This is a genomic window from Pseudomonas sp. 7P_10.2_Bac1, from assembly GCF_025465935.1.
Classification (GTDB): Bacteria; Pseudomonadota; Gammaproteobacteria; order Pseudomonadales; family Pseudomonadaceae; genus Aquipseudomonas.
Window position 1 is genome coordinate 1 of the sequence record NZ_JANLNV010000036.1, and the last position, 41,851, is coordinate 41,851.

35 protein-coding genes are annotated in these 41,851 nt (G+C 59.3%); 22 read left to right on the top strand and 13 right to left on the bottom strand.

Annotated elements, in window-relative coordinates:
- Positions 1-74 precede the first annotated feature (74 nt).
- The 4 genes from NTD86_RS06845 to NTD86_RS06860 form a co-directional block, all read right to left on the bottom strand.
- Positions 75-1,430: an LLM class flavin-dependent oxidoreductase gene (locus NTD86_RS06845; RefSeq protein ID WP_262201404.1), complete on the bottom strand. Its 1,356-nt coding sequence runs from the start codon at positions 1,428-1,430 to the stop codon at positions 75-77.
- Positions 1,430-2,626, bottom strand: coding sequence for an SfnB family sulfur acquisition oxidoreductase (locus NTD86_RS06850; RefSeq protein WP_262201405.1), 1,197 nt, complete (start codon positions 2,624-2,626; stop codon positions 1,430-1,432). Before NTD86_RS06850 ends, NTD86_RS06845 begins: the two co-directional genes overlap by 1 nt.
- Positions 2,627-2,637: 11 nt before the next feature.
- Positions 2,638-3,879, bottom strand: coding sequence for an SfnB family sulfur acquisition oxidoreductase (locus NTD86_RS06855; protein ID WP_262201406.1), 1,242 nt, complete (start codon positions 3,877-3,879; stop codon positions 2,638-2,640).
- A gap of 207 nt (positions 3,880-4,086) precedes the next feature.
- A complete protein-coding gene (locus NTD86_RS06860) occupies positions 4,087-4,851 on the bottom strand; it encodes a hypothetical protein (protein ID WP_262201407.1) in 765 nt (254 codons plus the stop codon).
- A gap of 626 nt (positions 4,852-5,477) precedes the next feature.
- On the opposite strand from NTD86_RS06860, the gene NTD86_RS06865 reads away from it, so the two are divergent.
- A complete protein-coding gene (locus NTD86_RS06865; RefSeq protein WP_262201408.1) occupies positions 5,478-6,410 on the top strand; it encodes an SdiA-regulated domain-containing protein in 933 nt (310 codons plus the stop codon).
- Positions 6,411-6,482: 72 nt separating this feature from the next.
- Positions 6,483-7,391, top strand: a complete 909-nt coding sequence (locus tag NTD86_RS06870; RefSeq protein WP_262201409.1) for an SdiA-regulated domain-containing protein — start codon at positions 6,483-6,485, stop codon at positions 7,389-7,391.
- Positions 7,392-7,478: 87 nt separating this feature from the next.
- Here the strand turns inward: NTD86_RS06870 and rpiA are convergent, their stop codons facing one another.
- On the bottom strand, positions 7,479-8,150 hold the full coding sequence (rpiA, locus tag NTD86_RS06875) for a ribose-5-phosphate isomerase RpiA (protein WP_262201410.1): 672 nt from the start codon (positions 8,148-8,150) through the stop codon (positions 7,479-7,481).
- 131 nt (positions 8,151-8,281) lie between these two features.
- On the opposite strand from rpiA, the gene ilvA reads away from it, so the two are divergent.
- Together ilvA and NTD86_RS06885 are read left to right on the top strand one after the other, a co-directional pair.
- Positions 8,282-9,796 carry a threonine ammonia-lyase, biosynthetic gene (gene ilvA / locus NTD86_RS06880; RefSeq protein ID WP_262201411.1) on the top strand — a complete coding sequence of 505 codons (1,515 nt, stop codon included), beginning with the start codon at positions 8,282-8,284 and terminating at the stop codon, positions 9,794-9,796.
- A 40-nt stretch (positions 9,797-9,836) separates the two neighbouring features.
- Positions 9,837-10,265 carry a DUF2269 domain-containing protein gene (locus NTD86_RS06885; RefSeq protein ID WP_262201412.1) on the top strand — a complete coding sequence of 143 codons (429 nt, stop codon included), beginning with the start codon at positions 9,837-9,839 and terminating at the stop codon, positions 10,263-10,265.
- Between the two features lie 89 nt (positions 10,266-10,354).
- Here the strand turns inward: NTD86_RS06885 and NTD86_RS06890 are convergent, their stop codons facing one another.
- Positions 10,355-11,011 (bottom strand): HAD family hydrolase, encoded by a 657-nt coding sequence (locus NTD86_RS06890; protein WP_262201413.1) that lies wholly within the window; start codon positions 11,009-11,011, stop codon positions 10,355-10,357.
- Between the two features lie 143 nt (positions 11,012-11,154).
- Here NTD86_RS06890 and NTD86_RS06895 point away from each other — a divergent pair, with 143 nt between their 5' ends.
- Both NTD86_RS06895 and ptsP read left to right on the top strand, forming a co-directional pair.
- Positions 11,155-11,634 (top strand): RNA pyrophosphohydrolase, encoded by a 480-nt coding sequence (locus NTD86_RS06895; RefSeq protein WP_019828104.1) that lies wholly within the window; start codon positions 11,155-11,157, stop codon positions 11,632-11,634.
- Positions 11,635-11,655: 21 nt separating this feature from the next.
- Positions 11,656-13,935 carry a phosphoenolpyruvate--protein phosphotransferase gene (gene ptsP, locus NTD86_RS06900; protein WP_262201414.1) on the top strand — a complete coding sequence of 760 codons (2,280 nt, stop codon included), beginning with the start codon at positions 11,656-11,658 and terminating at the stop codon, positions 13,933-13,935.
- Positions 13,936-13,995: 60 nt separating this feature from the next.
- Here the strand turns inward: ptsP and NTD86_RS06905 are convergent, their stop codons facing one another.
- Complete coding sequence (locus NTD86_RS06905; protein ID WP_262201415.1) at positions 13,996-14,751, bottom strand: NRDE family protein; 756 nt, start codon at positions 14,749-14,751, stop codon at positions 13,996-13,998.
- A 117-nt stretch (positions 14,752-14,868) separates the two neighbouring features.
- Here NTD86_RS06905 and NTD86_RS06910 point away from each other — a divergent pair, with 117 nt between their 5' ends.
- Genes NTD86_RS06910 through NTD86_RS06920 form a run of 3 tightly spaced genes read left to right on the top strand, consistent with a single transcriptional unit; the run spans position 14,869 to position 17,490 of the window.
- On the top strand, positions 14,869-15,651 hold the full coding sequence (locus NTD86_RS06910; protein WP_262201416.1) for a sulfite exporter TauE/SafE family protein: 783 nt from the start codon (positions 14,869-14,871) through the stop codon (positions 15,649-15,651).
- A gap of 12 nt (positions 15,652-15,663) precedes the next feature.
- The gene (lgt, locus tag NTD86_RS06915) at positions 15,664-16,470 is read left to right on the top strand and encodes a prolipoprotein diacylglyceryl transferase (RefSeq protein ID WP_262201417.1); all 807 of its coding nucleotides are present in this window, start codon (positions 15,664-15,666) and stop codon (positions 16,468-16,470) included.
- Between the two features lie 48 nt (positions 16,471-16,518).
- Positions 16,519-17,490 carry a thymidylate synthase gene (locus NTD86_RS06920; protein WP_262201418.1) on the top strand — a complete coding sequence of 324 codons (972 nt, stop codon included), beginning with the start codon at positions 16,519-16,521 and terminating at the stop codon, positions 17,488-17,490.
- Between the two features lie 81 nt (positions 17,491-17,571).
- Here the strand turns inward: NTD86_RS06920 and cadR are convergent, their stop codons facing one another.
- Positions 17,572-18,021, bottom strand: a complete 450-nt coding sequence (cadR, locus tag NTD86_RS06925; RefSeq protein ID WP_262201419.1) for a Cd(II)/Pb(II)-responsive transcriptional regulator — start codon at positions 18,019-18,021, stop codon at positions 17,572-17,574.
- 85 nt (positions 18,022-18,106) lie between these two features.
- On the opposite strand from cadR, the gene NTD86_RS06930 reads away from it, so the two are divergent.
- The 7 genes from NTD86_RS06930 to NTD86_RS06960 all read left to right on the top strand — a co-directional run bounded on the left by NTD86_RS06930 (position 18,107) and on the right by NTD86_RS06960 (position 27,426).
- Complete coding sequence (locus NTD86_RS06930) at positions 18,107-20,410, top strand: heavy metal translocating P-type ATPase (RefSeq protein ID WP_262201420.1); 2,304 nt, start codon at positions 18,107-18,109, stop codon at positions 20,408-20,410.
- A gap of 16 nt (positions 20,411-20,426) precedes the next feature.
- Positions 20,427-21,290, top strand: coding sequence for a LysR family transcriptional regulator (locus NTD86_RS06935; RefSeq protein WP_262201421.1), 864 nt, complete (start codon positions 20,427-20,429; stop codon positions 21,288-21,290).
- A 455-nt stretch (positions 21,291-21,745) separates the two neighbouring features.
- On the top strand, positions 21,746-22,822 hold the full coding sequence (locus NTD86_RS06940) for a putative 2-aminoethylphosphonate ABC transporter ATP-binding protein (protein WP_262201422.1): 1,077 nt from the start codon (positions 21,746-21,748) through the stop codon (positions 22,820-22,822).
- Position 22,823: 1 nt separating this feature from the next.
- The gene (locus tag NTD86_RS06945; RefSeq protein ID WP_262201424.1) at positions 22,824-24,548 is read left to right on the top strand and encodes a putative 2-aminoethylphosphonate ABC transporter permease subunit; all 1,725 of its coding nucleotides are present in this window, start codon (positions 22,824-22,826) and stop codon (positions 24,546-24,548) included.
- 25 nt (positions 24,549-24,573) lie between these two features.
- On the top strand, positions 24,574-25,596 hold the full coding sequence (locus NTD86_RS06950) for a putative 2-aminoethylphosphonate ABC transporter substrate-binding protein (RefSeq protein WP_262201425.1): 1,023 nt from the start codon (positions 24,574-24,576) through the stop codon (positions 25,594-25,596).
- 139 nt (positions 25,597-25,735) lie between these two features.
- Positions 25,736-26,869: a TIGR03364 family FAD-dependent oxidoreductase gene (locus tag NTD86_RS06955; protein WP_262201426.1), complete on the top strand. Its 1,134-nt coding sequence runs from the start codon at positions 25,736-25,738 to the stop codon at positions 26,867-26,869.
- Positions 26,869-27,426, top strand: coding sequence for a phosphonate degradation HD-domain oxygenase (locus NTD86_RS06960; RefSeq protein WP_262201427.1), 558 nt, complete (start codon positions 26,869-26,871; stop codon positions 27,424-27,426). The genes NTD86_RS06955 and NTD86_RS06960 overlap by 1 nt, the downstream gene beginning before the upstream one ends.
- A 21-nt stretch (positions 27,427-27,447) precedes the next feature.
- On the opposite strand, the gene NTD86_RS06965 is transcribed toward NTD86_RS06960, so the two are convergent.
- Both NTD86_RS06965 and NTD86_RS06970 read right to left on the bottom strand, forming a co-directional pair.
- A complete protein-coding gene (locus NTD86_RS06965) occupies positions 27,448-28,812 on the bottom strand; it encodes a GTPase/DUF3482 domain-containing protein (protein WP_262201428.1) in 1,365 nt (454 codons plus the stop codon).
- Positions 28,805-30,184 carry a DUF2868 domain-containing protein gene (locus NTD86_RS06970; protein WP_262201429.1) on the bottom strand — a complete coding sequence of 460 codons (1,380 nt, stop codon included), beginning with the start codon at positions 30,182-30,184 and terminating at the stop codon, positions 28,805-28,807. Before NTD86_RS06970 ends, NTD86_RS06965 begins: the two co-directional genes overlap by 8 nt.
- 98 nt (positions 30,185-30,282) lie before the next feature.
- On the opposite strand from NTD86_RS06970, the gene NTD86_RS06975 reads away from it, so the two are divergent.
- Entirely contained in the window at positions 30,283-30,795 is a 513-nt protein-coding gene (locus NTD86_RS06975; RefSeq protein ID WP_262201430.1) for a dihydrofolate reductase, read from the top strand.
- A 158-nt stretch (positions 30,796-30,953) separates the two neighbouring features.
- On the opposite strand, the gene NTD86_RS06980 is transcribed toward NTD86_RS06975, so the two are convergent.
- Positions 30,954-32,345, bottom strand: coding sequence for an L-cystine transporter (locus NTD86_RS06980; protein ID WP_262201431.1), 1,392 nt, complete (start codon positions 32,343-32,345; stop codon positions 30,954-30,956).
- A 228-nt stretch (positions 32,346-32,573) separates the two neighbouring features.
- Here NTD86_RS06980 and NTD86_RS06985 point away from each other — a divergent pair, with 228 nt between their 5' ends.
- Complete coding sequence (locus NTD86_RS06985; RefSeq protein ID WP_315974727.1) at positions 32,574-33,629, top strand: haloacid dehalogenase-like hydrolase; 1,056 nt, start codon at positions 32,574-32,576, stop codon at positions 33,627-33,629.
- 115 nt (positions 33,630-33,744) lie between these two features.
- Here NTD86_RS06985 and ilvD read toward each other — a convergent pair whose 3' ends face one another.
- Positions 33,745-35,592, bottom strand: coding sequence for a dihydroxy-acid dehydratase (gene ilvD, locus NTD86_RS06990; protein WP_262201432.1), 1,848 nt, complete (start codon positions 35,590-35,592; stop codon positions 33,745-33,747).
- Between the two features lie 397 nt (positions 35,593-35,989).
- Between ilvD and NTD86_RS06995 the strand changes: the two genes are divergently transcribed.
- Together NTD86_RS06995 and NTD86_RS07000 are read left to right on the top strand one after the other, a co-directional pair.
- Positions 35,990-37,684, top strand: a complete 1,695-nt coding sequence (locus NTD86_RS06995; protein ID WP_262201433.1) for a DUF4153 domain-containing protein — start codon at positions 35,990-35,992, stop codon at positions 37,682-37,684.
- A gap of 242 nt (positions 37,685-37,926) precedes the next feature.
- Positions 37,927-38,688, top strand: a complete 762-nt coding sequence (locus NTD86_RS07000) for an N-acetylmuramoyl-L-alanine amidase (protein ID WP_262201437.1) — start codon at positions 37,927-37,929, stop codon at positions 38,686-38,688.
- A gap of 81 nt (positions 38,689-38,769) precedes the next feature.
- Here the strand turns inward: NTD86_RS07000 and NTD86_RS07005 are convergent, their stop codons facing one another.
- Complete coding sequence (locus NTD86_RS07005; protein ID WP_262201434.1) at positions 38,770-39,966, bottom strand: class I SAM-dependent rRNA methyltransferase; 1,197 nt, start codon at positions 39,964-39,966, stop codon at positions 38,770-38,772.
- Between the two features lie 201 nt (positions 39,967-40,167).
- Here NTD86_RS07005 and NTD86_RS07010 point away from each other — a divergent pair, with 201 nt between their 5' ends.
- Both NTD86_RS07010 and mutM read left to right on the top strand, forming a co-directional pair.
- Complete coding sequence (locus NTD86_RS07010) at positions 40,168-40,980, top strand: HDOD domain-containing protein (protein WP_262201438.1); 813 nt, start codon at positions 40,168-40,170, stop codon at positions 40,978-40,980.
- Positions 40,981-41,793, top strand: a complete 813-nt coding sequence (gene mutM, locus NTD86_RS07015) for a bifunctional DNA-formamidopyrimidine glycosylase/DNA-(apurinic or apyrimidinic site) lyase (RefSeq protein ID WP_262201435.1) — start codon at positions 40,981-40,983, stop codon at positions 41,791-41,793.
- Positions 41,794-41,851: the final 58 nt, after the last annotated feature.

A 41,851-nucleotide genomic window follows, 5' to 3' on the forward strand; every position in this document is an offset into this window, starting at 1 on the left:
CGGGTGGGCCGCGGGGGGCGGCTGTTTTTTTTTTTTTTTTAAAAGATCGCGAGGCAAGCTCGCTCCTACAGTTTTTAAGGTCTAAAAGAAGCGCCGGTATGCCGTTCAGGCAGATGGGCTTCGCCTTCGACAAACAGCTTTTGTCGCAGGCTGCCGGTGTCATACGCCGTTTTGTAGGAGCCCCGGCGCTGCAGCTCGGGGATCACCAGATCAATGAAGTCGGCGTAGCTTTCGGGCGTGACGATGCGGGTCAGGTTGAAGCCGTCCAGGCCGGTTTGCGAAATCCAGGACTCCAGCTCATCGGCCACTTGTTCAGGGGAGCCGACCACGGTGATGTAACGCCCGCCCAACGCGTGTTGTTCCAGCAACTTGCGGCGTGTCCAGTCGTTGTTCTGCAGCACTTTGGTGGCCGATTGGATAGCGTTGCTCTTCACGTACTGGATCGGTTCGTCCAGCTCGTAATCGGCAAAGTCGATGCCGGTGGAGCTGGCGAAATGCGCGACCCCGGCTTCGGCGCTGGCGTAGGCCAGGTATTCTTCACGCTTGGCCAGCGCCTGGGCTTCGGTCGGGGCGACGATGACGTTCAGGCCCATGAACACTTTGATGTCATCCGGGTTGCGGCCTGCCGCCGTGGCACTGGCCCGCACGCGGTCGACCTGGATTTTGGTCGCCGCCTTGGTCTGCCCGCTGATGAACACACACTCGGCATGGCGCCCGGCAAAGGCCAGGCCACGGTCCGAGCTGCCCGCCTGGAATAGCACGGGTGTGCGTTGAGGCGAAGGTTCGCACAGGTGATAACCCTCGACCTGATAGAACTCGCCCGCGTGTTTGACCTTGTGCACCTTGCCCGGCTGGGCGTAGATGCGCTGCGCCGGGTCGTTCAGCACGGCGTCGTTTTCCCAACTGCCTTCCCAGAGTTTGTAGAGCACCTCAAGGTATTCGTCGGCCTGGTCGTAGCGGCGGTCATGTTCCACTTGTTCGGTCAGGCCCATGGCCTTGGCGGCGCTGTCCAGGTAGCCGGTGACGATGTTCCAGCCCACCCGGCCTTGGGTCAGGTGGTCGAGGGTCGACATGCGGCGTGCGAACAAGTATGGCGGCTCGTAGGTCAGGTTGGCGGTCAAGCCAAAACCGAGGTTTTGGGTGACGGCGGCCATGGCAGAAACCAACAGCAATGGGTCGTTAACCGGCAATTGAATGGATTCTTTGAGCGGGACATCAACTGATTGTTGATAAACGTCGTAGACCCCGACGATATCGGCGATAAACAACCCGTCAAACAGCCCGCGTTCCAGCAGTTTTGCCAGCTCTGTCCAGTATTCCAGGGTGTTGTAGCGCGTCGAGGTATCGCGCGGATGCGTCCACAACCCGTGGTTGATATGGCCAATGCAGTTCATGTTGAACGCATTGAGCAGGATTTTCTTTTTGCTCATCAGATCGTCCCCCGCAGCGGTGGGTTTTCACTGTTGAGGTAGTAGTTACCGACAGCGTGGTACTTCCAGCGCACCGGGTCGTGCAGGGTGTGCACGCGGGCGTTGCGCCAGTGGCGATCAAGGCCGTACTCGGCCAGGGTGGCCTGGCTGCCAGCCAGTTCGAACAGGGTGCTGGCGGCGCTCAGCGCCACTTCGGTGCTGAGGGCTCGGGCTTCGGCCACGGCAATCGAGGCCGCCGCGATGGTGCTGGCGTTGGTGTTGGCCTGGGCGATATCCAGGAACTCGCCGCTGCGTTCCAGCAAGGCTTCGGTCGCATGCAGGCGCACGCTCAACTGGCCAAAGCTTTTGAGGGTCAGCGGGTCTTCGCTGGCGATGTCGGTGGTGGCGTCGATCCAGGGCCGGGTTTTGGTGCGTACAAAATTCAGCGCGTCTTCAAAGGCGGCGCGGGCGATGCCGGTGTCGATGGCCGCGTGCAGAATCTGCGCCAGCGGGCCGACCGGGGTGGGGCGCTCAAACGCCCTTTGAAACGGGATCACGTCGTCAGTGGCCACGAACACATTGTCGAACACCACTGAGCCGCTGCCCGTGGTGCGCTGGCCAAAGCCGCTCCAGTCGTCGATGACGTTCAAACCGTCGCTGTCGCTGCGCACAAAGGCCAGGTGCTGCACGCCGTTGTCATCGACCACCGAGGTCGGGATGCGCTGCGCGTAAAGTGCGCCGGTGGCGTAGAACTTGCGGCCATTGATGCGATAGCCGTGCTCGGCCTTGGCCAAGTGTGTGGTGCGGTCGTGGGCGGTTTTAGTGCCCAGTTCGGCCAGGGCATTGCCAAAGCGCTGGCCGTTTAAAACCTCTGTGTAGAGCCGTTTTTTTTGCGCTTCGCTGCCGTTTACCCGGAGCACTTCGAGGGCATAGAAATGGTTCTGCGGGATTTGCCCCAGCGAGCTGTCGGCCGCTGAGATCAGGCTGACCACTTCGGCGAGGGTGACGTTGGATACGCCTGCGCCGCCATAGGCCTTGGGCACGGTGATGCCCCACAGCCCGGTGTGGGAAAACAGTTCGAGTTCATCGAGTGGCAGGCGCCGTTCGCGATCGCGCACCGTGCTTTCACGTTTGAAATAAGCGGCCAGCTCACGCGCTACGCTCAGGGCCTCGGCATCGCTCTGGATGACCGGGACCTGTTTGGATATCAGTGACATGGGTGTCTCCGTTAGATCCAGGAATGCCTTGCAGGCAAAGTGCCGTTGAGGCGATAAGCGCCGATGGCGTGGTATTTCCAGCGCACGGGGTCGTGCAGGGTGTGAACCCGCGCGTTGCGCCAATGCCGGTCAAGGTTGAACTCGGCCAGGGTGGAACTGCTGCCCGCCAGCTCGAAGAGTTTTTCGCTGGCCAGTAACGACAGTTCAGTGCTCAACGCCTTGGCTTGTGCCACGGCAATCGAAGCGCGGGCGGCGGCCTGTGCATCAATCGGTGCTGCGCTGACCTCGTCGAGTACTCGACCAGCCTTGCGCAACAACGCTTCGGCGGCATGCAACTCGATGTGCAACTTGCCGATGTCGGCGATTACGTAAGGGTCGTCGCTGTTGCGCTCGACCTTGGCATCGATCCACGGGCGTGAGCGCTCGCGGACAAAGCTGAGGGTATCGGCGATAGCGCCACGGGCAATGCCCAGGTCGATGGCGGCCTGAATCAACTGCGACACGGCGCCTTGAATATTCGGGACCTCAGCCAGCCGCCAATTGTCGATCACCAGTTCTGCTTCAACGGGTACGTTGTTGAGCAGTACCGTGCCGCTGGCCGTGGTGCGCTGGCCAAAACCGGACCAGTCATCGACCACGCGCAAACCGGGCGTGCCACGGCGGACAAACGCCATGACCTGTTTGCCATCATCGTTCAGCGCCTTGACCGCGATCCAGTGCGCAAACAGCGCGCCGGTGGAGTAGAACTTCTGGCCATTGATCACGAAGTCTTCGCCATCTGCCGTGATCCGGGCTTTGAGTTCGAGGGTGTTTTTAGTGCCGCGCTCAGGGCCGGCATTACCAATGCGCCAGCCTTGCAGCACGCTGGTAAATAACTGTTCTTTTTGCGAGGGGGTCGCGACGCTTGCAATCAGGTTGAGCAGCCCGACCTGATTCTGCGGAATTTGCCCCAGCGCCGGATCGGCCGCCGAGATGATCGCGAAGACTTCAGCCAAGGTGACAAAAGACACCTGTGGCCCGCCGAATTCACGCGCAATCGAAATACCGCCCAAACCGCTGCGGGTGAAGGTTTCTATGAGTGACCACGGCAGTTTGCGGTGCTGGTCGCGTTTTGCAGCGTGCTCACGCGCGGCTTTAGCCAAGTCGTGGGCGGCCTGAAGGGCTTCGTTATCGGTGCGCAGGACGTGCGCTGCCAACAACAGGGGCGCGACATCCAAGTCGCTTTGCAGTTGTGCATTTGCCAAAAGAGTCATTAGTTCCGCTCCTTGGCTGCACGCAATGCCCCGGAAAGGGTAATTGTGTTGCTGACCATACCTACCTCATCTTTGGAGCGCCGCTTGAGCGGCGCGAAGTAAAGCAAGAGAGTCCGGTGGTCCGGTGCATATACCCTAATTGAGTATAAAAATTAAAAGAACTAACTTTTCGGAATATGAATAGATGATTCGTGCCACCTGCTCCGTTCAGTCCCGCCAGTTGGGGCGGGTCTCGGCAGCGCGCAGAATTTCTTTGGGAGCGGCGTTGATATAGCGCTTGTTGGTGCCGACCTTCAGCGTACGGGTCGGTGCCCAGCGTGAGTTGTTGCCCACACGGTCGATCACGCAGTAAGTGACCTCCAGCTTTGGGTCTTCACCGGCTTCCTGGATGATTTCAGGGGGCACGAACACGCTGACGGGCTTGTTGATGTCGGTCTGGCGCAACTTGGGCAGGTCGAGGCGGACATCTCCCCACAGCAAGGTGATTTCATCCTCGCTTGCCATATTGTGATAAGGCTCGATGGTTACGGGAACGCCGCGCTTCATCTGGCTACAGTTGATCCCGTAGCGCTGGATCTGGTCGGGAATCATCAAGGGCGCGAGCCCCTGGTTTTCTTCGCCGATGGCCAAACCGCCCGGGCAGTCGAGTTTGACCAGCACTTTAAGTTGCGCGGAAAGAGCCGGGCAACTGCCAATGTGCATCACCCGATAGTAAAGACGCGCTGTTCCGTTTTGAATAAAACTTTCTGGCACTCTAAGTGATACCGGACGGCCCATGTCGGTTTTGCAAATTTGCCGTGAAGATACATAGCAGCCGTCCCAGAATAGTTCAATCAAGTCACCTTCTTCCATATGGGTGTAGGGCGCTATGGTGACCAATAAATGTTCGGCGGCGCGCGCGCAAATGGTGTGTTTATTCGATTGTTCCAGTGTGGGTGCTGCCAACTTTAGAGCATGTGAGGTAAAAGGCATAAATGAAAACTCCTGTCTGACTTCTAAGTGGCACACAGCACGGCTATGGAGGCTGTATTCAAGGCGGCCAAGGCGGCTGGTGCTGTGTGGCCTGGAGAGTCGGGCTAACAATCCGTGTGCACTGTAGTAGAGGTAATAAAAGGTGGCACTGGGTAAAGGGTGGATCTATTTGTTTTATTAGATAAGAGTCTTAATGCAAGAGTGTCAAGGCGTGAAATTATAATTGGTCATCTCTTGGTCATAATCAGAAAGTTCCTACTGGTCATACGTTTTAAAGCGCTATTGGCTGCTGCAGTTTAGATGCATTGAACGGAATGAAAGAGGTAACTATATGTAATGAGGGTGGGTACAAATCCCACGCTACTTGTTAAAGTTGCTCAGGGTTTAATATGCCCAGGCAAGTTGTGCTTATTGCTACTGAGAATAAAAGATAACTCCTACGGTTGAATCGATGGCTTCAGGTGGGCAAGTAGCGGGGACGTGAGAGCTTTCTCGACGGTGCTCAGTGGTTGGCGCTTCTTAGCAATAATTTCACACACTCTCTGCATAATGAGCGCGAGAGGGGCAATCGGTTTTGCCCGCTTTGTGTTATTTAGACGTAGCAAATTTCCAGGATGATCACGTTAATGGCCACAGACCCTCTGCAGACATCGTCTGCCCCCCGATCTTCGCGTTTTCGCATGCGTTGGTATTACTGGCTTTTGCTGCTGGCGGCGCTGTTCTACGCCATAGCGTCTGTCCTGCATTGGGATGACCGGGGAGCTCTGTGGGTACTGGAGCAGTTTGAGAGCCAAAGCGATCAGAATGAGAGCGTCTGGCTGCCCAACTACCGCGTGGTCATTGATGCCAAGCCGATGCCGGGGCTGGAGAAGGATGAGGCCTCGGACCTGGCGTACAACCCCCAGACCAACACGCTGTTTTCGGTCATGGGCAAAAACCCGTTTCTGGTTGAGCTGAGCCTTGAGGGTGATGTTCTGCGCAAGATGCCGCTGGTGGGCTGGAGCAACCCTGAAGGCTTGACCGTGATGGAGAACGGGCTGCTGGGGATCGTCGATGAACGTGATCATTTATTGACCATTGTGAAGGTCGACGCCGACACCAAAACCCTGAACATCAACGACTTCCCCAAATATGACCTGGGGCCTTCAAAAGACCAGAACAAAGCCTTCGAGGCGATTGCCTGGGACCCGCGTCGCCAGCAGCTGCTGCTCGGTGAGGAACGTCCGCCGGCCATGTACGTCTGGAAGAGTGACGGCAGTCAGACCCTCTTGGGCAACAAGCAGAAAGTCCCTAGTGATGAGCTGGACCTGCGCAACCTGTCGGGTTTGAGTATTGACCCGCGTACGGGTCATACCTTGGTGCTGTCAGCCGATTCCCACTTGCTGCTGGAGCTGGATGAGCTGGGCGAGCAGGTCAGCTTCATGACCCTGCTGCGTGGCTTCAATGGCCTCAAGAGCACCATTCCCAGGGCTGAAGGGGTCGCGATTGATAACAACGGCACGCTGTACATGGTCAGCGAGCCGAACCTCTTTTATCGGTTCGAGAAGAAAGCCAAATAGCCATTACGGATTAAGCTTGAATTCATGCAGTCGTGATATTTCATCCGACTGATTTTTCTAGAGCTTGTCCTTATGCTGCGTGTCAGCCGTTCTACCCCGCTTCTTCTGGGCGTGTTGCTCGTGTCGTTGTTGGCCGCGGGCTTCGCGGCCCAGCATTACCGCTTGTTTGACCGAACCTGGTTCAACTTAAGCCTGCTCTGGCAACCCGCCAACCTGAATGCCATCAACCTGGGTGAGTACCGCGCTGTGCTGCAAGGCCGGGTGATTGATGGCCTTGAGGACAATGTCTCGGCGCTGACGTATGACCCGGTGCGCAAAAGCCTGTTTACCGTGACCAATAAAAACCCGGAGCTGATAGAGCTGACGCTGGATGGCCAAGTCGTGCGCAGGATACCGCTGGTCGGATTTGGTGATGCCGAGGCGATCGAGTTCATCGAGAAGAACACGTATGTGATCACTGATGAATACACGCAGCGACTGATCAAGGTGCAGGTTGATGACAACACGCGAGTGCTGAATGCCGAAGAGGCCGAGCAATTGACGCTGGGGATCAGCCCGTCGGGCAACAAGGGCTTTGAAGGGCTGGCCTACGATTCGGTGGGCAAGCGCCTGTTTGTGGCCAAGGAACGTGATCCGATGTTGATTTACGAGGTGCGCGGCTTTCCTCATGACAACCCGCTACAGCCGTATGCCACCCACGTGATCACCAACCCGCGACGCGATGCGCGGTTGTTTGTGCGTGACCTGTCGAGTTTGCAGTTTGATGAGCGCAGCGGTCATTTGCTGGCGCTGTCGGATGAATCCAAATTGCTGCTGGAGTTGGACATTAAAGGCCGCCCGTTCAGCACGTTGTCGTTGAAACAGGGGCGCAGTGGCCTGGAAAAGTCCGTGCCGCAAGCGGAAGGCGTCGCGATGGATGAAGAGGGAACGTTGTATATCGTGAGTGAGCCGAACCTGTTTTACGTGTTCAAAAAGCCTTAAATCAACACCGTGTAGGAGCGAGCTTGCCTCGCGATCTTTTGATCTTTAAAAGATTGCGAGGCAAGCTCGCTCCTACACGATTACGGGTTATTTGCTCAGGGTTTTGACGCCTTCAGGCGTACCCAGCAGCAACAGGTCAGCTGAACGTGCCGCGAACAAACCGTTGGTGACAACGCCAACGATGGCGTTGATCTGGCTCTCCAGCTCCACTGGATTAACGATCTGCAGGTTGTGTACGTCGATAATGATGTTGCCGTTATCGGTCACCACGCCTTCGCGGTACACCGGGTCGCCGCCCAGCTTGACCAGCTCGCGGGCCACGTGGCTGCGGGCCATCGGGATTACTTCAACCGGCAGCGGGAACGCGCCCAGCACGGGCACCAGCTTGCTGGCGTCAGCGATGCAGATAAAGGTCTTGGCCACGGCTGCGACGATCTTCTCGCGGGTCAGGGCTGCGCCACCGCCCTTGATCAGGTTCAGGTGCTCGTCGCTCTCATCGGCGCCGTCCACGTAGAACTCCAGGTCGCTGACGGTGTTCAGCTCATACACAGGAATGCCGTGGCCCTTGAGGCGTGCGGCGGTGGCTTCGGAACTGGCCACCGCGCCGTCGAAAGCGGCCTTGTGCAAGGCCAGTGCGTCAATGAAGCAGTTGGCCGTGGAGCCGGTGCCGACCCCGACGATGCTCTTGTCATCCAGTTTGGGAAGGATGAAGTCGACAGCCGCCTGGGCTACGGCCTGTTTGAGTTGATCCTGGGTCATGCGGGCTCCGGGGCGGGAAGGGTAAACAGAAGGGCGTGGAGTATAACTAAAACCTTTGGATTCGTATGGTCGCCCGTGTAAACGCTGGGGTAGACTCCTTGGTCCTGCTAACCGCCCAGTGAAGCTTTCCAATGCTCGAACAGTACGTTAAGAAGATACTCACCTCGCGCGTTTATGACGTCGCGGTAGAAACCCCATTGCAACCTGCCAATCAGCTTTCTCAGCGCCTGGGCAACCAGATTCTGCTCAAGCGCGAAGATCTGCAGCCGGTGTTTTCGTTCAAGATTCGTGGCGCGTACAACAAGCTCACGCAATTGACCGACGCCGAGCGTGCCTGTGGCGTGGTCACCGCCTCGGCCGGCAACCATGCACAGGGCCTGGCGCTGGCCGCCAAGGTGCTGGGGGTTAAAGCCACCATTGTGATGCCCAAGACCACCCCTGAGATCAAGATTGAAGGCGTGCGTTCGCGTGGCGGCATTGTGGTGCTGCACGGTGACTCTTTCCCGGAAGCCCTGGCGTACTCGCTGCAGTTGGTCGAGCAAAAAGGCTACGTCTACGTACACCCTTACGATGACCCGCACACCATCGCCGGGCAGGGCACCGTGGCGATGGAAATTCTGCGTCAGCACCCGACGCCGCTGGATGCGATCTTCGTGCCGGTGGGCGGTGGCGGATTGATTGCCGGTATTGCGGCGTATGTGAAATACCTGCGGCCAGACATTAAAGTCATTGGCGTCGAGCCCGATGACTCCAATTGCCTGCAGGCCGCGATGGCGGCGGGTGAGCGCGTGGTACTGCCAAGCGTCGGCATCTTTGCGGACGGCGTTGCCGTTGGCCAGATCGGCCAGCACACGTTCGATATCTGCAAAGACTATGTCGACGAAGTGATCACCGTGAGCACGGATGAAATCTGCGCGGCCATCAAGGACATTTTTGATGACACCCGCTCGATCACCGAGCCTGCGGGCGCGCTGGGTGTGGCCGGGATCAAAAAGTACGTGGAGCAACGCGGCGTGCGCGGCCAGACACTGGTGGCCATCGACTCGGGAGCCAACGTCAACTTTGACCGTCTGCGCCATGTGGCTGAACGGGCCGAGTTGGGCGAAGGGCGCGAAGCGATCATTGCCGTGACCATTCCTGAAGTGCCGGGCAGCTTCAAGGCGTTCTGCCAGGCGGTCGGCAAGCGTCAGATCACCGAGTTCAACTACCGCTACCACACGGGCAGCGAAGCTCACATTTTTGTGGGCGTTCAGACTCACCCCGAGAACGACCCGCGCAGTGGCTTGCTGGCCAGCCTGACTGAACAGGGCTTCCCGGTGGTTGACCTGACGGAAAACGAACTGGCCAAGTTGCACATTCGCCACATGGTGGGCGGTCACGCGGCCAAGGTCAGTGATGAGCTGCTGTTCCGCTTCGAGTTCCCGGAGCGTCCGGGGGCGCTGTTCAACTTCCTTAATAAGCTGGGCGGGCGCTGGAACATCTCGATGTTCCACTACCGTAACCATGGTGCAGCGGACGGCCGGGTGATGGCAGGCCTGCAAGTGCCTGCCGATGAGCGTCATTTGGTGCCGGCGGCGCTGGCTGAAATCGGCTATCCGTACTGGGATGAAAGCGATAACCCGGCTTATCAGCTGTTTCTTGGCTGATAGACGCTACGCTGATTGAACGGCTCAAGAGATAAATCACATGGAAACGTCCACCGCGTTAAAACTGCTGCACGGCGTGTCGACACTGTTGCTGTTTGTCAGCGCGCTTGTATTGCTGGTTGTGGTGATTCGCCGTTGGCGTGCCGGTGGCCCCTTCCTCGCGGGTGACCTGGTGCGTCGCCCGTGGGCTTTTGTCTGGGGGCTGATGGGCCTGTGTTTGCTGGCGCTGCCGGTCAGTGGCTGGTTTCTGGTGCACATGGCGGGTTGGCCGCTGAGCCAACTGTGGTTGCTGGGCGGCAGCAGTCTGTACCTGTTGGGTGGCTTGAGCTGGTTGTGGCTGGTGGTCCGGCTCAATCGCCTGCGACTGGGGCGCGTGGCCAAGCATCCGTGGTTTACCGTGGTGCTGGCGGCTTTCTGTGCGATCTGCTTTATCGCCATTGCGGCGATGATGGGCGCAAAGCCGGTTTAACCAACCCCTGTAGGAGCGAGCTTGCCTCGCGATCTTTTAAAAGATCAAAAGATCGCGAGGCAAGCGCGCCCCTACAAGCGGCAAGGGGATCAATCGCGCAGTGAAATCACTGGCCAGCCACGTTTAACCGCTTCTGCGCGCAGCTTGTCGTCCGGATCGACCGCAACCGCGTGGGTTACTTGCTCCAGCAACGGCAGGTCGTTCATCGAGTCGCTATAGAAGTAGCTGTCTTCGAGGCTGTGGCCGTTTTTTTCCATCCACTGGTTCAGTCGTGTCACTTTGCCTTCGCGGAAGCACGGTACGTCGGTGCTACGGCCGGTGTAGCGGCCATCGACGATCTCGCATTCGGTGGCGATCAAATGTTTCACGCCCAACTTTTCGGCAATCGGCGCGGTGATGAAACGGTTGGTCGCGGTGATGATCACCAGCGTATCGCCAGCTTCGCGGTGTTTGTCCAACAACGCGGCCGCTTTTGGCAGCATCAGTTCGTCAATGCAGTCGCGCATGAATTCGCGGTGCCATTGATCGAGTTGATTCATGTCATGTTTGCCAAAAATTTCCATGCTGAAATTAAGATAGGCAGCATTGTCGAGCTTTCCGGCCAGGTAATCCTGATAAAACTCGTCGTTTCGGGCTTTGTAGGCGTCACCGTCCAGAATGCCGCGTCGGCACAGGTAATCGCCCCACGCGTGGTCGCTGTCGCCGCCTAAAAGGGTGTTGTCCAAGTCGAATAAAGCCAAACGCATTGCAATTACCCGCTGAGCTGTCGGTTGAAAGCCCACAAGAATACGGTCTTTTAATAAGAGTGCACATAAGGTAGGACGGCGCGTTGCTGCTTTCACAACCTTTGTGGAACAATGCGGCGACATGCGTTTGCGAGGTTGTTGCCGTGATCGACCCCGATGGTTTCCGTCCTAATGTCGGGATTATTCTGACAAATGATGCCGGACAGGTACTGTGGGCTCGCCGTATCAATCAAGACGCGTGGCAGTTTCCACAGGGCGGTATCAACCCTGATGAGACGCCAGAAGACGCCTTGTATCGCGAGCTGAACGAAGAAGTTGGCCTGGAACGCGAAGATGTAGAAATACTCGCCTGCACGCGAGGCTGGTTGCGTTATCGTTTGCCGCAACGCCTGGTCCGTACCCACAGCCAACCGCTGTGTATCGGCCAGAAGCAAAAGTGGTTTTTGCTGCGCCTGGTCTCGAATGAGCAGCGGGTGCGGATGGATTTAACCGGTAAACCGGAATTCGATGGCTGGCGCTGGGTCAGCTATTGGTATCCGTTGGGCCAGGTGGTGACATTCAAGCGCGAGGTCTACCGTCGCGCGCTCAAAGAGCTTGCACCGCGCCTTTTAACGCGCGCCTGACACGGAGTTCGACCCCGAGCCATGCTCAATACGCTGCGCAAGATCGTCCAGGAAGTAAACGCCGCCAAAGATCTCAGGGCGGCGTTGGGGATTATTGTGTTGCGCGTCAAAGAGGCCATGGGCAGCCAGGTCTGCTCGGTCTATTTGCTTGATCCAGAGACCAACCGTTTTGTACTGATGGCCACCGAGGGCTTGAACAAGCGCTCGATCGGCAAAGTCAGCATGGCGCCCAACGAAGGCCTGGTCGGTCTGGTGGGCACCCGTGAAGAGCCTCTGAACCTCGAAAACGCCGCCGATCACCCGCGCTATCGCTACTTCGCCGAAACCGGTGAAGAACGCTATGCCTCTTTCCTTGGCGCGCCGATTATCCACCACCGCCGTGTGGTGGGGGTTCTGGTCATTCAGCAAAAAGAACGCCGCCAGTTCGACGAAGGTGAAGAAGCCTTCCTCGTGACCATGAGCGCGCAATTGGCCGGGGTGATAGCCCACGCCGAAGCCACGGGGTCGATCCGTGGCCTGGGCCGTCAGGGCAAAGGCATCCAGGAAGCCAAGTTCGTCGGTGTCCCCGGTTCGCCCGGTGCTGCGGTCGGTACGGCGGTGGTCATGCTGCCTCCGGCTGACCTGGACGTGGTGCCCGACAAGACCATCACGGATATTCCGGCTGAAATCGCCCTGTTCAAAAACGCCCTCGAAGGCGTGCGCAACGACATGCGGGCGGTTTCCAAGAAGCTCGCCACCCAGTTGCGCCCGGAAGAGCAGGCGCTGTTCGACGTGTACCTGATGATGCTCGACGACGCCTCGCTGGGCAGCGAAGTCAAAAACGTGATCAAGACCGGTCAATGGGCCCAGGGCGCACTGCGTCAGGTGGTGACCGATCACGTCAACCGTTTCGAATTGATGGATGACGACTACCTGCGCGAGCGGGCGTCGGATGTGCGCGACCTCGGGCGCCGGTTGCTGGCCTATTTGCAGCACGATCACCAGCAAACCATGGTCTATCCCGAGAACACCATTCTGGTCAGTGAAGAGCTGACCGCGACCATGCTCGGCGAAGTGCCTGAGGGCAAGCTGGTGGGTCTGGTCTCGGTATTGGGTTCGGGCAACTCCCACGTGGCGATCCTGGCCCGAGCCATGGGGATTCCGACCGTGATGGGCCTGGTCGACCTGCCGTATTCCAAGGTCGACGGTATCCAGATGATCGTCGATGGCTACCACGGCGAGGTCTACACTAACCCCAGCGACGTGCTGCGCAAGCAATACGCCGATGTGGTCGAGGAAGAACGCCAACTGTCCCAGGGCCTCGACGCCCTGCGTGAGTTGCCGTGCATTACCCCGGACGGCCACCGCATGCCGCTGTGGGTCAACACCGGTCTGCTGGCCGATGTGGCGCGCGCGCAACAGCGTGGCGCCGAAGGGGTGGGGCTGTACCGCACCGAAGTGCCGTTCATGATCAACCAGCGCTTCCCGAGCGAAAAGGAGCAGCTGGCGATTTATCGCGAGCAACTCGCCGCCTTCCATCCGCAACCGGTGACCATGCGCAGCCTGGACATTGGCGGCGACAAGTCACTGTCGTACTTCCCTATCAAAGAAGACAACCCGTTCCTGGGCTGGCGCGGGATTCGCGTGACCCTTGATCATCCGGAAATCTTCCTGGTGCAGGCCCGGGCCATGCTCAAGGCCAGCGAAGGCCTGAATAACCTGCGCATCTTGCTGCCGATGATCTCCGGTACCCACGAACTTGAAGAAGCCCTGCACCTGTTGCACCGTGCCTGGGGTGAAGTGCGCGACGAAGGCACCGACGTGCCGATGCCGCCTATTGGCGTGATGATCGAAGTCCCGGCAGCGGTGTACCAGACCAAAGAACTGGCGCGTCAGGTGGACTTTCTGTCGGTGGGTTCCAACGACTTGACTCAGTACTTATTGGCAGTCGATCGCAACAACCCGCGTGTGGCCGATTTGTACGACTACCTGCACCCGGCGGTGCTACAGGCTCTGCAAGCGGTGGTGCGTGATGCGCATGCCGAAGGCAAGCCAGCGAGTATCTGCGGCGAAATGGCGGGTGATCCGGCGGCAGCGATCTTGTTGATGGCCATGGGTTTCGACAGTTTGTCGATGAACGCGACCAACTTGCCGAAAGTGAAGTGGATGTTGCGTCAGGTGAGCCTGAGCCGAGCCAAGGAATTGCTGGCAGAAGTGATGACCATCGACAACCCGCAGGTCATTCGCAGCACCGTGCAACTGGCCCTGAAAAACATGGGCCTGACCCGCATGATGAACCCGGCGGCGATCAAACCGTATTGATAGCCAAGCCCTGTAGTCGCAGCCTCGTGCTTGAGCAGCGACTACAGGTTTTTGCATGGGTCAGGGTGAGGGGTGTCCCAGTCGCACCTCGCCCAAACGCCCGCCCAGCGGCCCGAAGCTGTGCTCCACCATCACCCGAGAACCATCGGCATTGACGATCAACGCGGTGCTGGCGCGGGTGCCGTAATTGGGGCTGGCGATAAACACGCTCGACAACAACTTCTCTGTGGCCAGCCCGACCCCGGTGTCCGGCAGCTCGCTGAACTGCGCGGGTTGTGCGTCTTCGAGCAGCGCGAGCAAGGCTTGCGGGTGCGGGTCGCTCAGTACCTCAGCCAGCGCCGCCTTGGCCCTGAGCAGCTTGGGCCATGGTGTGTCCAGCCCGGCATTCGATAAGCCATACAGCCCCGTACTCAAGGGCTGCGGCACCAGCTCTTTGGAGTTGAAATGCCAGAGCTGGTCACGATCCCCCAGCAGCAAGTTAAAGCCTGCATAACTCAGCCTTCGTCGGCCAACATCGTCGAAATAGTCAGCTATGGGCTTGTTGCCACTCAAGAAATCAGACACCAGCTCACCGCGCGAATGCCGCCCGGGCGGTTGATGCGGTTCACGGATATTGGTCAACGCGGCAAAGCGGCCATTGGCCCCCACGCCCAGCCAGGTGCCGCCTGCCTGCAGGTCGCGACCAGCAAAGACGTGGGGCGCTTCATCCCACTGGGCCAGCGGTTTAGTGGGCCGCGCATAAAACTCATCACGGTTGGCCGCAACGACCAGAGGCTGTGCGTGGCCGGGGCGCCAAGCGAAGACAATCAGGCACATGGGCAGTCCTTAATGTTTTTTTAATCACTCTACTTATAGATTGCCCCTGCGTGTTACGCCATGCAGTGGAGCCCAAGCCCTTGCTCCGTTACCATGCGGATCAAAATAGGGGGCGTCATGGAATTTCTGCTCTATCTGGTGTTGGGAGGCTTCGCTGGCGTACTGGCCGGGCTGTTTGGGGTCGGCGGCGGTCTGATCATTGTGCCGGTGCTGGTGTTCAGTTTCACCCTGCAGGGGTTCAGCAACGAGGTGTTGACGCATTTAGCCGTCGGCACGTCATTGGCCACTATTATCTTTACCTCGATCAACTCGGTCATTGCGCACAACCGCAAAGGCGCGGTGCTGTGGCGGCTGTTTGCCTGGATGAGTCTGGGCATTCTGGTTGGTGCGGGTGTTGGCGCGCTGACCGCCGAGGCGATCTCTGGCCCGCACTTGCAAAAAATCATTGGCGTGTTTGCCGTGATCATCGCCCTGCAAATGGCTTTGGATCTAAAACCCAAGGCCAGCCGAACGGTGCCGGGCAAGTTGGGTCTGAGCCTTGCCGGTAGCGTGATCGGCTGGGCGTCGGCGATTTTCGGTATCGGTGGCGGCTCGCTGACTGTGCCGTTCCTGACCTGGCGAGGTGTGACCATGCAGCAAGCGGTGGCGACTTCGTCGGCCTGTGGGCTGCCCATCGCCATCGCCGGTGCATTAAGTTTCATGGTAATCGGCTGGCACAATGCAGACCTGCCCGCGCATAGTCTCGGTTTTGTGTATGTACCCGCGCTGATCGGGATTGCCCTGACCAGTATGTTTTTTGCCCGTTTCGGTGCGCGTTTGGCTCACAAACTCTCGCCACGCTTGCTGAAACGGCTGTTTGCCGCACTGTTGTTCTGTGTTGGCTTGAGTTTCCTGATCTAACGAGGAGTCGCAATGCTGCCTTACCCGCAGATTGACCCGGTGGCATTGGCCATTGGACCGCTGAAAATCCATTGGTACGGCCTGATGTACCTGATCGGCATAGGCGCCGCCTGGCTGATCCTGTCGAAGCGGCTCCATCGCTTCGATCCGACCTGGACCAAAGAGAAACTCTCGGACCTGGTGTTTTGGGTGGCCATGGGCGTGATAGTCGGCGGCCGCCTGGGCTACGTGTTGTTCTACGACCTGAGCGCCTACATCGCCAACCCGTTGCTGATTTTCGAAGTATGGAAGGGCGGCATGGCGTTCCACGGCGGCCTGATCGGCGTGATGCTGGCGACCTGGTGGTTCGGCAAGCGCAACGGTAAGTCGTTCTTCCAGATACTGGACTTCATCGCACCGGTGGTGCCTATCGGCCTGGGCGCAGGGCGCATTGGTAACTTCATCAACGGCGAGTTGTGGGGCAAGGCCAGCGACGTGCCTTGGGCGATGATTTTCCCGACCGACCCACAGCATTTGGCGCGCCATCCGTCGCAGCTTTACCAATTTGCGCTGGAAGGTGTGGCACTGTTCCTGGTGCTTTGGCTGTACTCGCGCAAGCCGCGCCCTACAATGGCGGTTTCCGGGATGTTCGCCCTGTTCTACGGGATCTTCCGTTTCATCGTCGAGTTCGTCCGCGTGCCGGACGCTCAGTTGGGCTACCTGGCCTTCGGTTGGGTCACGATGGGGCAAATCCTCTGCATCCCGATGATCGCGGGCGGCCTGTTCCTGATCTGGCTGGCTTACAACCGTGATCCGGCGGCTCAAAAGGCTGCGCATTAAAGTCGAATTGCAGGGCCCGCGGCCCTGCATTCAAACGCTAGGAATACCATGAAGCAATATCTCGACCTCGTTGCCAACGTCATTAAAAATGGCACCTTGCAAGCCAACCGCACCGGTGTGAAGACCATCAGTCTGCCGGGCGCCATGTTGCGCTACGACCTCAAAGAAGGCTTTCCGGCCATCACCACGCGGCGCATGGCGTTCAAGTCGGCGATTGGCGAGATGTGCGGCTTTTTGCGCCCTGTGAACAACGCAGCGGACTTCCGCGCACTGGGCTGCAAGGTCTGGGACCAGAACGCCAACGAAAACGCTCAATGGCTGGCCAACCCGTTCCGTCAGGGCGAAGACGACCTGGGTGAGATCTACGGCGTGCAATGGCGCAAATGGCCCGCGTACAAACAAGTGGCGCGCAGTAACCAGGCGGCCATCGAGCTGTGCCTGAGCCAAGGCTACCGCCTGATTGCCGAAGGCGAAGAAGACGGTGAGGCCTACGTAGTGCTGTACAAGGCCATCGACCAAGTGCGCCAGTGCGTCGACACGATCATCAATGATCCGGGCAGCCGTCGCATTCTGTTCCACGGCTGGAACTGTGCCCAGCTCGACGAAATGGCCCTGCCGCCGTGCCACCTGCTGTACCAGTTCCACCCGAATGTCGAGACCAAGGAAATCTCCCTGACGCTCTACATCCGCTCCAACGACCTGGGCCTGGGTACGCCGTTCAACCTGACCGAAGGCGCCGCGTTGCTGAGCCTGATCGGCCGCCTGACCGGCTACACGCCCCGCTGGTTCACCTACTTCATTGGCGATGCCCACGTGTATGAAAACCACCTGGACATGCTCAACGAACAGCTGACCCGCGAGCCGTTCCCGATGCCCAAACTGGTGATTTCGGATCGTGTGCCGGAATTCGCCAAGACTGGCGTTTACCAGCCGCAGTGGCTGGAACTGATCGAGCCGAGCGACTTCAGCCTCGAAGGCTACCAGCACCACGCCCCCATGACCGCACCGATGGCGGTCTAACCCGCCAAACTGTAGGAACGAGCTTGCCTCGCGATCTTTTAACGATCAAAAGATCGCGAGGCAAGCTCGCTCCTACAAGGGCTAGTGCCCGTGGCTTCTGCCCACATGGCTCGGTTCGCCTTCTGGCGCTGTCACTGAGCCGCTGACTTCCAGGCGCTGCAAAATCCCGCACTGATCCATCCCCGGCCCTTCGCCACAACGTTGGCGCAGGTCGAGCAGTTGTGCCTGCAAGGCTTGCAAGCCATCGATGCGCGCCTTGACGTGGTGGATATGCTCGTCGATCAGCGCATTCACGCTCTGGCATTGGTCCTGCGGGCTGTCGCGCAGGTTCAGCAGGCTGCGGATTTCTTCGAGAGTCATGTCCAGGCTGCGGCAATTGCGGATAAACGTCAGCCGCTCGACGTGCGCCTGGGTGTACAAACGGTAATTGCCGTCGCTGCGCGCAGGCTCTGGCAACAAGCCTTCTCGCTCGTAATAACGGATGGTTTCGACCTGACAATCGGTCAATTTCGCCAGTTCACCAATTTTCATCGCGCTTATCTCCCAAAGGATGCTTGACCCTATAGTGGCTACAGGGTCTTTACTTGGCAACAGGCACCTTTTTTGGACGCACCCGATGAGCGACTCCATTCACACCCCGCACAAACCCCATGCTGGTCATGACCATGACCATGACCATGACCATGACCATGACCACGGCCATGACCACGACCACGGCCATGAGGAAAAGCACGACCACGCCAGCCATGCCCACAGTTGCTGTTCGAGCACGGCTGCTCCCAGCGTGATCAAACTCAGCGCCGATGTGTCGGTGGGCGCTCGCTTGAGCAGTTTCCGCATTGAAGCCATGGACTGCCCCACCGAGCAAACCCTGATCCAGAACAAGCTGGGCAAGCTGGCCGGTGTGCAGCAGTTGGAGTTCAACCTGATCAATCGGGTGTTGGTGGTGACCCACGACCTGCCGTCGACTGACCCGATTGTTGCGGCCATCAAAACCCTGGGCATGCAGGCCGATCCACTGGAGGCGGGCACTGATGCCGACGCACCGCTTGCGCCTGCGCCTCAAAAACACTGGTGGCCGCTGGCCGTGTCCGGTGTCGGGGCGCTGGCTGCCGAGGTGTTGCACTTTACCGGCGCAGCGCCGACCTGGGTCATTGCCCTGGTGGCGCTGGTGTCGATCTTCAGCGGTGGCCTGACCACCTACAAAAAAGGCTGGATTGCCCTTAAAAACCTCAACCTGAACATCAACGCATTGATGAGCATCGCGGTGACGGGCGCCCTGCTGATAGGCCAATGGCCCGAAGCGGCGATGGTGATGTTCCTGTTTACCGTGGCCGAGCTGATCGAAGCCAAGTCTCTGGACCGTGCGCGTAACGCCATCAGCGGCCTGATGCAAATGGCCCCGGACAAAGCCACCGTGCAGCAAGCTGACGGCACCTGGCTCGAACGTGAGGTCAAAGACGTTGAGTTGGGCGCTATTGTGCGGGTCAAGCCGGGCGAGCGCGTTGGCCTGGACGGCGAAGTGGTGTCGGGCAACTCAAGCATTGATCAGGCGCCGATCACCGGCGAGAGCCTGCCGGTAGAAAAAACCGTGGGCGACAAAGTCTTTGCGGGCACCATCAACCAGGCCGGTTCGCTGGAGTTTCGCGTCACCGCGGCGGCTGGCAACTCGACCCTGGCGCGCATCATCCTTGCGGTGGAACAAGCCCAGGGCGCCCGTGCGCCAACCCAGCGCTTTGTCGACAGCTTCTCGAAAATCTACACCCCGGTGGTGTTCCTGCTGGCACTGGCAGTGGCGATTATCCCGCCATTGCTGATGGGCGGCGCGTGGTTCGACTGGATCTACCGTGCGCTGGTGCTGCTGGTGGTGGCGTGCCCGTGTGCGCTGGTGATCTCGACCCCGGTGACCATCGTCAGCGGTCTGGCCGCTGCGGCGCGCAAAGGCATTCTGGTCAAAGGCGGTGTGTACCTCGAAAGCGGTCACAAACTGGACTATGTGGCACTGGACAAAACCGGCACCATCACCCACGGCAAGCCGGTTCAAACCGACTTCGTGCCGCTTGATCCGCTGTACACCGAGAGTGCCGTGCTGCTGGCGGCAAGCCTGGCTTCGCGCTCCGATCACCCGGTATCGCTGGCGGTTGCCAATGCGGTTGTGGATAAAAACCTGTCGTTGCGTACTGTGGATAACTTCACTGCGCTGGCCGGGCGCGGCGTGCGTGGTGAAATCGACGGCAAGGTCTACCACTTGGGCAACCATCGCCTGATCGAAGAGCTTGGCCTGTGCTCGCCTGCGCTTGAAGAGAAACTCTTCGCCCTGGAAGAACAGGGTAAAACCGTGATCTTGCTGATCGACAGCGCGGGCCCCATGGCCTTGTTTGCGGTGGCCGACACGGTCAAGGAATCCAGTCGCGAAGCGATTCGCGAACTGCATGCACTGGGGGTCAAGACCCTGATGCTGACCGGCGACAACCCGCACACCGCCAACGCGATCGCGGCCCAGGTGGGCATCGATCAGGCGCAGGGCAACCTGTTGCCGGAAGACAAGCTCAAGGCCATCGAAGCGCTTTATGCACAGGGCCATCACGTGGGCATGGTGGGCGACGGCATCAACGACGCACCGGCCTTGGCCCGCGCGGAGATTGGTTTTGCGATGGCCGCGGCCGGTACAGATACGGCGATAGAGACCGCTGATGTTGCCTTGATGGACGACGATCTGCGCAAAATCCCGACGTTTATCCGCTTGTCACGTGATACCTCAAGCATTTTGAAACAGAACATTGCTCTGGCATTGGTCATCAAAGCGATCTTTCTTACGGTAACCTTCATGGGTCTGGCCACTATGTGGATGGCCGTTTTTGCTGACATGGGCGTGAGCTTGTTGGTGGTGTTTAACGGGTTGCGTCTAGTGCGTAAATAGATCAAGAGAGGCCGCAGTGTTGAGTGCCGAGCTGAAAGCGTTTTACCGGGTGGCCCAGTTGGGCAGCATTACCCAGGCGGCGAAAAAGCTGGGGTTGAGCCAGCCGACCGTGACCACCCAGATCCGCCAGCTCGAAAGCCAATACGGCGTGGAACTGTTTTACCGTGGCGGGCGGCGCCTGACCCTCAGTGATGACGGCGTGCGCTTGCTGCCGATGGTTAAAACGTTGTTGCAGCAAGAGGCCGATATCGAGTTCTTTTTACGCAACAGCGGCCACGGTACAGGTGCCTTGCGCATTGCGGCCACGGCGCCGTATTACATTTTGGATCTGGTCAAAACCTTTCGTGAGCGCTTGCCGCACATTGAGGTGTCGGTGGACATCGGCAACTCGCAGCAAGTACTCGAAGCGCTGGACGAATACCGCGTCGACATTGCCGCTTCATCGCAACTGCTGGAAGACTCGAGGCTGATACGCCGCGTCTTGGGTTCAGACCCGCTGGTGGTGGCAGTGCACCGCAATCATCCACTGGCCAAGTTGGACCACGTGCCGCTGAGTGCGTTGGCTGGACACTGTCTGCTCATGCGTGAGCAAGGCTCGACCACGCGAAAACTGACTGAAGAATTGCTCAAAAGCGCCGGGGTGGGGTTTGGCCCGTTACTGGAAATTGGCAGTCGGGAATCGATCCGTGAAGCGGTGCTGCGCAATATTGGCATCAGCATCATTGCCCGCCAGGAAGTTCCTCACGACCCGCAACTGCGCGTGTTGAGCCTCGAAGGTGCGCCGATGATCGTCGAGTATTTGTACTGCCTCAAAGAGCGAAAGTCGGCGCGCTTGCCTGCGGCTTTTCTGGGGTTGGCCCAGGAAATGGCAGGCTGCTGACCCAAAGCCCCTCACCCCAACCCTCTCCCGGAGGGAGAGGGAGCTTTTCCGAGGTGTAGTCAGATTCGGTGCAGGACCTTCAGGGTGCAAAAAATCTTCAGCACTGCTCAATCAGCTCTCATTTCCTGAGGGAGCTTTACCGAGGTGTAGTCAGATTCGGTGCAAGACCTTCAGGGTGCAAAAAATCTTCAGTACTGCTCAATCAGCTCTCATTTCCTGAGGGGGCTTTACCGAGGTGTAGTCAGATTCGGTGCAAGATCTTCAGGGTGCAAAAAATCTTCAGCAACCCCCAATCAGTCCCCTCTCCCTCCGGGAGAGGGCTAGGGTGAGGGCGTTTTTGATCTTGATTTACCCCAAAATTCACCAATACCCCTATCGGCAGCTTTTGCCAAACTGCCACATCTTGTACGCATAGCGTCTCTAGGATGACCCCATCTGCTTGATGAGGTGCATCCATGAACCGCTCCAACGCAACTCCTTTGACCCAACCCGGCGTGCCGATGAAGGTGCGCAATGTGAGCAAGCGCTTTGGCGCTTTTACCGCGCTGGACAGCGTTTCACTGGAGGTGGCAGCGGGTGAGCTGGTGTGTCTGCTCGGGCCTTCGGGGTGCGGTAAAACCACGTTGTTGCGCTGCATCGCCGGGCTGGAGCGTCAGGATGAGGGCGTCTTGTACCTCGGTTCACGCGACGTGTCTGGCCTCGCCCCGCAAGCACGGGACTACGGGATTCTGTTCCAATCCTATGCGCTGTTCCCCAACCTCACCGTCGAAGCCAACATCGCCTACGGCCTGGCCGGCAGTAATCGCGATGTGGTGCGCAAACGCGTCAGCGAGATGCTGGAGCTGGTGGGCCTGACCGGCAGCGAAAAGAAATTCCCCGGCCAATTGTCGGGCGGCCAGCAACAACGTGTTGCCCTGGCCCGCGCCCTGGCACCGGCGCCGTCATTGCTGTTGCTCGACGAACCCATGTCAGCGCTGGATGCCCGGGTGCGCGAGCATTTGTGTACCGAGTTACGCCAACTGCAACGCAGCCTGGGCATCACCACCCTTATGGTGACGCACAACCAGGACGAGGCCATGCTGATGGCCGACCGCATTGCGGTGATGAACAACGGCAAGGTCGAGCAGTACGCCACCCCACAAGAGATCTACAACAAGCCCGCCACCCCGTTTGTCGCCGAGTTTGTCGGGCAAGGCAACTGGCTGCCGTTTGATCATCACCGCGGCAGTTACGCTCAAGTGGGCGGTATCAACATGCGTTTGGCGGCCGACGCCGGACCTGCCGAGTCGGGTCGCCTGTTCTGCCGCCCCGAGGCGATCAGCGTGAACCCGGCTCTGCATGAGGAAAACCTGTTTCCGGCACGGGTGCGTGAAATTACCTTCCTCGGCAATCGTTGCCGCATGAGCTTTGAGCTCAACCATTTGCCGGGTCACCCGCTTACGGCCGAAGTCGGCAGCCATGACCTGCCGCGCCTGGGCGCACAAGACATCTTCGTCGCTTTGCCGCCGAGCAGCCTTCAGGTGTTTGCCTGAGATGGTCGCGCCAGTGACGTTGCCCTTCAGCGACAAGCGCGCCTCCAACGCCCCGCGGGCCGAGCGTGGAGACAAGATTTTCGTGATCGGCGGCAAAGGGCTGTTGCTGCTGTTGCTCAGCATCGCGGTGCTGATGCCCTTACTGGCGATCTTCTGGCGCGGCTTCAGTGCGCAAGACGGCCAAGGTGGCGGTTGGGTCGCTGCGCGGGAATTGGTTACCAGCGACAACTTCCATTGGCTGGTGGGCAACAGCCTCAAAGTGTCCTTCAGCGTAGCGGCGATTGTGGTGCCGCTGGCGTACCTGTTTGCCTACGCGCTGCAACGTACGCTGATCCCCGGCAAACGTATCTGGCGCGGGTTGTCATTGCTTCCACTCATGGCGCCGTCGATGTTGCCGGGTATTGCGCTGGTGTACCTGTTTGGCAATCAGGGCGTGTTGCGCGGGCTGATTTCGGACAACATCTACGGCTTCTGGGGCATCGTGCTCGGCGAAGCGATCTATACCTTTCCCCACGCCCTCATGATTCTGTTGTCTGCCTTGTCGCTGGCCGATGCGCGGCTGTTCGATGCGGCATCGAGCATGGGCGCGGGGCCCTTCAAGGCGTTTCGCAGCATCACCTGGCCGGGTACTCGCCAAGCCGTATTTGCCGCATTCTGTCTGGTCTTTACCCTGACCATCACTGACTTCGGTGTGCCTGTGGTGGTGGGCGGCGACTATCAAGTGCTGGCGCTGGAAGCCTACAAGGCCGTGGTCGGCCAGCAACAGTTTGGCCGCGGTGCGCTGATCGGCATGGTCTTGCTGCTACCCGCGCTGTTCAGCTTCGCGGTCGATGCGTGGTTGCGCCGAAAGCATGGCGACGCCATGAGCGGGCGTGCCCAGGTCTTCAAGCCGGTGCCTTCAAAGCTGCGTGACGGCTGCTATTTGGTCATCGTGCTGTTGATCTGCGCTGCCTTGCTGCTGGTATTCGGGATGGCGGTGTACTCGTCGCTGGTCAAGTTTTGGCCCTACAACCTGTCGCTCTCGCTCAACCACTACCAATTCAACGACACCGCTGGCGGCGGCTGGCTGGCCTATCGCAACAGCGTGACCATGGCCCTGTGCACGGCACTGATCGGCAGCGCGGTGATCTTCACCGGCGCGTACCTGATGGAGAAAACCAACGGCCAAAAACGCCTGAACCTGATACTGCGCATGCTCAGTTTCATCCCCATGGCGGTGCCGGGTCTGGTGTTGGGGTTGGGCTACGTGTTCTTTTTCAACCTGCCGGGCAACCCGCTGCACGTGTTCTACGGGACCATGACCCTGTTGGTGGTGTGCACCATTGCTCACTATTTGACCACCGCGCAAATGACCGCCACCACGGCGCTGCGCCAACTCGACAGCGAATTCGAAGCCGTCGCGTTGTCGCTCAAGGCGCCGCTGTACCGCCACTACTGGCGCGTCACCGTACCGATTTGCCTGCCTGCGTTGCTGGACATTGTGCGTTACCTGTTCGTCTCGGCGATGACCACTGTTTCTGCGGCGATCTTCCTCTACAGCCCCGACACCATCCTCGCGGCGGTGGCGGTGCTGAACATGGACGACGCCGGCAATGTGGGCGGCGCGGCGGCCATGTCGACATTGATCCTGTTCACCTCCATCGGCGTGTCCCTGCTGCTGGCCTGGGCCTCACGCGGCGTGCTGCGCCGCTCCCAGGCATGGCGCCAGGGCGCTCCTGCGCAATAACCCCTCAACCACAAGGAACCGCACCATGTTCAAGCCTCTTGCTCTTGTCGCTGCTGTCCTCACTGCTTTCAGTGTTAACGCGTTTGCCGCCAAAACCGAACTGACCGTATACACCGCCCTCGAAGCCGAGCAGTTGAAGAGCTACAAGCAAGCCTTCGAGAAGGCCAACCCGGACGTTGAAATCAAATGGGTGCGTGATTCCACCGGCATCATCACGGCCAAACTGCTGGCCGAGAAAGACCGCCCGCAGGCTGATGCAGTCTGGGGCCTGGCGGCGTCGAGCCTGGCGATTCTCGATCAACAAGGCATGCTGCAGCCTTACGCGCCCCACGACCTGGCCAAGATTGGCGCTAACTATCGCGATTCGGCCAATCCCCCCGCCTGGGTCGGCATGGACGTGTGGGCCGCGACCATTTGCTTTAACACCGTCGAAGCCCAAAAACAGGGCTTGAGCAAGCCGGTGAGCTGGCAAGACCTGACCAAGCCCGAATACAAGGGCAAGATCGTGATGCCAAACCCTGCTTCGTCCGGGACCGGCTTTCTGGACGTGAGCGCGTGGCTGCAAACCTTTGGCGAGAAGCAGGGCTGGGTGTACATGGACGGCCTGCACCAGAATATCGGCCAGTACGTTCATTCCGGTTCCAAGCCGTGCAAATTGGCCGCTTCGGGTGAGTTCCCGATTGGTATCTCGTTTGAATACCCGGCCGTGCAGCTCAAGCGCCAGGGCGCGCCGCTGGACATCATCCTGCCTAAAGAAGGTTTGGGCTGGGAGATCGAAGCGACCGCTGTGATCAAAGGCACGCCCCATGCAGCTGCGGCGCAAAAGCTGGCTGACTTCTCGGCCAGCCCGGCGGCGATGGATCTTTATAAAGAGAACTTCGCCGTGTTGGCGCAGCCGGGTATTGCCAAGCCGCAGACCGAGTTGCCTGCTGACTATGAACAGCGCCTGATTAAAAACGACTTCGCCTGGGCCTCGAAAAACCGCGATGAAATTTTGACCGAATGGCGCAAGCGCTATGACGGCAAGACCGAGAAAGTGACGAACTAAAAGCCCCTCACCCCAGCCCTCTCCCGGAGGGAGAGGGCGCTTTACCGAGGTGTTTTCGATTTTGTGTACAGCCCGTATCTGCTCCCTCTCCCTCTGGGAAAGGGCTGGGGTGAGGGTGCCGTAATCCAAGGATGTCGAGATGTCCCAATCCAACTCAATTCTCATCGTCGGCGCAGGCATTCTGGGGCTGTCCCATGCTTACGCCGCAGCCAAACGCGGGCTTAACGTTCATGTATTCGAGCGCACCAATACACCTCTGGGCGCGTCGGTGCGCAACTTTGGCCAGGCGCTGGTCACCGGCCAGCCTCCAGGGGTGATGCTCGATCTGGCCCAGGCCAGCCGGGGTATCTGGGGCGAGTGGGCGCAACAGGCGGGCTTTGACCTCAAGCGCAACGGCTCGTACCTGTTTGCCCGCACTGAGGCTGAAGAGCATCTGCTGGAAGCCTTTTGCCAGGGCCGTGCCCGCGAACACGGTTACCGCACCGAACTGCTGCGCGGCGCCGAACTCGACGCACTGTACGGCGGCCAGTTCAACCATCACCGCGCAGCACTGCACGGGCTGGACGATCAACAGGTGTATTCGCGCGAAGCGATGCCGGCCTTGGTGCAGTACCTGCAGCGCGACCTCGGCGTCGAGTTTCATTTTTCGACGCTGGTGCGCGACGTTGAGCCGGGTCAGGTCCATACCGCAAAGGGCAGCTTTAAAGGCGCGCAGGTAATCGTCTGTTCAGGGCATGACTATCAAACCCTGCTGGCCGAACCATTGGCCACGCTCAACCCGCACATCTGCCGCCTGCAAATGCTGCGCGTGCGACCAAAAGTCGATTTGCAGCTGCAACACGCCCTGCTCACCGGCCTGAGCTGTGTGCATTACGGCGCCTTTGCCGATTTGCCGGAGGCAGCGGCGGTGCAGGCCGAGATCCTGCGCGACAGCCCGCATCTGGATCAGCACGGTATCCACCTGTTGATCAGCCCGACACCTCATGGCGACCTGATCGTCGGCGATTCTCACGATTACAGCGACGATCCATCGCCCTTCAACGCCGAACAGGTTGATAACTGGATGTTGCAGTTGTGCGAAGACACGCTGGGCTGTGAAGTGCAGGTGGTTGAGCGTTGGCAGGGCGTGTATGGCGCACGTGGGGTCAAGCCGTTTACCTGGCTGCCCGTGGCGCCGGGCTTGAGCGCCGCCTTGATGCAGACCGGGGTGGGCATGAGCGTTGGCCCGGCGATGGCCGAGCGCAACATGGCGCGTTTACTGGGGGAGGCGTGATGACACCGGCGCAACAGGCGGTAGATCAGGTTTTTGCCTTGTATCAGCAGTTCGGCACCGACGACTACATCGGTGAACCCGTGTCGCAGCTCGAGCACATGTCTCAGGCGGCGCAATGGGCGATGGCCGAAGGGCATGACGACGAAGTGGTGCTGGCCGCGTTCTTTCATGATATTGGGCATTTATGCGCCAAAAATGCACAGAACATGGGCGGATATGGCGTAGTCAGCCATGAACAGTTAGGAGCCGACTACCTGCGCCGTGCGGGTTTCAGTGAGCGTATGGCCAAACTGGTGGAATATCACGTACAGGCCAAGCGCTACCTGACGTTGCGCCAACCCGGCTATTACGACCTGTTGAGCGAAGCCAGCATCAAGACGTTGGGTTATCAGGGCGGTGTGATGAGCGAAGCCGAGGCCGATGCGTTTGAGCAAGACCCGTTGTGCCCACTCAGTCTGCGTATGCGGCTGTGGGACGAACAGGCCAAGCAAATGAATGTACCGATCATCGACCTGCACATGCTTAAGGCCAAAGCCTTGAAGCTATTAAACACATAACCCTTGTGGGAGGTGTCTTAGTCAGATTTGCTCGGCCAGCAGCTCGATCTGTTCCTGGCGTTCAGCCTGGCTCAATTTGGGGTGCGGGTTGAGCGACGACCATTGTGGGTAGGCCCGCGCCTTGTTCAGCGGTTCGGGCAGTTTGCCTTCGCGCCAGGTTTTGTCTTGCGGGGTGGCCACCTGGATGCTGTCGACCGCCGCATGCCCACGTGCATTCAGTGCGTGCAGCAACTGGCGCTGACGCAAGGCCAGCAAGCGCAGCACGCTGTCATCCACGGTCAATTCACGCTGGCCTTTGAGTTTGCCCAGCAAACGGCTGCCGTAGCTGCGCGCGGTTTGTAGCGCGCCGCCAGCAATCGCTCCGGCCAGTGCCGCTGCGCCCAGGGTCAGGCCGCCGACCATCAAATCCACGCCCGCCCCGGCGGCGGCCCCGGCGGCAATCCCGCTGCCCACGCGCACCCCCAGTTGCTTGAGGGTTTCGGGGTTGAACAAGTCGTCCCCCCAACGTCCGTCCAGCAGCGGCAAGTCGCTGGCCGCCGCGTCCTGGGGGCGAAAGCCGTACAGCTTGAGCAGCGCTTCAACGCAGCGCTGCTCACGTTGGCGAACCGCTTCGCGCAGTTGATTGATGGCTTGCTGCTCGATGGTTTTCTCGCTGGCCACGCTGCGGCGGCAAGCGGCGCAGTCGATCAACAGTTCAGCGATCAGGCGCAGGGCGCTGTGTTTTCGCGCTTCGCGTTGGGCCTCTTGATCGGTGATCAAGCGCTGCAGCGCGTCGCGTGAGTGCTCCAGCAGCAAGGCGAGGCTTTCATACAGACGTCGCTCGCCGTCTTCAGGCGGCGCCACGCTGTCAAAACGCACCAACGCATGCAGGCCGAGTCGGGCCAGGGCGTCGCGCCACTCAGGCTCGCGGTGCTGGGGGCTGCTGACAAAGTTGAGCACCGGCAACAGCGGCTTGCCGCAACTGGCCAGCACGCTGAGTTCGTCGCGGTACTTGGCCAGCACCGGCTCACGGGCGTCGATCACATACAGCCCGGCGTCGGAGGCCAGTAACTGGCGCAGCACCTTGGCTTCTTGCTCAAAGCGCTGGCGCGCTTCGCTGCCCTCGAGAAAACGTGCGACCCGCGCCGGGCCGTCCAGGCGCTCGCCGGGGCGGTCGAGGCGTTCCAGGTAATCGAGCAGGGCGATGGCGTCTTCCAGCCCCGGCGTGTCGTACAGCTCCAGCAACGGTTCGCCGTCTACCGACAGGCGCGCCCCTTCCACATGCCGGGTGGTGCTGGGGCGATGGGACACTTCGCCAAAGCCGATATCGCGGGTGAGGGTGCGCAGCAACGAGGTCTTGCCGACATTGGTGTGGCCGACGACGGCCAGCGTCAGTGGCTTAGTCATGGCCTGTCTCCAACCAGTTGATCGGGGCGCTGGTGGCAAACGGCAGCCCGAGTTTTTCCAGTGCATGGTGCCAGTCGCTGAGGCGGTCGGCGTCCAGCGCCTGGCCGGGCGGTGCTTGCAGCAGCCAGATGCGGGTAGAGGCCGCGCTGCGTGCCAGTTCGCCGATAAGGGCAAGGCTGCCACGGTCGGGCGAGCGCCGTGGGTCGCAGGCAATCGCCAGCCGAGCGGGCGGGAAGCGGGTCATTTGCTCCAGCAGTTTTTGCCGGGATTCGCGGCTGTCGAGAATGCCGGCGTCCTTGATCGTGGTGGGCAGTTTGGGTGGCCACGGGTGCTGGTTGTCCAGTTCGATGGCGACAATCAGTGCGCCGTCGGTGTCCAGGTCGGTCTGCCCGGCGTGCACGTTATGCAGTTGCTCGGGGGCCACGTCGTTGACCCCAAGGCGCTCGCTGCTCGGCATCAAGCGTTCGCGCAGTTGGCTGTAGCCGGGCAGGTTGAGGTCCATTAGCAGTGCGTTGCGCCCACGTATCCAGCGCCAGCGGCAGAAGGCTGCGAGCAGCAGACGCGGCAACACGCCGTAAACCACTAGCACGCCCACCAGCCACACGGCCCAAGCCTGGCGAACGGCTTCGCTGCTCAAGCTGGTGTCGGTGCTAGCGCGGATCATGGCTTCGGTCGGGCCGGTAAACCCCAACCAGCCGGGCACCACGCCAAGGGCGCGGGTGGCGCTGACGAACACATCGGCGCTGAGGATAGTGGTTTCCCAGATGAAGCCATAACGGCGGGTGGCCATCAGTAACAGCATGAGCGTCAGCGCGCTGAGCATTGCCAGCAGCCACAGCCCATTGACCAATGTGCCCAACGCCCAGCGATTGAGTTTCTGGCGTTGCAACAGCAGTAATAACGCTGGGGCCAACTGGGCGGCCTTGGCGTCGCGGGCGAATTTATCACTGAGCCACAGCCACAAACGGCCAAGGCTGGCGCCGTGCTCACCGGCGAACAACAGGCCCAGCAGCCAGCTAATCAGCAAAATCAGGTTTAAACCGAGCAAGCTGCCAAGCGCCCAGAACACATTGACAGGGGCTTGCCCATTGCCCAGCGCGGCGAAGGCCATGCCAGCGCCACTAAGGATGGCCAGTACCACGAGGCCCAGCAGGGCCAGGCGCGAGCCTTGCAGCCAATGGCGCATGGCCGTGACCAGCCCATCGCGCTCAGCGAGCCACAGTGCGCGGTTTTGCAGGCGTGTGGCCAGGTCACCGGCGCTGTTGCGGGCGCGGCGGTTGGCTTCGAGATCGTCCAGCGGGCCGGCGTGCTCTTCGCGCAGGCGCACGGTTTCGGTCAGCCAAAGACGTTGCAGCGGGGAAAGTTCAGTCACGCGACATTCCATTCAAGTGAGTCATGAGCATAACCGCTGTATGCCGGTTAGTCAGGCGGGGTACTGACAGCGCGGGCGGCTCTGGTATCCTCGGCGGCATGAAAAAATCACTCCCCCTCAGCCTGATCGCGGCCCTCGGTGAAAACCGCGTGATCGGCATCGACAACAGCATGCCGTGGCATTTGCCGGCGGACTTTAAATACTTCAAGGCCACCACCTTGGGCAAGCCGATCATTATGGGTCGCAAGACCTGGGATTCGCTGGGCCGCCCGCTGCCGGGGCGCTTGAACCTGGTGGTGAGTCGTCAGACCGATCTGCAGCTTGAAGGTGCCGAAGTGTTTGCTTCGCTTGATGCGGCCATCGAGCGCGCCGAAGCCTGGGCCACTGAGCAGGGTGTGAGCGAACTGATGCTGATCGGCGGCGCGCAGTTGTACACCCAGGGGTTGGCGGATGCCGATCGGTTGTACCTGACGCGCGTGGGTTTGAGCCCTGAGGGGGATGCGTGGTTTCCTGAGTTTGATCCGGCGCAGTGGAAGCTGGTCTCAGAAGACCAGCACGCGGCCGCAGAGGGCAAACCGGCGTTCAGCTTTGAGGTGTGGGAAAGGGCTTAAGATCAAAGCCCCTCACCCTAACCCTCTCCCAGAGGGAGAGGGGACTGATTGGGGGATGCTCTGGAGTGGCTGCGTTCTGCAAGATCAACGCTGAATGTGGCAACACCTCGGTAAAGCGCCCTCTCCCTCCGGGAGAGGGCTGGGGTGAGGGCGAGCCTTTATGTATGCGCCAGGTCACCATGATCGTCTTCAGCCAGAATGGCCTTGTCGGTCTGGTGCAAGGCCTGGCTGGTGACGGTACCGGCGACCATTGAACCGCTGACGTTCAGCGCCGTGCGGCCCATGTCGATCAAGGGCTCGACCGAAATCAGCAACGCCACCAATGACACCGGCAAGCCCATGGCCGGGAGCACGATCAGGGCCGCGAAGGTTGCACCGCCGCCCACGCCCGCAACGCCCACCGAACTCACTGTCACAATGGCCACCAGCGAAGCGATCCACACCGGGTCCAGCGGGTTGATGCCCACCGTCGGGGCGACCATCACGGCCAGCATGGCCGGGTACAGGCCGGCACAGCCGTTTTGCCCGATGGTTGCGCCAAACGATGCGGCAAAGCTGGCAATCGAAGCCGGAATACCCAGGCGGCGTGTCTGAGCTTCGATGCTCAGCGGAATGCTGGCCGCGCTCGAGCGACTGGTGAACGCAAACGTCAGCACAGGCCAGACCTTGCGGAAGAAGCGCAACGGGTTAACCCCCGATACCGACAAAATCACCCCGTGTACGCCGAACATCAGCGCCAGGCCGATATAGGACACCACCACAAAACTGCCCAGTTTGAGGATGTCTTGCAGGTTGGAGGTGGCGACCACTTTGGTCATCAGTGCCAACACGCCATACGGGGTCAACTTCATGACCAGGCGCACCAGGCGCATCACCCAGGCTTGCAGGGTGTCGATGGCGCTCAGCACTTTGCTGCCTTTTTCCGGGTCGTCCTTGAACAGTTGCAAGGCCGCAACGCCCAGGAAGGCCGCAAAAATCACCACGCTGATGATCGACGTCGGCTTGGCGCGGGCCAGGTCGGCGAACGGGTTCTGCGGGATGAACGACAGCAGCAATTGCGGCACATTGAGGTCCGACACCTTGGCCGCGTAGTCGCTCTGGATCACGTGCAGGCGGCTGATCTCAGCAGCGCCTGCGACCAGCCCGTCGGCGGTGAGGCCGAACAGATTGGTCAGGCCGATGCCCACCAGTGCCGCGATCATGGTGGTAAACAGCAACGTCCCAATGGTCAGGAAACTGATTTTGCCCAGTGACGACGCATTGTGCAGACGCGCCACGGCGCTCAGGATCGACGCAAATACCAGCGGGATGACGATCATCTGCAACAGTTGCACGTAGCCATTGCCGACCAGTTCGAACCAGCCGATGGAGGTTTTCAGGGTTTGGCTGTCCGTGCCGTAAACCAGGTGCAAGCCCAAGCCGAAAAGCACGCCGATAACCAGCGCCAGCAGGACTTTTTTCGCCAGGCTCCACGCGGTGTGGCGGGTCAGCGACAAGCCGAACAGCAACGCGAGGAACACCAGCAGATTGAGAATCAGCGGGACATTCATGAGGGCTCCGGGGGAGAGGGGGACGACGCAGGTGACGTCTTCAAGCGATAAATTTTTCGAACCGGAAATGCTAACAGGTTGATATAGCTCGAAATATATCGTTCTGGAATGAGCGCCTTCGCTTTTGGAATAAGCGTATGACGTTTTCAAGACGGTCGAGGTCGTATTCACGCTCAAACTGTCACAGAGCTTTGCTAGCGTCGACGCCTTTCTTGAGGAGCATAGTTGATGAGTCTGACGGCGAAGTTGATGGCTGCAACCCTGTGTCTGGGTTTGGCCGGGCAGGTGTTGGCCACCGAGTTGGAACACTGGCCAGCCGATCAGGCGAAGCAATTGAATGCCATGATTGCCGCCAACGCGAACAAGGGAAACTTCGCGGTCTTTGACATGGACAACACCAGTTACCGCAACGACCTGGAAGAAGCGTTGTTGCCGTACATGGAAAACCTGGGCCTGATCACCCGTGACAGCCTGGACCCGTCGCTCAAGCTGATCCCCTTCAAAGACACGGCCGACCACCCGGAAAGCCTGTTCAGCTATTACTACCGGTTGTGCGAAATTGACGACATGGTCTGCTACCCGTGGGTCGCGCAGGTGTTTTCGGGCTTTACCCTGCAGCAGCTCAAAGGGTATGTGGATGAGTTAATGGCGTCCGGTCAGCCGATCCCGGTGTCTTACTACGAAGGCGACACGATCAAGACCGCCGACATCCAGCCGCCCAAGGTATTTGCCGGTCAGGTTGAGCTGTTCAACAAGCTGATGGAAAACGGCATCGACGTGTACGTGATGACCGCCGCCTCGGAAGAACTGGTGCGCATGGTCGCGGCCGATCCCAAATACGGCTACAACGTCAAACCGCAGAACGTGATTGGCGTCAGCACCCTGCTGAAAAACCGCGACACGGGCGAACTGACCACCGCACGCAAACAGATCAGCGCGGGTACCTACGACCAACAGGCCAACATGGACCTGGAACTCACGCCTTACTTATGGACCCCGGCCACGTGGATGGCGGGTAAACAGGCGGCGATCCTGACCTACATCGACCAATGGAAAAAACCGGTGCTGGTGGCGGGCGACACGCCATCGAGTGACGGCTACATGCTGTTTCACAGCGTCGACGTGAGCAAAGGCGGGATACACCTGTGGATCAACCGCAAAGACAAATACATGGCGCAACTGCAAGGCATGATGGCCAAAAACACAGCCGCCCAGGCCAAGGCGGGCTTGCCGGTGACCGCTGATAAAAACTGGGTCATCGTCAAGCCAGACGAGATTCAGTGAAGCAGCCTTGTAGGAGCCAACTTGTCTCGCGATTTTTTAAAAGCTCGCTCCTACAGGCAGATGGTTTAAACAAAAATCCCGGCACATGGCCGGGATTTTTGTTTAACGCGTTGGCTTATGGCACCAATTTGTCCAGCAATGCCTTATCACGTACCGCGCCTTTGTCGGCGCTGGTGGCCAACAAGGCGTAGGCCTTGAGGGCGGTGGTGACTTTGCGTGGGCGGGCTTCTACCGGCTTCCAGCCTTTTTTGTCCTGCTCGACACGGCGGGCTGCCAGTTCTTCGTCGCTGATCAACAGGTTGATCGAGCGGTTCGGAATGTCGATCAGCACTTTGTCGCCGTCTTGCACCAGACCAATTGCACCGCCTGCTGCCGCTTCCGGCGATGCGTGGCCGATGGACAGGCCTGAGGTGCCGCCCGAGAAACGGCCGTCGGTCAGCAAGGCACAGGCTTTGCCCAGGCCCTTGGACTTCAGGTACGAGGTCGGGTACAGCATCTCTTGCATGCCCGGGCCGCCTTTCGGGCCTTCGTAGCGGATGATCACGATGTCACCGGCTTTCACTTCGTCCGCCAGAATGCCGCGCACGGCGCTGTCCTGGCTTTCAAAGATCTTGGCGTTGCCCTCGAATACGTGGATCGACTCGTCCACACCGGCGGTTTTCACCACGCAGCCATCCAGCGCGATGTTGCCGTACAGCACGGCCAGGCCGCCTTCTTGGGAGTAAGCGTGTTCTACGCTGCGGATACAGCCGTTTTCACGGTCGTCGTCCAGGGTTTCCCAGCGGGTCGACTGGCTGAACGCGGTTTGCGTCGGGATACCGGCTGGGCCCGCCTTGAAGAACGTATGCACGGCTTCGTCGTCGGTCTGGGTGATGTCCCACTTGGCGATGGCATCCGCCATTGTCGCGCTGTGCACGGTCGGCAAGTCGGTGTGCAGCAGGCCGCCACGGGCCAGCGAACCGAGAATCGAGAAAATGCCGCCAGCGCGGTGCACGTCTTCCATGTGGTACTTCTGGATGTTCGGCGCCACTTTGCACAGTTGCGGTACATGGCGGGACAGACGGTCGATGTCTTTGAGGTCGAAATCGATCTCGGCTTCCTGGGCCGCGGCCAGCAAGTGCAGGATGGTATTGGTCGAGCCGCCCATGGCGATGTCCAGCGTCATGGCGTTCTCGAACGCCTTGAAGTTGGCGATGCTGCGAGGCAGTACCGATGCGTCGTTTTCGACGTAGTACTGGCGGCACAGGTCGACGATGGTACGGCCGGCTTGCAGGAACAGTTGCTCGCGGTCGCTGTGGGTCGCCAGGGTCGAACCGTTGCCCGGCAAGGCCAGGCCCAGGGCTTCGGTCAGGCAGTTCATCGAGTTGGCGGTGAACATGCCCGAGCACGAACCACACGTTGGGCAGGCGCTGCGCTCGTACTCGGCAACCTTCTCGTCAGAAGCGCTGGAGTCGGCGGCGATGACCATGGCGTCTACCAGGTCCAGGCCGTGGCTGGCGAGTTTGGTCTTGCCCGCTTCCATCGGCCCGCCCGAGACGAAAATCACCGGGATGTTGAGGCGCAGGGCGGCCATCAGCATGCCAGGGGTGATTTTGTCGCAGTTGGAGATGCACACGATGGCGTCGGCGCAGTGCGCGTTGACCATGTACTCGACCGCGTCGGCGATGATCTCGCGGCTCGGCAGCGAATACAGCATGCCGTCGTGGCCCATGGCGATACCGTCATCGACGGCAATGGTGTTGAATTCTTTGGCTACGCCGCCAGCGCGCTCGATCTCGCGGGCCACCAGTTGGCCCATGTCCTTGAGGTGGACGTGGCCGGGTACGAACTGGGTAAAGGAGTTGGCAATGGCGATGATCGGCTTCTTGAAGTCGGCATCTTTCATCCCCGTGGCGCGCCACAACGCGCGGGCACCGGCCATATTGCGGCCGTGGGTGGAGGTTTTCGAACGATAGTCAGGCATGGAACAACTCCGGGCGGCTAATCAGGTTACAAACAGGGACGTGAGCTTCTAAGCCGCGGGCATCACAGAAAATGACTACGTGCCAGCAAGCTGCCGTTAACGCTGCGGGATCGCCGCGCGCTTGGGCCTGAGCTCATAAACCCGCCGGGGATGATTGGCGATGAATGCGTCGATTCTACACGGCTGGCGGCGGGAAGGAACGGGGCAGACAGCCAATCAGGGGGTAGATGGCCGACTCAGGCTGCATCGGATTAACGCCCGCAATAAGGTAGTCGATGAACGGTTTATCGTCCGCCCCGCACTGGCGACGCAAAGTGTCCAGTTTGCCCCTCGGTCTAGTCGTTCATAACACTCAGAGGCTAGAGTGAGAAAAGACTTTTCTCAGCAAGGATTCTGAATGCTTACCCTCAACCGTTCCGTCTATGGGTGTCTGGCCATTGGTCTGGTGCAAGGGCTCTTACTGTGGCTGGCCAGCGATTTGGGCGCGTCGAGCCTGCAGTTTGCTTTGGTGACGTTTGCGCTGGTCGGCGGTATCAATCTGATTTTGCTGGGAGGCAGCGCCTTTCAGCGAGGCACGATCTGGCTGCTGGGCGTGTTCACGCTGTTGATGACGGCCATCAGCGCATGGACGTTTCAGGAGGGCGGGGACTTTTGGCGCTCCAGTCATTGGCTGGAAGGCAGCTGGACGTTTTTCTCGGTCGTCATCACCTACATCGTGACGGCGTTTCTCCTCAGTTGGCCGACGCGCGACGGGCGTTTTACGCGCTATGAAGATTTGTTCCGGCATGCCTGGGACACGGTATTCATCGTGTTGCTGGGCATGCTGCTCAATGCGGTGTTCTGGTCGTTGCTGCTGTTGTGGGGCGGCCTGTTCAAGATGCTCGGGATCGTGGCGCTGAATAAGCTGTTTTTCACTGACGGCTTTATCTACATCAGTTCGATGATGGTGTTTGCGCTGGGCCTGAACATGGGGCGCGAGAATGATCGGGTGATCGGTCTGCTGCGCGGGATTCTGCTCACGTTGTGCCGCTTCTTGCTGCCCTTCAGTTCGATGATTGCCATCGTCTTTGTGGGTGCGCTGCCTTTCACCGGGCTTGAGCCGATCTGGAACACCGGCTATTCCACGCCGATCATGGTGTGTCTGGTGGCCGTCAATCTGTTCTTTCTCAACGGCGTTTTTCAGGACGGGCACTCCAGTCATGGCTACTCGGTATGGCTGGTGCGCATGGTTGATCTGTGCCTGCTGTGTTTGCCGTTGCTGGTGGTGCTGGCGGGGTATTCGACCTGGTTACGGATTGATCAATATGGCCTGACCCCTAGCCGCCTGCTGGCGATGTTACTGGTGCTGGTGGTCTTTGCTCACAGTGTGGCGGCGGTGTGGGCGATGTTTGCCCCTCAATCGGGCTGGCTGGGCAGTTTGCGGGTCAGCAATCCGTTGATCGCCCTGGCCTGCGTGGTGCTGTTGCTGGCCATTCATACGCCGTGGTTCAACCCGTTGCAATTCAGCGCGAAAAACCAGGTGCAGCGTCTGTTGAGCGGTAAAACCCCGGTGCAGGCGTTTGATGCAGAGGCCTTGCGCTATCAGTTGGGTCTACCGGGCAAGCAGGCGTTTGAGGCGTTGCTGGCGCAGGTCGAGCACGGTCAGGTGCTGTCTGAACCTGAGCGCGCACAATTGTTGAAGCGCCTCAAGAGAGCAGAGGGCCGTGATGACACTCAGGCGCGTAACAAGCGGATGCTGGAGTGGATCGGGCCGGAAGTCGCAGGCAGCGAGCAGTTCGATGATCCGGCGATCAGCAAGGAAGACTGCTTGAAGCCCGGATGTGTGCTGTGGGCGGTCGACCTGGATCAGGATGGGCAAAGCGAAGTGCTGTTACTGCCCAAGACGTCCTGGCGCAACACGCTGTATTTCTTCAAGCGCGACCCAGCCGGAAAGTGGCACGAAGCGGGGACGTTTGAAGCACTGGACAATACCCCGCATTTGATCGAGCAGATCCGTGAGGGCAATGCGAAGGTGGTGAAGCCGCGTTATCAATCGTTGGACATCGACGGGGTAGAACTGAGCCCGCAAGTGAGTGGTTCACGAGCGCAGTAAGTGCAGTTATAGACGCGGGCGTGTGAATGTAACTAATGACCTCTACGAAAGTGCAATAACGCTGTGAGCCTTCGGGTTCGCAGCGTCAGGGTGAGTTACATCATAAATATGAGCGCTAATGGTGATTAGGTAGTAGCTATGTATCGGCTAGTTAAAATAAAGGTTGTTACATTTTTAAGCGAGTGAGTCGGATTGGCCTGCTAGTTTTATTTATGACGTTTAAATATAACTGCGGGAATATTATGTATCCAATAGATGCCACTCGTTATCGCGCCAAAGGCTTTAATCGGCGTGTTCGTTTTTTAATCATGCATTACACGGCAATAAATTTTAGTGCCTCAATCAACGCACTCACCGGGCCGTTGGTCAGTGCTCACTACCTTGTTCCCGACCCCTCGGATCAAACCTACAGTGAAGCGGGCTTTACGGATCTGCGCATTTTTAATCTGGTGGATGAAAACGAGCGTGCATGGCATGCCGGCGTCAGCCAATGGAGTGGGCGCAGTAATCTAAATGACACCGCCATCGGTATCGAGATCGTTAACTTGGCGACCGACAATAATGGTCACTTTGAGTTTCCTCCCTTTAATGCAACGCAGGTGGAGGCGATCAAAGAACTGGCTGCGGATATTCTGCAACGCTATCCAGATATTCAACCCACCCATGTGTTGGGTCACAGTGATGTTTCCATTGGCAGAAAGAGCGATCCGGGCGCTGCGTTTCCCTGGAAAGAACTTTATATTGCTGGCGTTGGGGCTTGGTATGAAGAGTCGACGAAGCAGAAATATCACTCACGCTTTTGTCGCGATCTGCCTATTAAAGCCGATGTTGTAGCGAAACTTCGTAAGTACGGGTATGAAACTTCCGCTGTAGCCAGTGATAGCGCTTATAAACAATTAATACGGGCCTTTCAGCTTCATTTCCGGCCGCAAAATTATGACGGCGTCCTGGATGCTGAGACGGCGGCCATTATTTATGCCTTGGTTGAAAAGTACTTCCCTTGAATCCATGCCCCGCGTGTGCGCGTTCATGTGGCGATGGCAGGCAGGGATCGCCTGCAGGCCATCGCCACACGTCAGCAACGCTTAGCTGTTTGGCAGCAGGCGGCAGGTGATGCTCTTGATGTAGCGTGTTTCGACGATTGCCGGGTGCACCGGATGATCCGGGCCCTGGCCGCCGCGCTCCAGCATCTGGATGTTGCGGTCCAGGTGACGGGCGCTGGTCAGCAGGATGTTTTGCAAGTCGTCTTCGGGCAGGTGCATCGAGCACGAAGCGCTGACCAGAATCCCGTCCTTGGTGAGCAGGCGCATGGCCTGTTCGTTGAGGCGGCGATAGGCAGCTTCACCATTTTTCAGGTCTTTTTTGCGTTTGATGAAGGCAGGCGGGTCGGCCACGATGACATCGAAGCGTTCTTCGTTGGCTTTGAGTTCTTTAAGCGCCTCGAACACGTCACCTTCCATGCTGGTGACCTTGTCGGCCAGGCCATTCAAGGCGGCGTTGCGATCAACGCCGTCCAGTGCGAAGCCCGAGGCGTCGACGCAGGTTACTTCGCTGGCGCCAAACGCAGCCGCTTGCACACCCCAGCCGCCGATGTAGCTGAACAGGTCCAGGACTTTCTTGCCTTGGACATAAGGGGCCAGGCGGGCGCGGTTCATGCGGTGATCGTAGAACCAGCCGGTTTTCTGGCCTTCCATGACCGGTGCTTCGAACTTGACGCCGTTCTCTTCCAGGGCCACCCACTCCGGTACCAGACCGAAGACGGTTTCGACATAACGCTCAAGACCTTCCGCATCGCGGGCTGCCGAGTCGTTCTTGAACAGGATGCCGCGAGGCTTGAGCACTTGTACCAGCGCTGCGATCACGTCGTCTTTGTGCTGTTCCATGGTCGCGGAAGCCAGTTGCACCACCAGAATGTCGCCGAAACGGTCAACGACCAGGCCGGGCAACATGTCGGAATCGCCGTACACCAGGCGGTAGTAAGGCTTGTCGAACAGGCGGTCGCGCAGGGACAGGGCCATGTTCAGGCGGTGTACAAGCAGCGACTTGTCGAGTGGCAACTTGATGTCGCGCGACAGCAGGCGAGCGCAGATGAGGTTGTTCGGGCTCATGGCCACGATGCCCAGGGGTTTGCCGCTCGCGGTTTCGAGCAGGGCCTGGTCACCGGCCTTGAAGCCGTGAAGAGGGCTGGAAGCTACATCAATTTCGTTGCTGTAGACCCACAAGTGGCCGGCGCGCAGGCGTCGATCGGCATTGGCTTTAAGGCGCAGGCTTGGCAGGGACATGAAGTCGCTCCGGGTATTGAAAAGGGCGCGATTATAGCCTTAGACGCCACCTGCAAGCTCGGCTGATTCGCGGTATTGCGTCGGATCGCGTGCCCAACCGCGCAGAAAATTCCGCTAGAATCGCCGGCTATTCCAGAGTGTGCAGACATGCCCCCAGAGCTTTCATCCCAACAGATCAGCCAGGCTTTGCAAGGCATCAGCGTGCCGCCTCAACCGCAAATCATGGTGGATTTGCAGATGGAGCAGTACATGCCGGATCCGGATCTTGAGGTCATCGCTCGCTTGATCGCCCAAGACCCCGGCTTGTCGGGTGCGCTGCTGAAGATCGTCAATTCGCCGTATTACGGGCTGACCAACAAAATAGCGTCCATTCGCCGCGCGGTGACGCTACTGGGCAGCCGCACGGTGATCAACCTGATCAACGCCCAGTCGATCAAAGGCGAGATGAGTGACGACACCATCGTCACCCTCAACCGTTTCTGGGACACCGCCCAAGACGTGGCCATGACCAGCCTGACGCTGGCCAAGCGCACCGGGATGTCGGCCCCGGACGAAGCCTATGCGCTGGGGTTGTTCCACGATTGCGGCATCCCTTTGATGCTCAAGCGCTTTGCTGACTACATGCACGTGCTGGAGCAGGGCTACGCCAGCGCGGGCCCTGGCCGCCGTGTGGTAGACACCGAAAACCGGCACTTCAACACCAACCACGCCGTGGTCGGTTACTACACCGCCAAGTCCTGGCGCTTGCCGGCGCACCTGACCGAGGCCATTGCCAACCATCACAATGCGTTGGCGATTTTCAGTGACGAGTCATCACGCAACAGCCAACTCAAAAACCTGCTGGCGGTGCTCAAGATGGCCGAGCATATCTGCGCGTCGTACAAAGTCCTGGGCAATCAGCGCGAAGACCACGAATGGAACAGCATCAGCCACCTGGTGCTGGACTACATTGGCCTGTCTGACTATGACTTCGAGAACTTGAAAGAAAGTATCCGAGAATTGGGGGCGCACTAGATGCCTGAATTACCAGAAGTCGAAACCACCCGCCGCGGTATCGCCCCGCACCTTGAAGGGCAGCGGGTTAGTCGGGTCATTGTGCGCGACCGGCGTCTGCGCTGGCCGATCCCCGAAGACCTGGATGTGCGCTTGTCCGGGCAGAAAATCGTGCAGGTCGAGCGCCGTGCAAAGTATTTATTGATCAACGCCGAAGTCGGGACGTTGATCAGCCACTTGGGCATGTCGGGCAATTTGCGTCTGGTCGAGGCTGGGTTGCCGGCGCTCAAGCATGAACACGTGGACATTGAGCTGGAGTCTGGGCTGGCCTTGCGCTACACCGACCCGCGCCGGTTTGGCGCGATGCTCTGGAGCCTTGACCCGCTGAACCACGAATTGCTGATCAAGCTGGGGCCGGAGCCGCTGACTGACCTGTTTGATGGCGAACGGTTGTTTCAGCTGTCGCGCAAGCGGGCGATGGCGGTCAAGCCGTTCATCATGGACAACGCGGTGGTGGTGGGTGTGGGCAACATTTATGCGACCGAAGCGTTGTTCGCCGCAGGGATTGATCCACGTCGCGCGGCCGGAAGCATTTCCCGGGCGCGTTATTTGAAGTTGGCGATAGAGATCAAGCGGGTGCTGGCGGCGGCGATCGAGCGGGGCGGTACCACCTTGCGCGATTTTATCGGCGGTGATGGTCAGCCGGGCTACTTCCAGCAGGAACTGTTCGTATACGGTCGGGCGTATGAGGCCTGCAAGGTCTGCGGGACCGAACTGCGCGAGGTCAAGCTGGGCCAGCGCGCCAGCGTGTTCTGCCCGCGCTGCCAGAAGTAACACCAAACCCTGTAGGAGCGGGGGTGGGGGGGGGGGGGTTTTTTTTTTTTAAAATTTG

Bases quoted from the DNA above. Each gene is read 5' to 3' on its own strand.
- NTD86_RS06845 (WP_262201404.1), bottom strand. From the start codon at position 1,430: ATGAGCAAAAAGAAAATCCTGCTCAATGCGTTCAACATGAACTGCATT.
- NTD86_RS06850 (WP_262201405.1), bottom strand. From the start codon at position 2,626: ATGTCACTGATATCCAAACAGGTCCCGGTCATCCAGAGCGATGCCGAG.
- NTD86_RS06855 (WP_262201406.1), bottom strand. From the start codon at position 3,879: ATGACTCTTTTGGCAAATGCACAACTGCAAAGCGACTTGGATGTCGCG.
- NTD86_RS06860 (WP_262201407.1), bottom strand. From the start codon at position 4,851: ATGCCTTTTACCTCACATGCTCTAAAGTTGGCAGCACCCACACTGGAA.
- NTD86_RS06865 (WP_262201408.1), top strand. From the start codon at position 5,478: ATGGCCACAGACCCTCTGCAGACATCGTCTGCCCCCCGATCTTCGCGT.
- NTD86_RS06870 (WP_262201409.1), top strand. From the start codon at position 6,483: ATGCTGCGTGTCAGCCGTTCTACCCCGCTTCTTCTGGGCGTGTTGCTC.
- rpiA (WP_262201410.1), bottom strand. From the start codon at position 8,150: ATGACCCAGGATCAACTCAAACAGGCCGTAGCCCAGGCGGCTGTCGAC.
- ilvA (WP_262201411.1), top strand. From the start codon at position 8,282: ATGCTCGAACAGTACGTTAAGAAGATACTCACCTCGCGCGTTTATGAC.
- NTD86_RS06885 (WP_262201412.1), top strand. From the start codon at position 9,837: ATGGAAACGTCCACCGCGTTAAAACTGCTGCACGGCGTGTCGACACTG.
- NTD86_RS06890 (WP_262201413.1), bottom strand. From the start codon at position 11,011: ATGCGTTTGGCTTTATTCGACTTGGACAACACCCTTTTAGGCGGCGAC.
- ptsP (WP_262201414.1), top strand. From the start codon at position 11,656: ATGCTCAATACGCTGCGCAAGATCGTCCAGGAAGTAAACGCCGCCAAA.
- NTD86_RS06905 (WP_262201415.1), bottom strand. From the start codon at position 14,751: ATGTGCCTGATTGTCTTCGCTTGGCGCCCCGGCCACGCACAGCCTCTG.
- NTD86_RS06910 (WP_262201416.1), top strand. From the start codon at position 14,869: ATGGAATTTCTGCTCTATCTGGTGTTGGGAGGCTTCGCTGGCGTACTG.
- lgt (WP_262201417.1), top strand. From the start codon at position 15,664: ATGCTGCCTTACCCGCAGATTGACCCGGTGGCATTGGCCATTGGACCG.
- NTD86_RS06920 (WP_262201418.1), top strand. From the start codon at position 16,519: ATGAAGCAATATCTCGACCTCGTTGCCAACGTCATTAAAAATGGCACC.
- cadR (WP_262201419.1), bottom strand. From the start codon at position 18,021: ATGAAAATTGGTGAACTGGCGAAATTGACCGATTGTCAGGTCGAAACC.
- NTD86_RS06930 (WP_262201420.1), top strand. From the start codon at position 18,107: ATGAGCGACTCCATTCACACCCCGCACAAACCCCATGCTGGTCATGAC.
- NTD86_RS06940 (WP_262201422.1), top strand. From the start codon at position 21,746: ATGAACCGCTCCAACGCAACTCCTTTGACCCAACCCGGCGTGCCGATG.
- NTD86_RS06945 (WP_262201424.1), top strand. From the start codon at position 22,824: ATGGTCGCGCCAGTGACGTTGCCCTTCAGCGACAAGCGCGCCTCCAAC.
- NTD86_RS06950 (WP_262201425.1), top strand. From the start codon at position 24,574: ATGTTCAAGCCTCTTGCTCTTGTCGCTGCTGTCCTCACTGCTTTCAGT.
- NTD86_RS06955 (WP_262201426.1), top strand. From the start codon at position 25,736: ATGTCCCAATCCAACTCAATTCTCATCGTCGGCGCAGGCATTCTGGGG.
- NTD86_RS06960 (WP_262201427.1), top strand. From the start codon at position 26,869: ATGACACCGGCGCAACAGGCGGTAGATCAGGTTTTTGCCTTGTATCAG.
- NTD86_RS06965 (WP_262201428.1), bottom strand. From the start codon at position 28,812: ATGACTAAGCCACTGACGCTGGCCGTCGTCGGCCACACCAATGTCGGC.
- NTD86_RS06975 (WP_262201430.1), top strand. From the start codon at position 30,283: ATGAAAAAATCACTCCCCCTCAGCCTGATCGCGGCCCTCGGTGAAAAC.
- NTD86_RS06980 (WP_262201431.1), bottom strand. From the start codon at position 32,345: ATGAATGTCCCGCTGATTCTCAATCTGCTGGTGTTCCTCGCGTTGCTG.
- NTD86_RS06985 (WP_315974727.1), top strand. From the start codon at position 32,574: ATGAGTCTGACGGCGAAGTTGATGGCTGCAACCCTGTGTCTGGGTTTG.
- ilvD (WP_262201432.1), bottom strand. From the start codon at position 35,592: ATGCCTGACTATCGTTCGAAAACCTCCACCCACGGCCGCAATATGGCC.
- NTD86_RS06995 (WP_262201433.1), top strand. From the start codon at position 35,990: ATGCTTACCCTCAACCGTTCCGTCTATGGGTGTCTGGCCATTGGTCTG.
- NTD86_RS07000 (WP_262201437.1), top strand. From the start codon at position 37,927: ATGTATCCAATAGATGCCACTCGTTATCGCGCCAAAGGCTTTAATCGG.
- NTD86_RS07005 (WP_262201434.1), bottom strand. From the start codon at position 39,966: ATGTCCCTGCCAAGCCTGCGCCTTAAAGCCAATGCCGATCGACGCCTG.
- mutM (WP_262201435.1), top strand. From the start codon at position 40,981: ATGCCTGAATTACCAGAAGTCGAAACCACCCGCCGCGGTATCGCCCCG.